General features: G+C 58.7%; 60 protein-coding genes, 1 tRNA gene and 1 riboswitch (2 of these 62 cut by a window edge). Of the genes, 23 read left to right on the plus strand and 38 right to left on the minus strand.

Annotation, left to right across the window (positions count from 1 at the left end):
• From AR456_RS12760 to AR456_RS12770, 3 genes are all read right to left on the minus strand, one after another.
• A protein-coding gene (locus AR456_RS12760) for an SLC13 family permease (RefSeq protein WP_021818998.1) crosses the window boundary here: on the minus strand, positions 1 to 641 show its 5' portion. It extends 1,351 nt beyond the left edge of the window; only the first 641 of its 1,992 coding nucleotides appear in the window; the start codon lies at positions 639 to 641; the stop codon falls past the left edge of the window.
• Positions 642 to 755: 114 nt separating this feature from the next.
• Positions 756 to 1,319 carry a carboxymuconolactone decarboxylase family protein gene (locus AR456_RS12765; protein ID WP_021818997.1) on the minus strand — a complete coding sequence of 188 codons (564 nt, stop codon included), beginning with the start codon at positions 1,317 to 1,319 and terminating at the stop codon, positions 756 to 758.
• A 21-nt stretch (positions 1,320 to 1,340) separates the two neighbouring features.
• Positions 1,341 to 2,663, minus strand: coding sequence for an aspartate aminotransferase family protein (locus AR456_RS12770; RefSeq protein WP_021818996.1), 1,323 nt, complete (start codon positions 2,661 to 2,663; stop codon positions 1,341 to 1,343).
• Positions 2,664 to 2,809: 146 nt separating this feature from the next.
• Between AR456_RS12770 and AR456_RS12775 the strand changes: the two genes are divergently transcribed.
• Together AR456_RS12775 and AR456_RS12780 are read left to right on the plus strand one after the other, a co-directional pair.
• Positions 2,810 to 3,712 carry a MurR/RpiR family transcriptional regulator gene (locus tag AR456_RS12775; protein WP_021818995.1) on the plus strand — a complete coding sequence of 301 codons (903 nt, stop codon included), beginning with the start codon at positions 2,810 to 2,812 and terminating at the stop codon, positions 3,710 to 3,712.
• A 121-nt stretch (positions 3,713 to 3,833) separates the two neighbouring features.
• Entirely contained in the window at positions 3,834 to 4,466 is a 633-nt protein-coding gene (locus AR456_RS12780; RefSeq protein WP_202903942.1) for a LysE family translocator, read from the plus strand.
• Between the two features lie 15 nt (positions 4,467 to 4,481).
• Here AR456_RS12780 and AR456_RS12785 read toward each other — a convergent pair whose 3' ends face one another.
• From AR456_RS12785 to AR456_RS12795, 3 genes are all read right to left on the minus strand, one after another.
• Complete coding sequence (locus AR456_RS12785; protein WP_021818993.1) at positions 4,482 to 4,883, minus strand: type II toxin-antitoxin system VapC family toxin; 402 nt, start codon at positions 4,881 to 4,883, stop codon at positions 4,482 to 4,484.
• Entirely contained in the window at positions 4,880 to 5,116 is a 237-nt protein-coding gene (locus AR456_RS12790) for a type II toxin-antitoxin system Phd/YefM family antitoxin (protein ID WP_021818992.1), read from the minus strand. Before AR456_RS12790 ends, AR456_RS12785 begins: the two co-directional genes overlap by 4 nt.
• Before the next feature lie 234 nt (positions 5,117 to 5,350).
• Positions 5,351 to 6,328, minus strand: a complete 978-nt coding sequence (locus AR456_RS12795) for an NADPH:quinone reductase (RefSeq protein ID WP_021818991.1) — start codon at positions 6,326 to 6,328, stop codon at positions 5,351 to 5,353.
• Positions 6,329 to 6,467: 139 nt separating this feature from the next.
• Here AR456_RS12795 and AR456_RS12800 point away from each other — a divergent pair, with 139 nt between their 5' ends.
• Together AR456_RS12800 and azu are read left to right on the plus strand one after the other, a co-directional pair.
• A complete protein-coding gene (locus AR456_RS12800; RefSeq protein WP_021818990.1) occupies positions 6,468 to 7,097 on the plus strand; it encodes a LysE family translocator in 630 nt (209 codons plus the stop codon).
• Positions 7,098 to 7,277: 180 nt separating this feature from the next.
• Entirely contained in the window at positions 7,278 to 7,775 is a 498-nt protein-coding gene (gene azu / locus AR456_RS12805) for an azurin (RefSeq protein WP_021818989.1), read from the plus strand.
• 217 nt (positions 7,776 to 7,992) lie between these two features.
• Here the strand turns inward: azu and AR456_RS12810 are convergent, their stop codons facing one another.
• Positions 7,993 to 8,610: a hypothetical protein gene (locus AR456_RS12810; RefSeq protein WP_021818988.1), complete on the minus strand. Its 618-nt coding sequence runs from the start codon at positions 8,608 to 8,610 to the stop codon at positions 7,993 to 7,995.
• A 314-nt stretch (positions 8,611 to 8,924) separates the two neighbouring features.
• Between AR456_RS12810 and AR456_RS12815 the strand changes: the two genes are divergently transcribed.
• Positions 8,925 to 9,683, plus strand: a complete 759-nt coding sequence (locus AR456_RS12815; protein WP_021818987.1) for a glycerophosphodiester phosphodiesterase family protein — start codon at positions 8,925 to 8,927, stop codon at positions 9,681 to 9,683.
• 6 nt (positions 9,684 to 9,689) lie between these two features.
• Here AR456_RS12815 and AR456_RS12820 read toward each other — a convergent pair whose 3' ends face one another.
• The 16 genes from AR456_RS12820 to AR456_RS12895 all read right to left on the minus strand — a co-directional run bounded on the left by AR456_RS12820 (position 9,690) and on the right by AR456_RS12895 (position 25,408).
• Positions 9,690 to 11,162, minus strand: a complete 1,473-nt coding sequence (locus AR456_RS12820) for a cobyric acid synthase (RefSeq protein WP_021818986.1) — start codon at positions 11,160 to 11,162, stop codon at positions 9,690 to 9,692.
• A 1-nt stretch (position 11,163) separates the two neighbouring features.
• A complete protein-coding gene (cobO, locus tag AR456_RS12825; protein WP_021818985.1) occupies positions 11,164 to 11,775 on the minus strand; it encodes a cob(I)yrinic acid a,c-diamide adenosyltransferase in 612 nt (203 codons plus the stop codon).
• Positions 11,750 to 12,619 carry an ABC transporter ATP-binding protein gene (locus AR456_RS12830; protein ID WP_021818984.1) on the minus strand — a complete coding sequence of 290 codons (870 nt, stop codon included), beginning with the start codon at positions 12,617 to 12,619 and terminating at the stop codon, positions 11,750 to 11,752. Before AR456_RS12830 ends, cobO begins: the two co-directional genes overlap by 26 nt.
• A 5-nt stretch (positions 12,620 to 12,624) precedes the next feature.
• The gene (locus AR456_RS12835) at positions 12,625 to 13,629 is read right to left on the minus strand and encodes a FecCD family ABC transporter permease (protein WP_021818983.1); all 1,005 of its coding nucleotides are present in this window, start codon (positions 13,627 to 13,629) and stop codon (positions 12,625 to 12,627) included.
• Positions 13,616 to 14,554: a cobalamin-binding protein gene (locus tag AR456_RS12840; RefSeq protein ID WP_236995505.1), complete on the minus strand. Its 939-nt coding sequence runs from the start codon at positions 14,552 to 14,554 to the stop codon at positions 13,616 to 13,618. Before AR456_RS12840 ends, AR456_RS12835 begins: the two co-directional genes overlap by 14 nt.
• Complete coding sequence (locus AR456_RS12845; protein WP_021818981.1) at positions 14,527 to 16,359, minus strand: TonB-dependent receptor domain-containing protein; 1,833 nt, start codon at positions 16,357 to 16,359, stop codon at positions 14,527 to 14,529. Before AR456_RS12845 ends, AR456_RS12840 begins: the two co-directional genes overlap by 28 nt.
• Positions 16,360 to 16,477: 118 nt before the next feature.
• Positions 16,478 to 16,687, minus strand: a riboswitch (cobalamin riboswitch).
• A gap of 99 nt (positions 16,688 to 16,786) precedes the next feature.
• Positions 16,787 to 17,227: a bifunctional adenosylcobinamide kinase/adenosylcobinamide-phosphate guanylyltransferase gene (locus AR456_RS12850; RefSeq protein ID WP_021818980.1), complete on the minus strand. Its 441-nt coding sequence runs from the start codon at positions 17,225 to 17,227 to the stop codon at positions 16,787 to 16,789.
• Positions 17,179 to 17,817, minus strand: a complete 639-nt coding sequence (locus AR456_RS12855; protein WP_021818979.1) for a histidine phosphatase family protein — start codon at positions 17,815 to 17,817, stop codon at positions 17,179 to 17,181. The genes AR456_RS12850 and AR456_RS12855 overlap by 49 nt, the downstream gene beginning before the upstream one ends.
• Positions 17,769 to 18,560 (minus strand): adenosylcobinamide-GDP ribazoletransferase, encoded by a 792-nt coding sequence (gene cobS / locus AR456_RS12860; RefSeq protein WP_021818978.1) that lies wholly within the window; start codon positions 18,558 to 18,560, stop codon positions 17,769 to 17,771. The genes AR456_RS12855 and cobS overlap by 49 nt, the downstream gene beginning before the upstream one ends.
• Positions 18,550 to 19,131, minus strand: coding sequence for a bifunctional adenosylcobinamide kinase/adenosylcobinamide-phosphate guanylyltransferase (locus AR456_RS12865; RefSeq protein WP_021818977.1), 582 nt, complete (start codon positions 19,129 to 19,131; stop codon positions 18,550 to 18,552). The genes cobS and AR456_RS12865 overlap by 11 nt, the downstream gene beginning before the upstream one ends.
• Entirely contained in the window at positions 19,128 to 20,285 is a 1,158-nt protein-coding gene (gene cobD / locus AR456_RS12870; protein ID WP_081694655.1) for a threonine-phosphate decarboxylase CobD, read from the minus strand. The genes AR456_RS12865 and cobD overlap by 4 nt, the downstream gene beginning before the upstream one ends.
• A 57-nt stretch (positions 20,286 to 20,342) precedes the next feature.
• Positions 20,343 to 21,323, minus strand: a complete 981-nt coding sequence (gene cbiB, locus AR456_RS12875) for an adenosylcobinamide-phosphate synthase CbiB (RefSeq protein ID WP_021818975.1) — start codon at positions 21,321 to 21,323, stop codon at positions 20,343 to 20,345.
• Positions 21,320 to 22,369: a nicotinate-nucleotide--dimethylbenzimidazole phosphoribosyltransferase gene (cobT, locus tag AR456_RS12880; protein ID WP_031207781.1), complete on the minus strand. Its 1,050-nt coding sequence runs from the start codon at positions 22,367 to 22,369 to the stop codon at positions 21,320 to 21,322. The genes cbiB and cobT overlap by 4 nt, the downstream gene beginning before the upstream one ends.
• A gap of 191 nt (positions 22,370 to 22,560) precedes the next feature.
• Positions 22,561 to 23,325, minus strand: a complete 765-nt coding sequence (locus tag AR456_RS12885; RefSeq protein WP_021818973.1) for an ABC transporter ATP-binding protein — start codon at positions 23,323 to 23,325, stop codon at positions 22,561 to 22,563.
• Complete coding sequence (locus AR456_RS12890) at positions 23,322 to 24,395, minus strand: FecCD family ABC transporter permease (protein ID WP_021818972.1); 1,074 nt, start codon at positions 24,393 to 24,395, stop codon at positions 23,322 to 23,324. Before AR456_RS12890 ends, AR456_RS12885 begins: the two co-directional genes overlap by 4 nt.
• Complete coding sequence (locus AR456_RS12895; RefSeq protein ID WP_021818971.1) at positions 24,392 to 25,408, minus strand: ABC transporter substrate-binding protein; 1,017 nt, start codon at positions 25,406 to 25,408, stop codon at positions 24,392 to 24,394. The genes AR456_RS12890 and AR456_RS12895 overlap by 4 nt, the downstream gene beginning before the upstream one ends.
• 197 nt (positions 25,409 to 25,605) lie before the next feature.
• Between AR456_RS12895 and AR456_RS12900 the strand changes: the two genes are divergently transcribed.
• The 3 genes from AR456_RS12900 to AR456_RS12910 all read left to right on the plus strand — a co-directional run bounded on the left by AR456_RS12900 (position 25,606) and on the right by AR456_RS12910 (position 28,566).
• Entirely contained in the window at positions 25,606 to 26,676 is a 1,071-nt protein-coding gene (locus AR456_RS12900; protein ID WP_021818970.1) for a PA0069 family radical SAM protein, read from the plus strand.
• A gap of 144 nt (positions 26,677 to 26,820) precedes the next feature.
• The gene (locus AR456_RS12905; protein WP_021818969.1) at positions 26,821 to 28,140 is read left to right on the plus strand and encodes a sulfite oxidase; all 1,320 of its coding nucleotides are present in this window, start codon (positions 26,821 to 26,823) and stop codon (positions 28,138 to 28,140) included.
• Positions 28,141 to 28,152: 12 nt separating this feature from the next.
• Entirely contained in the window at positions 28,153 to 28,566 is a 414-nt protein-coding gene (locus AR456_RS12910; RefSeq protein ID WP_021818968.1) for a hypothetical protein, read from the plus strand.
• Positions 28,567 to 28,727: 161 nt separating this feature from the next.
• On the opposite strand, the gene AR456_RS12915 is transcribed toward AR456_RS12910, so the two are convergent.
• From AR456_RS12915 to AR456_RS12945, 7 genes are all read right to left on the minus strand, one after another.
• Entirely contained in the window at positions 28,728 to 29,594 is an 867-nt protein-coding gene (locus tag AR456_RS12915; RefSeq protein WP_031207774.1) for a DUF2797 domain-containing protein, read from the minus strand.
• A complete protein-coding gene (locus AR456_RS12920) occupies positions 29,578 to 29,862 on the minus strand; it encodes a YeaC family protein (RefSeq protein WP_021818966.1) in 285 nt (94 codons plus the stop codon). The genes AR456_RS12915 and AR456_RS12920 overlap by 17 nt, the downstream gene beginning before the upstream one ends.
• Before the next feature lie 13 nt (positions 29,863 to 29,875).
• Complete coding sequence (locus tag AR456_RS12925) at positions 29,876 to 30,718, minus strand: rhomboid family intramembrane serine protease (protein WP_021818965.1); 843 nt, start codon at positions 30,716 to 30,718, stop codon at positions 29,876 to 29,878.
• A 416-nt stretch (positions 30,719 to 31,134) separates the two neighbouring features.
• Positions 31,135 to 32,181, minus strand: coding sequence for a metallophosphoesterase (locus AR456_RS12930; RefSeq protein WP_021818964.1), 1,047 nt, complete (start codon positions 32,179 to 32,181; stop codon positions 31,135 to 31,137).
• Positions 32,135 to 33,016, minus strand: a complete 882-nt coding sequence (locus AR456_RS12935; RefSeq protein WP_021818963.1) for an NAD(+) kinase — start codon at positions 33,014 to 33,016, stop codon at positions 32,135 to 32,137. Before AR456_RS12935 ends, AR456_RS12930 begins: the two co-directional genes overlap by 47 nt.
• A gap of 95 nt (positions 33,017 to 33,111) precedes the next feature.
• Positions 33,112 to 33,978: a carboxylate/amino acid/amine transporter gene (locus AR456_RS12940; RefSeq protein ID WP_021818962.1), complete on the minus strand. Its 867-nt coding sequence runs from the start codon at positions 33,976 to 33,978 to the stop codon at positions 33,112 to 33,114.
• Positions 33,979 to 34,097: 119 nt separating this feature from the next.
• Positions 34,098 to 34,697, minus strand: coding sequence for a YqaE/Pmp3 family membrane protein (locus tag AR456_RS12945; protein ID WP_021818961.1), 600 nt, complete (start codon positions 34,695 to 34,697; stop codon positions 34,098 to 34,100).
• A 322-nt stretch (positions 34,698 to 35,019) separates the two neighbouring features.
• Here AR456_RS12945 and AR456_RS12950 point away from each other — a divergent pair, with 322 nt between their 5' ends.
• The 4 genes from AR456_RS12950 to AR456_RS12965 all read left to right on the plus strand — a co-directional run bounded on the left by AR456_RS12950 (position 35,020) and on the right by AR456_RS12965 (position 37,543).
• Positions 35,020 to 35,442, plus strand: a complete 423-nt coding sequence (locus AR456_RS12950) for a CBS domain-containing protein (protein ID WP_021818959.1) — start codon at positions 35,020 to 35,022, stop codon at positions 35,440 to 35,442.
• Positions 35,443 to 35,956: 514 nt separating this feature from the next.
• Complete coding sequence (locus AR456_RS12955) at positions 35,957 to 36,490, plus strand: helix-turn-helix domain-containing protein (protein WP_021818958.1); 534 nt, start codon at positions 35,957 to 35,959, stop codon at positions 36,488 to 36,490.
• Complete coding sequence (locus tag AR456_RS12960; RefSeq protein ID WP_021818957.1) at positions 36,487 to 37,206, plus strand: AzlC family ABC transporter permease; 720 nt, start codon at positions 36,487 to 36,489, stop codon at positions 37,204 to 37,206. The genes AR456_RS12955 and AR456_RS12960 overlap by 4 nt, the downstream gene beginning before the upstream one ends.
• Entirely contained in the window at positions 37,199 to 37,543 is a 345-nt protein-coding gene (locus AR456_RS12965; protein ID WP_021818956.1) for an AzlD domain-containing protein, read from the plus strand. The genes AR456_RS12960 and AR456_RS12965 overlap by 8 nt, the downstream gene beginning before the upstream one ends.
• Before the next feature lie 196 nt (positions 37,544 to 37,739).
• Here AR456_RS12965 and aqpZ read toward each other — a convergent pair whose 3' ends face one another.
• Together aqpZ and AR456_RS12975 are read right to left on the minus strand one after the other, a co-directional pair.
• Complete coding sequence (gene aqpZ, locus AR456_RS12970) at positions 37,740 to 38,438, minus strand: aquaporin Z (protein ID WP_021818955.1); 699 nt, start codon at positions 38,436 to 38,438, stop codon at positions 37,740 to 37,742.
• A 606-nt stretch (positions 38,439 to 39,044) separates the two neighbouring features.
• A tRNA-Gly gene (locus AR456_RS12975) sits at positions 39,045 to 39,120 on the minus strand.
• Positions 39,121 to 39,330: 210 nt separating this feature from the next.
• Between AR456_RS12975 and AR456_RS12980 the strand changes: the two genes are divergently transcribed.
• The 5 genes from AR456_RS12980 to putP all read left to right on the plus strand — a co-directional run bounded on the left by AR456_RS12980 (position 39,331) and on the right by putP (position 46,581).
• Entirely contained in the window at positions 39,331 to 39,744 is a 414-nt protein-coding gene (locus AR456_RS12980) for a DUF1090 domain-containing protein (protein WP_021818954.1), read from the plus strand.
• 199 nt (positions 39,745 to 39,943) lie between these two features.
• A complete protein-coding gene (locus tag AR456_RS12985; protein ID WP_021818953.1) occupies positions 39,944 to 40,318 on the plus strand; it encodes a hypothetical protein in 375 nt (124 codons plus the stop codon).
• Positions 40,319 to 40,442: 124 nt separating this feature from the next.
• The gene (locus AR456_RS12990) at positions 40,443 to 41,240 is read left to right on the plus strand and encodes an AraC family transcriptional regulator (RefSeq protein ID WP_021818952.1); all 798 of its coding nucleotides are present in this window, start codon (positions 40,443 to 40,445) and stop codon (positions 41,238 to 41,240) included.
• A 176-nt stretch (positions 41,241 to 41,416) separates the two neighbouring features.
• Complete coding sequence (putA, locus tag AR456_RS12995; protein ID WP_021818951.1) at positions 41,417 to 44,608, plus strand: bifunctional proline dehydrogenase/L-glutamate gamma-semialdehyde dehydrogenase PutA; 3,192 nt, start codon at positions 41,417 to 41,419, stop codon at positions 44,606 to 44,608.
• A gap of 479 nt (positions 44,609 to 45,087) precedes the next feature.
• Complete coding sequence (putP, locus tag AR456_RS13000; protein ID WP_021818950.1) at positions 45,088 to 46,581, plus strand: sodium/proline symporter PutP; 1,494 nt, start codon at positions 45,088 to 45,090, stop codon at positions 46,579 to 46,581.
• A 184-nt stretch (positions 46,582 to 46,765) separates the two neighbouring features.
• On the opposite strand, the gene AR456_RS13005 is transcribed toward putP, so the two are convergent.
• The gene (locus AR456_RS13005) at positions 46,766 to 47,083 is read right to left on the minus strand and encodes a hypothetical protein (protein WP_155829261.1); all 318 of its coding nucleotides are present in this window, start codon (positions 47,081 to 47,083) and stop codon (positions 46,766 to 46,768) included.
• Between the two features lie 367 nt (positions 47,084 to 47,450).
• On the opposite strand from AR456_RS13005, the gene AR456_RS13010 reads away from it, so the two are divergent.
• Together AR456_RS13010 and AR456_RS13015 are read left to right on the plus strand one after the other, a co-directional pair.
• Complete coding sequence (locus AR456_RS13010) at positions 47,451 to 48,062, plus strand: OmpW/AlkL family protein (RefSeq protein WP_021818948.1); 612 nt, start codon at positions 47,451 to 47,453, stop codon at positions 48,060 to 48,062.
• 221 nt (positions 48,063 to 48,283) lie between these two features.
• Positions 48,284 to 48,925: an OmpW/AlkL family protein gene (locus AR456_RS13015; protein WP_021818947.1), complete on the plus strand. Its 642-nt coding sequence runs from the start codon at positions 48,284 to 48,286 to the stop codon at positions 48,923 to 48,925.
• Positions 48,926 to 49,009: 84 nt separating this feature from the next.
• Here the strand turns inward: AR456_RS13015 and AR456_RS13020 are convergent, their stop codons facing one another.
• From AR456_RS13020 to AR456_RS13040, 5 genes are all read right to left on the minus strand, one after another.
• The gene (locus tag AR456_RS13020) at positions 49,010 to 49,510 is read right to left on the minus strand and encodes a gamma-glutamylcyclotransferase family protein (RefSeq protein WP_021818946.1); all 501 of its coding nucleotides are present in this window, start codon (positions 49,508 to 49,510) and stop codon (positions 49,010 to 49,012) included.
• 18 nt (positions 49,511 to 49,528) lie between these two features.
• A complete protein-coding gene (locus AR456_RS13025) occupies positions 49,529 to 49,873 on the minus strand; it encodes a YqcC family protein (protein ID WP_021818945.1) in 345 nt (114 codons plus the stop codon).
• A gap of 174 nt (positions 49,874 to 50,047) precedes the next feature.
• Complete coding sequence (locus AR456_RS13030) at positions 50,048 to 50,803, minus strand: amino acid ABC transporter ATP-binding protein (RefSeq protein WP_021818944.1); 756 nt, start codon at positions 50,801 to 50,803, stop codon at positions 50,048 to 50,050.
• Positions 50,800 to 51,474 carry an amino acid ABC transporter permease gene (locus tag AR456_RS13035; protein WP_021818943.1) on the minus strand — a complete coding sequence of 225 codons (675 nt, stop codon included), beginning with the start codon at positions 51,472 to 51,474 and terminating at the stop codon, positions 50,800 to 50,802. The genes AR456_RS13030 and AR456_RS13035 overlap by 4 nt, the downstream gene beginning before the upstream one ends.
• A gap of 18 nt (positions 51,475 to 51,492) precedes the next feature.
• Positions 51,493 to 52,254 carry an amino acid ABC transporter substrate-binding protein gene (locus tag AR456_RS13040; protein WP_021818942.1) on the minus strand — a complete coding sequence of 254 codons (762 nt, stop codon included), beginning with the start codon at positions 52,252 to 52,254 and terminating at the stop codon, positions 51,493 to 51,495.
• A 443-nt stretch (positions 52,255 to 52,697) separates the two neighbouring features.
• Between AR456_RS13040 and AR456_RS13045 the strand changes: the two genes are divergently transcribed.
• The 4 genes from AR456_RS13045 to AR456_RS13060 form a co-directional block, all read left to right on the plus strand.
• On the plus strand, positions 52,698 to 53,747 hold the full coding sequence (locus AR456_RS13045; protein WP_021818941.1) for a DUF3549 family protein: 1,050 nt from the start codon (positions 52,698 to 52,700) through the stop codon (positions 53,745 to 53,747).
• A gap of 66 nt (positions 53,748 to 53,813) precedes the next feature.
• Entirely contained in the window at positions 53,814 to 54,251 is a 438-nt protein-coding gene (locus tag AR456_RS13050) for an ATP-dependent zinc protease family protein (RefSeq protein ID WP_021818940.1), read from the plus strand.
• A gap of 149 nt (positions 54,252 to 54,400) precedes the next feature.
• On the plus strand, positions 54,401 to 55,315 hold the full coding sequence (gene rimK / locus AR456_RS13055; protein ID WP_021818939.1) for a 30S ribosomal protein S6--L-glutamate ligase: 915 nt from the start codon (positions 54,401 to 54,403) through the stop codon (positions 55,313 to 55,315).
• 157 nt (positions 55,316 to 55,472) lie between these two features.
• Positions 55,473 to 55,751: the 5' portion of a hypothetical protein gene (locus AR456_RS13060; RefSeq protein ID WP_021818938.1), read on the plus strand. 204 nt of this gene lie beyond the right edge of the window; 279 of the gene's 483 nt are visible here — the first part of the coding sequence; the start codon lies at positions 55,473 to 55,475; the stop codon falls past the right edge of the window.

A 55,751-nucleotide genomic window follows, 5' to 3' on the forward strand; every position in this document is an offset into this window, starting at 1 on the left:
GTATCAAACATCGCATCGACACTGGCCTTGCCGGTGCGACGCGGCACCAGCCGCCAGCCCAGCAGCACGATAAAGGCGACCCCCGCCAGCGCTACGACCACGCCGACCGGCGAGAAGTCGAACATCGTGAAACGCTCGCCGGAGATGGCCGCACGATAACTGGAAATAATGATATTGGGCGGGGTGCCGATCAGCGTGGTCAGCCCGCCGAGCAGCGAACCGAAGGCCAGCGGCATCAACAACAGCGATGGTGGCGTGTCATGCTCTCTGGCAATACGCATCGCCACTGGCAGTAGCAGCGCCAACGCACCGACATTGTTCATGAAGCTGGAAAGCGCCGCGACCAGAGTGGTCAGCGCCAACAGTTGCAGGAATTGACGATCACCGACCTTGAGTACCTGGGCGGCGATGACATCCACCACCCCGGCACACTCGAATCCTCGCGACAGTACCAGCACTGCCGCCACGGTAATCACCGCCGGATGACTGAAGCCCATGAAGGCTTCATCGGCCGGTACCAGTCCCAATAAAACCGAGGCCAGCAAGGCGGCCAACGCTACCAGGTCGAAGCGAAAGCGTCCCCAGACGAAGGCGGCCAGTGTTACCCCAAGCAGAATGAACACCTGATAGCTTTCCGCCATGCCAGCCCCTCCGTGGATGAATTCCAGAATTTCAGCTTAGCCTGTGCGACGGTTGATAATCACCGAATAATTCCCCGTTGTGTCACGGCTGCTGACAGGCTGCGATGTAAAGCGCTATGGCTCGACAAACGGCAGTGGCGCATCAGTATCACGCCGTACCTCGAAGACGTTGAGGGTCATCGCCACCAGAGCGTAGTACCCCAGCACGCCGACCAGTTCGACCACTGCGGCTTCATCAAACAACTCCACCGCTTCCCGATAGAGCGAATCACCCACACGCCGGGTGTCATACAGCTCCCTGGCCAGTCGATAGACCAGCGCTTCGTCCTCAGACTCGAAGTCAGGCTCACGACCCAGGCGCAGGTCCTCGATCAGCGATTCGGCCAGTCCTGCTTCTCGAGCGATCGGAGCATGAATCTGCCACTCCGCCTGAGACTGCCACCAACTGGCCGTGGCCAGAATTGCCAATTCGGTGAGACGCAATGGTAGACGCGTGCTGTAGCGACAGAAGGCACCCAACTGCTGGGCATGGTCGGCCAGTTGCGGGCTATGCACCCAGGCCAGGAAAGGCCCATCGAGATTACCACGCGGGCCACTGAGAATGGCCTCGATCACGCGCTGCTGATCAGCGCTCATGCGTTCGGGGGTTAAAGGCGTCAGGCGGGACTGAATGGACATGAAGAATCCTGTAGGCAGCAGTTACGGGTGGGCCAGATCAATGGCACGTCCGAGGCGCTCGACGATCTCATCGAGGTGCGAGTCATCAAGAATGAAGGGCGGTGCCAGCAGGATATGGTCACCCTGACGTCCATCTATCGTGCCCCCGGCGGGATAGCACATCAAACCCTGCTCCATGGCCGCTTTCTTGACCTTACCATTAACACCCAGGGCGGCATTGAACGGTACCTTGCTGTCACGATCCTGTACCAGCTCAAGACCACGGAACAGGCCTCGTCCACGAATATCGCCAACATGGGGGTGATCACCGAATCGCGCTACCAGACGCTGCTGCAAGCCCTCCCCCAAGATGCGCACGCGCGCCAGCAGATCCCGTGATTCCACTACCTGTTGCACCGCCAATGCCGCCGCGCAGGCCGTGGCATGACCGATATAGGTATGGCCGTGCTGGAAGAAGCCAGACCCGGCGGCAATCGCATCACGGATACGCCCACTGGCAAGAGTCGCGCCAATCGGCTGATAGCCAGCGCCCAGTCCCTTGGCGACAGTAATCAAGTCGGCGCTGATGCCTTCCTGCTCCGCGGCAAACAAGCTACCGGTGCGGCCCATGCCGCACATCACCTCATCAAGGATCAACAGGATGCCATGACGATCGCAGATTTCACGGATGCGCTGGAAATAGCCCTTCACCGCCGGTACAGCGCCGAGGGTGGCACCAACGACCGGCTCCGCTACAAAGGCCATGACCTGGTCTGCACCCAGCTGTTCGATGCGTGTTTCCAGTTCTGATGCCAGCCTCTCGACATAATCAGCATCGCTCTCGCCTGGCCGCTGATCCCGATAGGCGTAGCAGGGACTGACATGAGACATTTCCAGCAACAACGGCTCAAAGGGTTTGCGTCGCCAGGCATTACCACCTGTCGCCAGCGCCCCCAGAGTATTACCGTGGTAACTCTGGCGACGAGCAATCACGTAGCGACGCTGAGGCTCACCGATTTCCAGAAAGTACTGGCGTGCCATCTTCAGTGCCGCCTCGATCGCCTCCGAGCCACCGGAGACGAAGTACACTGAGTCCAACCCCGCCGGTGCTCGCTCAATCAGGAAATCCGCCAACTGCTCCATCGGCTCGTTGGTGAAGAACGAAGAATGCGCGTATGCCATGGTCTGCACCTGCTCGACGATGGCATTGCGTACCTCGGCATCACTGTGACCCAGGCAGGACACCGCAGCGCCGCCACAGGCATCGAGATAACGCCGCCCTTCGCTGTCGATCAACCAGGGACCATCCCCTGCCACGGCGGTGGGATAGTGATGTTTGAGGTGACGATGGAAGACATGGCTCATGGGGCAACTCCGGCACAAGGGAATGCATGCATTCAATTATTGCATTCTATATTTGCAAAAATCACACTCAACAAATATTTTTGCAAATATAAATTTTGCTTCATTCACGACAGATCGCCATGCCCTCTGCCCCACAGGACTCTGATATGGTTGAACCAACCGAACACACGGCCAACACGCTCGAAGCATTGCATCGGCAGTTGACTGCTATCCAGAACGGCAAGGCGGATATCCGGCTCGGCAAACGCTCGCAACGTGTGCTGTCGGCGCTGCTGGAAAGCCCTAAGCAGAGTGCGGTGGGCTCGATCAGCGAACTGTCCGAACGCCTGGGGGTCAATGCCTCGACCTTGACCCGCCTCGCGCAGAGACTGGGGTATCAGGGGTTTGCCCAATTGCAGGCGGTATTTCGTCGCGAGCTTACCGACGGTGGGCAACACTTCTACAGCGACCTCGCGGCACGTCTGGTCACGGAACAGGGAGAGGGATTGACGCGCCTGGCCCGCCTGGGCCGTCAGGAGAGTGCCAATCTTGCCGAGCTGGTGGAAAGGCTCGACGATGGCAGCTATCAGGCCGCCGCCGAGCAGCTGGTGGTAGCAAAACGCGTGCGCGTGCATGGCCAGCGCCAGTTCGCCTCGCTGGCCCAGTTTCTGGCTTATGGACTGGGTATGTTGCGCGCCGATGTCGCTGAACTGAATGCCAGTCACCAGGGAGCTGCCGATGCCCTGGCACAGCTGGATGCCGGCGATGTACTACTGGTAGCCAGTTGCTTTCCCTACACCACCAGTGTTCTTGCCACCGCCGAAGTCGCTGCCCGTCATGGCATCAAGGTCATTGCCCTGACCGATGGCGCCAGCTCACCACTGGCACAGGCTGCGGACCTGGCCTTTCATGTGCCCAACGACAGCCTGTTCTTCTCCAACAGCATGTGCGCCTTCATGCTACTTGCCCAGGGCCTGATGACCGAAGTCGCAGACCGCCTGGGCGAGCGTGGCGTAACCGCCCTCAAGCAACGTGAGAGATTGATTCAGGAGTTGGGAGAATCGTTGTAGCAGTGATATGCAGGAAACTTCTGACACGACTAAAGTCAGTCCCATGCCCATCACTTTCGCCTATAGAATGACAAGAGCTCACCGCCAAAGGGCTGGTTTCAAAGAGCAAGCATTCAAGGGCATGCAAATGGATTTCCATTACTGGCTGATCTTCGTGGCAACGGTACTCGGTGTGTCACTGATTCCGGGACCAAGCACTTTCATTGCCTTCGCGCATGGAGCCACCAACGGTAGTGGCCTGACGACCTTTACCGCCCTTGGTAATGCCACGGCATCGACACTGCAGGCTATCGCCGCCTCGGCAGGTCTTGGCCTTATCATTACCAGTTCTGCATTGCTGTTCATGGCGATCAAGTATGCCGGAGCAGTGTACCTGGTCTATGTCGGCATCCAGATATGGCGCAGTGCCGCTCAAGGCCTTCCCCCAGGTTCGCACGATACCAGGCAGAGTCGACCGAAACAGTTGTTTATGGGTGGCTTCAGCGTTGCCATCAGCAATCCCAAGGCCATTGCCTTCTTCACCGCCTTGTTTCCCCAATTCCTGTCCGCCACCGGCAATAGCACTACGCAGCTCGCCATCATGGTCGTGCTGGTCGCCTGCTGCGCTTTTGCTGTGGCCTTCTTTTACGGCTGCCTTGGCACTTGGGTACGCGGACTGGAGCTGTCAAAAACGCTTATGAGCAGAGTCCACCAAGCGACGGGAGGAATGTTTGTCGCCAGTGGAATTGGCCTGGCCTTATCGAAGAACGATTAAGTGTGCAGCTTCGAATTACCAGACCGTCCTGACATATCGGTATTGCTGAATTTTCCCATCTGCCGTGACCAGCTCGGCATTGAAGTGTCGAGCGAGCGCGACAATCATTCGGTCCGCAGGGTCTTTATGAAACTCTCCCGGCAGGCGTGTTGACTCGATGGCAATGGCTACATCCGGTGCCACAAAGCTCACCCCGTCAATTTCTGCGACAGTATCAAGCCACTCATCGACACTCATCGAAAGTGCCAACCGCCCTCTCTGAACCAATAACGCTATCTCCCAAGCCGTTATTGTTGAAACCAGAACCTCGCCGTTCTCGGCTTCCAGCTCCTGAGTGATGGCGTTGAATGCCGTTTCAGAAAGCAGCGCATCCTCATTGCACCACCACAACAACACATGCGTATCAAGAACGATCAACTCAAGGCCTCCCAGTCATCCTCACCAACCGGCTCGAACGGGTCGGTCAGCTCGATGACACTTCCACGCAGGCGCTCGAGAGGAGAGCGTTGATCCGCCCTGTAACGACGCACTTCGATGGCAGGTCGCCCTTTATCTGTCACGATAACCGTTTCACCCGACGATTCGATCTGGCGAAATATCTCAAGCGCTCGGGCCTTGAACTGTGTCTTGGAGACTTCTTCTGAATGCATTGCTTTTCTACCCTAGTCACCCACCCTAGTCACCAAGGTAATACAAGCCAACAACCATAACAAACCTTCGCTTGCTGACTACGCTGCTTCAAGCTGAATCCTTGAGGTTTTAGATGGAACGCCATACCTGCAGGAGTACGCTCCCAGCCTCCTCTGAGACAAGGTTACAACAAAGTGGCGACTCGCAAGGGAGTCGCCGCTTTGTTATTAGCTTGAGCACTCTGTATTGGAACGTCAGGGCAATAGAATCGTTGAGCCGGTAGTCTTGCGTGAGGCCACAGCATCCTGCGCCGCGCCCGCTTCGGCAAACGGGTAACGTTGCGCAATATCGATCTTGACCTTACCGCTCTCGATCATCTCGAACAGCTCAGCGGCCATCGCCTGCAGTCGCTCGGGAGTATCCGCATAGCCATTGAGGCTGGGGCGCGTGGCGAAAAGCGAGCCCTTCTGATTGAGAATACCGAGATTGACGCCATCCACCGGCCCCGAGGCATTACCGAAGCTGACCATCAGTCCACGCGGCTTGAGGCAGTCCAGCGAGGTAAGCCAGGTATCCTTGCCCACCGAGTCATACACCACGTCGACCATCTGGCCATCAGTCAACTCGCGCACCTTTTCGACCACATCCTCGCGGCTGTAATCGATGGTCGCCCAGGCGCCGTTGCGCTTCGCCAGTTGAGCCTTCTCTTCGGAACTGACGGTACCGATCAGTTTGACACCCAACGCCTTCGCCCACTGGCAGGCAATGGAGCCTACTCCTCCCGCCGCGGCATGAAAGAGAATGGTCTCGCCGCCCTGCAACGGGTACGTCTGGCGCAACAGATACTGCACGGTCAGGCCCTTGAGCATTGAGCCCGCAGCGGTATCGAAACCGATGCCTTCAGGCAGGATCACAACCTTATCGGCCGGCAGCACATGCTGTTCGGCGTAGGCGCCCAACGGCCCCTGAGCATAGGCCACACGATCCCCCGGTTTGAGATGAGTCACCCCTGAGCCCACCGCATCGACCACTCCCGCACCTTCAGTGCCCAATCCAGAGGGCAACGAGGGAGCCGGATACAGACCGCTACGAAAATAAATATCGATGAAGTTCAACCCGATGGCATGATTAGTGATTCTGACTTCGCCCGCGCCGGGTTCAGCAACTGCGACCTCGGCCAGTTCCAGCACTTCGGAGCCGCCGGTGTGGGAAAACTGGACTCTCTTGACCATGACTTGCATCCTTATGAGGCTAATTATCTTCGTGATCAGTCAACCGCGCTGACCTCTCCGGGTCAAGGCTTGCTCACGCTCAGTGACTGGCCCAGCTGGAATACGAGACCACAATCAACCGACAGCAAAGGAGTGCAGCATGTTCGCCAATGTCATGTCACTGGAAGTCTGGCTGTCCTTTGTCGCCGCTTCGCTGGTGCTGGTCGCTTCTCCCGGCCCCGCCGTGGCTTTGATGGTCAGTACCGGTATATCCCGTGGACGACGTGCGGCTCTGTCACTCATCCCCGGTTACTTCATCGGTGACCTGACCGCCATGGTGTTGTCCTTCGCCGGTCTTGGCGCACTGCTGATGACCTCGGCCAAGCTGTTTGTGCTGCTCAAATGGCTCGGCGCCGTGTATCTGATCTATCTTGGCTGGCGTATGTGGCGCGAATCCCACCAGCTGAACAATGCAGAGCCAGCAACGGCCGGCACGAAGAACCTCAGCGCCCAGGCGTTCCTGGTCAGCGTACTCAACCCCAAGTCATTGCTGTTCTTCCTTGCCTTCATGCCACAGTTCCTTGATCCGGCAGCACCCGCCATTCCCCAGCTCATTATTCTGGGCATGACCTTCCTCTGTCTGGGGTTGATCAACGACATTGGCTACGCTCTGCTTGCATCCAGTGGCGGCAAACTGCTCAGCAGCCCGATTCAGCGGTTGATGCATCGCGCTGGCGGTGTATGCATGGTGGGGGCAGGCATGGCAACCGCTATGCTGCGTAGACCATGACCGAGAGCTGGTTCGTAATTCGAAGCAGCTTGACACAAGCAAATGTATTCACAATACTGCAAAAAGTGTATACAGTTTTCTCGAGTGGCGGAAATACCTACTGCCCTTGCCAACAGCAACGGTTACCAACAGCAATGGTTGCCAACAGCAACACCAGCCAAATGCCAAAGGAGTGACAATATGAAGACTCGTAAAGCTCTCGCCTTGCGCCTCGCCCTGGCCACCACAGCTCTGGCCGCTCTACCCTTCGTTGGCGCTTCCTCTGCGATGGCCGAGGAAGAAAACGTCGCGGAAGAGTGCGCGCTGACCATCAGCAGTAACGACCAGATGCAGTTCGACAAGAGTGAGTTGAGCGTTCCGGCCAGTTGCTCGACTGTCAGCCTGACTCTCGAACACAGCGGCACCATGGACAAGACCGTGATGGGCCACAACTGGGTGCTGAGCGCGACTGACGACTATGAAGATGTCGCCAAGGAAGGAATGCAGGCAGGGCCAGAGGCCGGTTATCTGCCCGCCGATGACGACCGTGTACTGGCGGCTACCGATGTAATTGGTGGCGGCGAAAGCACCACCATCGAGTTTTCCACCGAAGGCCTCGCCGGCAAGGACTTGACCTTCTTCTGCTCCTTCCCCGGCCATTACTCAATGATGAAGGGCACTTTCCAGGTCAGCGAGTGATGCTCGGGTCCTGAACCTGTATGGGAATCCGCCGGGGTCTGTCGTTCGGGCCATGAGGGCAGTCAACCGGCGGTTTCCCATTCTGACGGCGTGGATCAGCGTGCGTTCGCGTACACAGTGCCGGTGCACGGGTCAGTGATCCTACAGCAGCCGCTGATCGCGCAGCCCTATCTGATCTGGCCGGCCCCACCTCTATCCGCGGAAATCGTTCAACAGATCAAGGCAACGTGCTCGGGAACTGCTCCAGGCCTCTGATAAAGCGTTGCTTGTAGTCCTCGAACAGCTTGGGATCCTGCTTGAAGTTGGCTACCACCGAGGCGTGATCGACCGTCAGAATTCGCGGCAGATCCTCGAGACTGGTCGCGGAATGCTTAGGCCCCAGACCGATCTGTAGATCACCGGGCGCCTGCAACCAACGCTGAATTCCGGCGGCAGTGAATTGCGCCTTTTGGGCATCGCTCAGAGCCTCGACACGCAACGGCGCGCGCAGTGCCAGCTCAGCGACCAGACGCAGAGCCGGATTGAGATCACCTGAACGCGGCTTGTCCTCATCGCTGCTCTGTTCGCCTTCGGCATCCGGGTCTAGTGAGACCAACTGCGCCACACTCATGCTGGTACCGGCCTCATCACTGACCAGCAGAGCCAGGGCAATGGGGCGTGACTGATCGTCAACCAGTGCCAGCAGACGTGCCGCCTCCTGCTTGAACAGCACACCCAGCACCCCGGCAAATGTCGCCAATGGCGTAATGCCCGCCTGGTGCCCGTAGGCTTCGGCACACAGGCGTGCCAGACAGGCCTCACGCTGCTGGAGATTGTTGATCTTGACGACCTTCATGGATGACCTCTTCTGTAACTGTTTACCAACGGCTGAAACATCGCTCCGGGATTCAAGACCAGGCCATGGACAGCCGCCCTGGTGCGACGAATCGGGCGAGACTAGCATATTCCCGCCTCAGGCTCTCCCCCTGCCTCTGTCCTGATCCTTCCGTCCCCGGACATCTATCACCGTCCTGTCATCAATCACTGAGACAATCCTGACGATACCGGTACTGGCAGTGTCGACCCACTTGACCGATGATGGGCAGACGCCAGGCCTGAACAGGCCAGGCGGCACTCCGACATGGACGATCCGGCAACCGAGGACACCCGATGGCCCTACCCCGCGTAGATCTGCCGCGCTTGATGGCGCACCGTGGGCTCTCTGCCCATGCGCCGGAAAATACCCTCGCCGCAATCCGCGCCGCTCATGCGGCAGGATTCGAATGGGTGGAACTCGACGTGCAACTGCTCGGCGATGGTACGCCGGTGATCTGGCACGATCCGGGAATGCGGCGCTGCTCCGACGGACGAGGCAAGCTATCGAAACTTCGGCTTGAGCAGGCACGCGAGTTTGATGTTGGTGCCTGGTTTGCCGACGGCTTTCGTGGCGAACGCATGGCGACACTCGATGAGACACTGGCAGTGATGGCCGAACTGGGGATGGGCCTCAACCTTGAGCTGAAGGTGGCGCGTGGACGCGACCCCGAGGCCCTCGCGGAATCCGCGATCCCGCGCCTGCTTGAAGCGTTGCCTTACGAACGTCGATTGGTATCCTCGTTCAGCCCCGCCGCTCTGGAGCACTCACGCAGCCTCGCCGATGCTTCAAGTCTGGCGCTTGGAGTGCTCTGCGAATCGCTGCCGCGCGGCTGGCAAGCGCAAGTGGATGCCATCCAGGCCTACAGCATCCACTGCGACTGGAAGCGCCTCAAGGAAAAGCGCGCACGCCAGATCAGCGAAGCCGGTATCGCCCTGCTCTGCTACACCGCCAATGACCCGCTCGCCTTTAAATCACGCTGGGACTGGGGTGTCGCCGGTGTTATCTCCGACGACCCCGGACGCTTCATCGCGGCGGGTATCTCGCAACAGTGACCCTCATCAGCCACTCTTACCAACCAACTTCAGAATGGCCGGCATATCCAGTTGTTCTTCAATGGCATCGGCCAGCCGATCCAGTTGCTGCTCGCGGTGAGCGTCGAGATCAATCCGCCGCCGCTCGGCAGACGCCAGACCCAGCAGGGACAACAAGGCCTCGCAGGCATCCGGGCCATCGAACAGGCCATGCAGATAGGTGCCCACTATCCGACCATCTGCACTGATGGCCCCTTCGATACGTCCCTCGAGGCTCATCAATGACTGTTCCAGCGCCGCACCACGGCTGACACCGTTATGGATCTCATAGCCGTGGATACTGCAGCTGCCTGTGGCGGTCGATAGACGACCGCTGACGCGACGCAGTTGCTTGCCAGGCGCCATGGTCGTGGTCATCTGCAGCAGACCAAAACCGGCGACACCTCCCGGTTCACCCTCGATGCCATCGGGATCATTGACCCATTCACCCAGCATCTGGAAACCACCGCAGATTCCCAACACCCTCCCGCCATAGCGCAGATGCTGCTGGATACGCTGCTCCCAACCCTGTTGGCGCAGCCACTCGATATCGGCACGGGTGTTCTTGCTGCCCGGCAACAGGATGACATCAGCAGCAGGCATCGGCTGATCAGGGCCAACCAGCGATACCGCTACCCGCGGGTGCAGTCGCAGCGGGTCAAGGTCGGTGTGGTTACTGATACGCGGCAGGACCGGCACCACCACCTTGAGCATCCCCTCGTCATCCCCTTCGCTGCGCTGCTGGAGCGACAGGCTGTCTTCGGCATCCAGCATCAGCCCCTGCAGGTACGACAATACGCCGAGCACCGGCTTGCCCTCGCGTTGCTCGAGCCATTCAAGGCCGGGTTCCAGTAGACCGATATCGCCACGAAAGCGGTTGATTACCAGTCCCTGAATGCGTGCGCGTTCCGATGCCGAAATCAGCGCCAGGGTACCGCACAACTGAGCGAAGACCCCACCACGGTCGATATCCGCCACCAGTAATACCGGGCAGTCGATGGCCTCGGCAAAGCCCATGTTGGCAATATCGCCTTCACGCAGGTTGACCTCGGCAGGACTCCCCGCGCCCTCGGCAATGATCACGTCATAGCGGCTCGACAACCGCTGCCAGCACTCCATCACCGTATCCCGCGCACGACGCTTGTAGGCGTGATAGTCCAGCGCCTGCATGCTGCCGATCGCCTTTCCGGCCAGGATCACCTGGGCACCACGGTCGCTTTCCGGCTTGAGCAGCACCGGATTCATATCGGTATGGGGTGCCACGCCTGCCGCCTGTGCCTGGAGCGCGGTCGAACGGCCGATCTCTCCGCCTTCGGCGGTCACTGCGCTGTTGAGCGCCATGTTCTGCGGCTTGAACGGTGCCACGCTGATGCCGCGTCTCTGCAAGGCTCGGCACAAGCCGGCGACAACCGTGCTCTTGCCTGCATCCGAGGTCGTTCCCTGTACCATCAAGGTCGCCATGCTACAGCTCGACTCCCTTCTGGGCCTTGATGCCCTGATCCTTGAAGGCATGCTTGACCACTCGCATATCGGTCACGGTATCGGCCAGTTCGACAAGTGGCTGAGGGGCGTTGCGACCGGTGACCACCACATGCTGCATCGGCGGGCGCGCCTGCAGGTCATCGAGCACCTGATCGAGGTCGAGATAGCCATGGCGCAGGGCAATGTTCAACTCATCGAGCACCACCAGTTGCACCTCGGGGTCCTTGAGCACCTTGCGCACCTGCTGCCAGGCCTCCTCGGCGGCACAAATATCACGCTCACGGTCCTGGGTATCCCAGGTGTAGCCCTCGCCCATGACATGGAAGCTGACACCGGACTGGTTGCGGAAGAAAGCTGCTTCGCCGGTGGCAAAAGCGCCCTTGATGAACTGTACGATGGCGACTTTCATGCCATGTCCCAAGGCTCTGGCAACCATGCCGAATGCCGACGAACTCTTGCCCTTGCCGGGGCCGGTGAGTACCAACAGCACGCCCTGTTCGCGATCGGCACGGGCAATGCGTTCACGCATGACTCGCTGTCGGTGGGCCATGCGTTGGGCGTGGCGTTCAGGATCCACGTCTGGTCGTGTCATGAGATTCTCCTTGAGCCGCTGCTGATGGGAATGATGTGGATGGGAATGATGCGGGTGGGAATGGTGTAGAGGAAAAGGCTGCCGCACGCGGTAGAAATACCGGCACACCATCGATATCCGCGGTGATCAACGGCTGGTCATAGAGCCGTTCCAGGGCGCTGGTCACCAGCATCTCGTCCCGCGGCCCCCAGCACGCCTCACCATCGGGGTACAACAGCAACAGATGATCGCACCAGCGCGCGGCGAGATTGAGGTCATGCAGGCACATCACCACCGCACTGCCATGACGCGCCTGCTCATCGAGCAGTGCCATGACTTCGACCTGGTGATGCAGATCGAGATGATTGGTCGGCTCATCGGCCAGCCAGATATCCGGCGATTGCGTCAGCACCGTGGCGATACTGACTCGCTGACGCTCACCACCGGACAGCGTGGCCAGCGAGCGCTGGGCAAGGTGGTCGATACCCAGCCGTTTGAGGGCCAGATGAGCACGCTCGATATCTTCGGCGCTCTCGTTGTGCCAGGCACGCAGGTATGGATGGCGCCCGATCAGCGCGGTCTCCAGCACCGTCGCTGGAAAGTCGTCATGACGCTCCTGAAACACCAGACCGACATGTTGCGCCGCCTGACGCCGCCGCCAACTGGCCAGCGGCCGGTCACCGAGAACCACCTGCCCGTCGGCCGGTTGACGCAGCCCCGCCAACGTATGCAACAGTGTGGTCTTGCCGACTCCATTGGGCCCGAGAATCCCCCAGCGGCTGCCAGGCTCCACCGTCAGTGACAACGCCTGGCCCAGAGAGCGGTCGGGGATATCGATCTGCAACGCATCACAATGCAGGCGCATGGCAGTCAACTCCGGCTACGGTGCAGCAGATACAGAAAGGTCGGCACGCCGATCAATGCAGTAATCACGCCCACCGGCAGCTGCTGTGGCGCGATCACCGTACGCGCGAGAGTGTCGGCAAAGGTCAGCAGTGCGCCACCGGCCAGCAACGAGGCCGGCAGAATCAACCGCTGATCGGCCCCGAGGCGAAGCCGCAGCATATGCGGCACCATCAGTCCGACAAATCCCACGCTCCCGGCAGTCGTCACCGCAATCGCAGTGGCCAGGCTGGCAGCCAGATACAACAACCATTCCAGCGGGCGTACCGCCACACCCAGCGCCGCGGCCTGTAACCCGCCGCGCGCCAGCACGTTGAGTGTGCGCCCCAATGGCACCAGCACCAGCATGCTCAACAGGGCAACGCTGAGTACCGGCCAGGGGCTGCCAGCATAAGCCATGTCGCCCATCAGCCAGTAAAGCATGCCCGGCAGCTGCTCAACCGGACTGACGGCGAGCAGGAAGGTGATGATTGCCCCCCAACCAGATGCCAGGACGATACCCGTCAACAGCAGGCGAGCTGGCGTCCAACTGCCGCTACCGTGGGCGAGGGCGAAAACAATCAGCGTCGACACCAGCGCTCCGACGAAGGCCGACGCCGAGACCAGGGCTGTGCCCAGACCGGCCAGCATTGCCAGCAACGCCGCCACCGACGCCCCGCCGGACAGCCCCAGCACATAGGGATCGGCCAACGGATTACGCAACAATACCTGCATCAAGGCGCCTGCCAGAGCCAACAAGGCACCAGTGCCGAACGCGGCCAGCGCACGTGGTAAGCGCAGCTCCCACACCAGCGTATGGTGCAATGGGCTGCCCTTGCCGACCAGCGTGGCCAGCATCTCGCTGGGTGCCAGACTGACACTGCCCAACGCCAGCGACGCCAGAATGGCCGCGAGGCCCAGCAGCGCCAGCCATAGTAGCGGCCTGAAGCGCGCGCCCTGCAGAGCGGCACGGGAATGATCAGCGGCGAGCACGTACGGTCTCCAGGTGCTGACAGAGCGCGCGGGTGCCCTCGACCAGGCGAGGGGTGGCACGTTGTACCAGATCGGGGTTGATGAAGAACAGGTTATCGCGCTGCACGGCCTGCATCTGCGTATAGCGCCGCCAGGCCTCGAGCCAGGTGGAGTCAGCCTTGCCCATACCGCCGCTAATGATGGCTTCAGGGTCGGCTGCCAACACCGCCTCCTCGGCGATCCGCGGCACTAGCGGAGCCTGATCGGCAAAGACATTGACGCCACCACACAGCGCCAGTGAACGACTGATCCAATGCTCACCGTTGACGGTCATCAACGGACTTTCCCACACCTCGTAGAACACCTCCACCGGCTCGGCATCGTGATAATGCTCGGTCAGCTCACTGACGTTCTGACGCAAACTGGTGGCTGCCCGTTGAGCGACCTCGCTGGTTCCGGCGAGAGTTCCAAAATGCTCAAGCGTCGTGGCGATGGCCTCGAAATTGTCAGCATCAGCATGGAATACAGGAATGTTCAGCTCGCCCAACCGCTCGATCTGCTCTCGCGGATTGCCCCCCGCCCAGGCGACGACCAGATCAGGCTCCAGCGCCAGCAACGCCTCCAGATCGAGGCGGTCGTAACTACCGATACGTGGTAGCTCCTCGGCCTGAGGTGGGTAGTCACTGAAACTCACCGCCCCCACCACCTGATCACCCGCTCCCGCGGCAAACAGCAACTCGGTGACGCTGGGGGACAGCGCGACGATACGCTGGGCAGGATGCTCCAGACACACCTGCTGCTCGGCATCATCCATCACACAGGCTGACGCGGCTTGCACCGTCAGCGAATAGCTCAAGGCAGGCAGCACGGCGGCCCATAGCGTCAATAGCCCGATGCGCACCTGCTGCCTACCCACCATTATTCGCCGAACCCGACGGTCAGCCATGCGGTACGGCCAGGATTGATATAGTCCCAGCCTTCGAAAGAACTCGAGGTCGCGTACTCACGATCGAAGACATTCTCCACCGACAGGCGGGCCTTCCAGCCCGGCGCAAAGCGCCAGCCCGCGCGCAGATCCAGGCTGCCGTAACCCGCCAGGCGCTGGTCATTGGCCTCATCGTTGTAGCGGTGGTTCTGGGCAACGAAGGAGGTTCCCAGGTTCCAATCGCCCAACTGGCGGTCGGCATCCAGTCGCAGGGTCTGGGTCGCACGCCGAGCCAACTGGTTTCCAGTATCGCGATCCTCTGGGTCGGTATAGGTCGCCGCCGCGGCCAGGCTCCACTGGTCGATATCGATACCCGCCGACAGTTCGATACCGCGAATGCGTGCGCTGTTGACGTTATAGGGCGCAGAAATGCCATCGCGCCGGGTATTGGCGATCATGTCCTCGATATCCGTTTGGTACAGCGCGAGATCCCAGAAGGCGTTCCGGAACTGGCCACGCACGCCAAGCTCCCAGCTCTCGGAGTCTTCGGCATTGAGATCGGGATTGCCATAGTCCGGGTAATAGAGCTCATTGAAGGTCGGGGCACGGAAGGCGGTGCCATAGCTGCCACGCAGCGTGTGATGAGAATCCAACTGATAGCCCAGCGCCAACTGGCCGGTCACCTCTTCACCATATGACTCATTGTCATCGTAGCGCAGGCCAGCCTGTACGCTGAAGGGCTCGAAATCCAGCAGGGCCTGGGTAAAGACCGCGACGTTGTCACGGCTGTCATTGTCGAAGTTGGTGGAACTGTCGACTTTATCTTCGAGGTACTCCGCACCAGCCACCAGCTCATGGCGACCAATATTGAAGGTATTGTCCCAACGCGCGGTATGAGTAGTGGTGTCGAAACGAGAGTAGCCATAATCAGCGTAATCATCGAGTTGATCCTGAGCCTGACTCAGGGTCACTCGCGATGTCCAGTTGCCGGTCACCGGCAGCTCGGCAAAGGCACCGGCCACCTGTTGTACATAATCCGAGTCGCCACCCTCATACTCGGTATTACCGCTGGCCCGCAAGCCAATCACACCCAGTTGTCCGCCGCCAGCGAGGTCCTGCGCGACACGCACCAGCCCCGACGTATTGTCGTAGCCCTTGTCTTCCCCACCTTCACGCACCGGTGCGCCACCGGTGTTGAGATGACTGGCACTGAACTGGTAGTGGGTCCCTTTGCTCTCCCCGGCCAGGCTGGCAAAACCGCGTACACCATCGGGCGAACCACCGCCAATGCTGATGCTCGGCCTGGGCTCGCCGCCACCATCATCACGTGTGAACAACTGCACCACACCACCCACCGCATCGGCACCGTACAGTGCACCACGTGGGCCACGCACGACTTCAATACGCTCGAACATCTGCGGATCGAGGAACTGCCACCCCGGTCCACCATTGGTGGCGGAACGCAGGCGGATACCATCGATCATCAACAGCGCGGACTGGCTGCCGGTGCCGCGCAGATACAGGCTGGCATTCTTGCCGAAGGCTCCGTTGGTCGACATATCAACGCCTGGCTGACCGCGCAGCGCATCGGTCAGGCTGACCGGGTCACGACGGCGCAGCGTTTCCTTGTCGATAACACTGACCGAGGCCAGCGACTGGCTGGCAGTACGCGGTGTAAGGGTCGCGGAAACCACCACTGGATCGAGGGTGATGGTTGCGTCGTTGTTATCGGATGTCTGGGCGCTGGCCTCGGCAACCAGCAGCCAGGGCGCGGCAAAAAGCCCTGGCAAGATGCCGACACGGCCGGGGGTGAAGGAGCGAAGCATGTAGGTATCCCTTGGCGCCATGCGCACCCGCATGACGTGAACCCTGAGTCTTCCAGGGAGGGATGGCAACGGAGAGGCGTCGGATAAGAGAGCACCTTGCCGTCGGGAGCCCACCGCCCCTGGCATGGAATCTCAGGCCGGTCTCCGGGCTGACGAGTCAACACAGGGTGTTGGATACGACCACCTTCCCGTGACTGTCATGCAGTACACAGTGGCGTTCATGGGCCGTATTTAACTCGATCACCGTTGCGGGGGCAGCGTCGGAATATCACCGACTTCCCGTTTCACCCCAACACATCTGCGGGAAAGCCGAGACGGTGTGCGCTCAAGACTTTCCCTCGTGTGCTTGCGGGGCACCTGAGAGTGTCGCGTAAACTAGCAGTGGCCGTCGCGGGCGTCAAACGGCGTGCGACAGACGCCACGTTACTCACGGGTTAGAAAGAGATGACTTGAGACAACGGACCAGTCCATGGCGTACATACCACACTTGCTGCGCCACACATGCGGCGTCCTGGGCCAGCCAGCCGGCCAGATCCCTCAGCCGCCGCTGCTCGGACTCAAGCGGGACGATGCCTCGCCCGACCTCCGGTACGATCAGAATGATCTCAGTCCTGCTTTCATTCTCGCCAGATGACACCCGAGACCAAAGGTTCAGTCCAGCCTGCCAATATTTGCGTAGTGTCTCGTCATCATGTTCCCGTAATTGTTCAGCCAACCAGTCCAGCCAGCCGTCGATCACCAGCGGCAGTTCGTCAACCTCCGCGCCTCGATCCAGAGCCTGTCCGGCGGTTAGCCAATGTGCCAAGGGAAAACGTTGCCTTACGCAATCTCGCTTGCCGGCGCAGGCACCGCCAAGGAAGAGCTGCATTGCCATTCTCCCGACTGTTGGATAAATACCCAGCGCCGCCCCGCGGCCTGGCCGACTACGCCATCCCAGAACGCGACACCGTCATGGACACGACGTAGTTCACGGATCACACCACCATGGGTGACGACCAACACCTTACGGTGCTGCTCAGCCTGCGCCCGAGCGAAGATATCGCCTAACGCAAGGTGCAATCGTTGACGCAACTGCTCCGCCGATTCACCACCGGGAGGGGCCATTTCGCCAGCGCTGTCGATCCAATCGCGATAGATGGCATGCTCCTTCAGTTCTTCCCAACTACGACCCTCGAACTCACCGAAGTCATTCTCACGCAGACGCTCATCTCGACGTGCCTCGGGCCAGCCCCGCCCTTCGGAGATATGTGCCAGTGTCTGACGACAGCGCTTGAGATCACTGCTGACCACGGCATCGAAATGCTCCCCGGCCAACTCGTCACGCAGGCGATCCATATCGGGTAGTGCATCCGGCAGCAGCAGTTCGATATCGCGCTGTCCCTGGTAACGCTTGTCGAGGTTCCATTGCGTCAGACCATGGCGAACCACCACCAACTCGAGATACATACCATCAGCCATACTTCTCCTCCTTCGATTGCGGCGCCCAACATATCGCCATTGATGCCCTGGAACAGGCGCCTTACGACAGCCACAGCACCAGCGACAAACACCAGACAAGCTACCAGCAACAGCAGCCCCATACTGCCCGCCACCAGGCATATCACCAGCGGAACAATCGCCGCTCGGGCCAGGTCGCACCACCCCAGCCCCTGCTGCCAGGCATGGGCCAATCCATGCGGACGCGCCGCGGGCACACGAACCAACAGCGCCACGGCCATGAAGCGCGCCAGGCCAGGAACCACCACCAGCCACAGCGCGCTGGCCTCGGATGCCAACAGCGTACACACCAGCGCCAGCTTCCAGGCGAGATGAAACACCAACGCCAGAATCGCAAAGCTGCCGACCTGGGAATCCTTCATGATTTCCCAGCGACGCTCGAGAGAGGCATTACTGCCCAGGGCATCGGCCAGGTCCATCAATCCATCCAGATGCAGGCCACCGGAAATGGCGACCCACAGCGAGACCAGCAACAAGGCCAGCAATGGTTCGGGCAATGCACCCAACACTGCGGACACTGCCCACAGCAACATGCCAATCAGCAATCCCACCAGCGGGTAGGCACATACTGCCCAACGCCGCGTAGCGGGATTCCACCGGCACTGTACCGGTAACGGCAAGCGGGTCAGAAACTGCAGCGCCAGCCCCAGCCCCTCCAATGCATCACGCCATGTGGCGCGAGGCGGCAGCGACTCATCGACCATCCTGTGGACTCCTTTCCCACGCTTCAACACCGGGATCTTGAACCTTCCAATCGAGCGGGCATCCCGCCACAACTTCCATGACACGATCCGCCTGCTGAGCCATGTCGCGGTGGAGAAGCTGAAGAAACGAGAGATACTGCCAGACCAACGCATCCGACGGCGGCAGTTCTTCATTGAGATCATTGGATACCACCACCAGCGCGATATCGCGTTGACGAGCATCCGCCACCAGGCGCTGCAACATTGCGCGCCCATCAGACTCACTCCACGCGCTGGCGAACATCAGCTGGCTGGCCCATAGCGTCAAACAGTCCAGCAATACCGTATCGCCCGCAGCCACATGGCGCCAGGCCGTGAACAGGTCCACCGGGGCTTCAAGTGTCACCCAGTCGTCACCACGGCGCTCGCGATGATGATCAATGCGCTGCAACATCTCACCATCACTGCGTGCGGCGGTTGCCAGATAGCAGAGACGCGTCCGCCTTCCCCGCTGCCGCCAGAGCTTCTCAGCGAGCCGCTCCGCCACCTGACTCTTGCCACTGCGGGCTCCGCCACTGACGAAGGCAATCACCTGGTAGCTCCACCAGCATCGTCCGCGCAGTTCGGTAACGTATCCAGCCCGGCCTTCGACACGTTCTGCAACAGGTTTTGCAACACACCCAACAGCGCATCATTGATCGCCGGCGTGGACAGTGCGAGACGCAGCCAGGCACCGTCGAGGCCGGCAAAGGTATGGGTATGCCGGGCGATAAAGCCATTCTCGGCGAGATGACGCAGCAGTGCTTCGCCGTCAGCTGGCGTGGCCTCACCCGCCATCCGACACAACACAAAATTGGCATGACACTCCGCTACCACCAACCCCAGTTTGCGCATACGCATCGGCACACGTCGTTGCTCGGTCGCCACCCACCGGCTGGTCGCTTCGGCGAAGGCGTGATCCTCCAGCAGATGCGGAACGATCGAAGCTGCCAGACCATTGACACTCCAGGCACTCTGGCCGGCGGCAAAGCGCTGGATGCGCTCGGCACTGGCCAGCAGATAGCCGATACGCAGCCCCGGCAGGGTGTAGAACTTGGTCAGTGAGCGCAGCAGCACCAACGGATAATCCCGCTCAAACAGATCATCGAGCGGCGTCTGCTCCACGGCGAACTCGATGAAGGCTTCATCGACCACCACCAGAGTGTCGCTGCTGCGCGCGGCTTCGAGCAACGCTTCGATCTCTTCGCGTGACACGCAGGTCGCGGTAGGATTATTGGGCCGACAAAGAAACATCAGGTCGACATCCACAAGTCGGTCGATGAGTGCTGCCAGCGGCAACTGGAAGTCCTCACCCGCCAGAGCAATACGCTCGACCGACAGGCCACTGGCGGCACAGGACCGCGCATATTCACCGAAGGTCGGCTCAACGATCAGCGCCCGTCCTCCACGGTAAGCGCGTGTCACCAGATCGATGGCCTCCGCGCCGCCATTGGTCAGCCACACCTGCTCTTCCGCCAACCCATGCTGCTCGGCAAGCGCCTGGCGAGCCGCTCGGCATTGGCCATCGGGGTAGCGATACAATTCGGTGAGATTGCGGCTTAACCAGTCCGGTACCCAATCGGGAGGACCGAGTGGATTGAGGCTGGCACTGAGGTCCTTCCAGCCTGGCGACGGCCGAACTCCCAACTGCTCGAATATCGCGCCTGCCTGGCCACCGTGTGCAGGCCACGGCCCTGGTTGCGTCATATCTGCGGCCCCGCTCATCGACATCTTCACAGCATCATCCTCATCCGTACAGGTCGATCAGTACAGGTTGATCAGCACCAGCTTCAGCAGCACCATTCCTGCCAGCATCAAGCAGACACCCAGGGTACCGGCGTACAGACAGTGCACCACGCCCTTGATATGTTCCGCACTCAATTGCTGACGCGGTTCGCCCAGCAACGCTCGCTCAGAGATCTGATCGCCATAGTGGTTACGTCCCCCCAACTGCACACCCAACAGGTTGGCGGCCATGGCTTCCGGCCAGCCACTGTTGGGACTGGGATGGCGAGGAGCCTGAGCGCAGGTGGCTCGCCATGCGCCGCTACTGTGCAAACCAGGCAGCCCCCAGGATAGCAGCCACATCGCGAACGCGGTGAGGCGTGCGGGCAGCCAGTTGAGGACATCATCCAGCCGGGCCGATGCCCAACCGAAGTCCGCGTAACGCTGATTGCGATAACCCACCATCGAGTCCAGCGTGTTGACCGCCTTGTAGGCCAGTGCCAGCGGAGCCCCACCCAGCATCGCCCATACCAGCGGCGCGGTGATGCCATCGACGGTATTCTCGGCCACGCTCTCGACACAGGCTCGGGTCACACCACGCTCATCCAACTGAGTGGTGTCACGGCCGACAATATGACTCACCGCGCGACGTGCCGCGACGAGATCGCCGGCGGCAAGAGGCCGATATATTGCGTGAGCCGCGCTGACCAGCCCGCGAGTCGCCAGGCACGATGCCAGCAACAGGATCTCGGCAAACACACACAGCCAGACACTGATTGCACTGAGCACCGCAAGCAACAAGGTAGCGATCATCCAACTGGCGATAACCACCGTCAGCGTCAGACACACGCCTCGCCAACGTCGCTGTCGGGGCGAACCGCGATTCCACTGCCGTTCGAGGACAGCGATGGCCCTGCCCATCAATACCACCGGATGCGGTAGCCAACGGGGATCGCCGATCACCAGGTCCAGGCACAGCCCCAGCATCGCCATCAAGGCCAGTTCGGGAGACAGGATCATAACGGCCTGGTTTCCGGCTCTGCCGTGACTCCTGCATCGTCAAAGGTGGCCATTTCAGCGAGTACCGCGCAAGCCGAACGCAACAGCGGATACGCCAATGCCGCGCCACTGCCCTCGCCCAACCGCAGGCCCAGGGATAACAACGGCTCTACGCCAAGCGCCTGCAATGCATGGCCATGCCCGGACTCATCGGAACGATGGCCGGCAATCAGGTAGTCGCTGGCGTCGGGGCAGAGTCGCGTGGCTGCCAGAGCGGCGACCGTGGCGATAAAGCCATCCACCACCACCGGTAATCGCGCTGCAGCGGCGGCCAGACAAGCGCCCGCCATGGCGGCAATTTCAAGGCCACCAAGCTGAGCCAACACGGCAAGCGGATCGGCTTCGGTACGCGCCCTCGACAATGCCTTTTCGATGACCCGGCACTTGTGCGCCAGCCGCTGATCATCGATGCCCGTGCCTCGCCCGACGACCTGTTGTAGCGACAGCCCTGTCCAGGCGGCGAGCAGCGCACTGCTGCTACTGGTATTGGCAATGCCCATCTCGCCGAGGATCAGGCTACGACAGCCCTGATGACGCGCTCGCTCCACCGCGCGCACTCCGACCATCAGCGCCTCGCGGGCTTCATCGAGTGACATCGCGTCTTCTACAGCGATATTGCCGGTGCCATTGCGCACCCGATCGATAATCACGCCTTCAATGCCTTCGCAACTGGTGACGACGCCTACGTCCACCACTTCCAGATAGGCGTCGATCTGCTTCGCCAGCACATTGATCGCTGCGCCACCGGCAGCAAAGTTGGCGACCATCTGCGCCGAGACCTCCTGGGGGAAGGCCGACACGCCCTCGGCGGCGATACCGTGATCCGCCGCAAACACCAACACCGCTGGAGCATCCACGCGCGGCAAAGGTTGCGCGGTAATCCCCGCCAACTCAGCCGCCAGCCACTCAAGACGCCCGAGGCTGCCTCGCGGTTTAGTCAGTTGGTCGAGACGTGCCAGGGCCGCGGCTCGGCTAGCGGCGCAGGCCGGCTGGATAGATTCCAGCATGATATCGAGATTGCTCACTCAGCTATTCCAGTTCGCCAGGCAGGGGAAAGTCGATGGCGGTTGGTCACCACCGCTGTGCAACGCAGCTTAACAGATCGACGGCTGGCGTATCCGCCCCGAAGGCCGCTCCAACCGCGCTGAACCACGCTTAACTACACCACGCCAGTCGCTACTGGCCCCCGCCATAAGAGCTACACCACATTGCGAAAACGCATGATATGGCTGCCATCGAGCGGATCCTCGATCAGGTCCGCATGAACGCCAAAGGTGTGGCGCAGTCGAGTGGAGGTCAGCACCTGGCCGGGAGGCCCGACGTCAATCAACCGCCCCTTGTCCATTACGCCGATACGGTCGCAATTCATGGCCTGGTTGAGATCGTGCAGAGCAATCACCACGGTGACCGGCAGCTGTCGGACCAATTGCAGAATTGATAACTGGTGGCGGATATCGAGGTGGTTGGTCGGTTCGTCGAGCAACAGGATCTTCGGCTGCTGAGCCAGGGCGCGAGCAATATGAATGCGTTGGCGTTCGCCACCGGATAGCGTATGCCAGAGCCGATCGGCAAGATGCCGCATATCGACATCCCCCAGCGCACGTTCGACGACCGCATCGTCGTCGCTGGACCAGGGACGTAGCGGCAAGAGAAATGGTGTACGTCCCAGCGACACGACCTGGCGTGCCGTGACGCGATCCGTGGTATCGGCCTGCTGCTCGACCAGAGCTACGTGGCGAGCAATGTCCCGCCGGCGCATTCCCGACATTGCTCGATCATCCACCATCACCGCGCCACGACGAGGCTTGCGCAAGCCGGCAAGCAGACGCAGCAATGTAGTCTTGCCAGAACCATTTGGGCCGACAAGGCCAAACATCTCGCGGGGCTCCACCTCGAGGCTGACATTATCCAGCAGCCGGCGTCCCTGAACGGTCCATTCGAGCTGTTCAGCACTCAGTTTCATCGTCTTCTCATGCCTCTGATCATGATCAGTGCGAAGGCCGGGGCACCAATCAGCGAGGTGATGACACCGATCGGCAATACCTGCCCTGACACCAGCGTGCGCGAGAGGATATCCGAGCCGATCAGAAAAACCGCACCGGCCAGTGCCGAAGCCGGTACCAGACGAGTGTGACGACTACCGACGATAAAGCGCATGGCATGTGGGATCACCAGTCCGACGAAGCCGATGGCACCGACCATCGAGACCATGACTGCAGTCACCAATGCCATGCTGACAATCAACACGCTGCGCACCGGGCGCACAGCAATCCCCATCGAGGCGGCACTATCGGCACCAAAGGTGAAGACATCCAGAGCCCGCCTGTGCCACAGGCATATCAACAGCCCCGCTAGCGCCGTGGGCACCGCCAGCACCACGTCGTCCCAGCGTACGCCGGAGAGATTGCCCAGCAACCAGAACATGATGCTGCGGGCCTGCTCGGCACTGGCAGATTTGGCGATCATGAAGGCAGTCAAGGCGCTGAACAGTTGTGAGCCGGCAATACCGGCGAGAATGATGACTCCGTTCGCCTGGCTGCTACGCCCGCTCCAGGCACCACCGCTGGCCACATGGGCCAACAGCACCACCAGAGCAAACGCCAGCCCGGCCCCGGCAAAGGCGCCTGCCGAGAGAGTGAAAGCGCCGGCACCGATACCGACGACAGTCACGGCCACCGCGCCGGTCGAGGCACCCGCCGATATTCCCATCAGATACGGATCGGCCAGCGGATTGCGTAATAGTGCCTGCAGAACGACACCGGCCAGCGCCAGCCCGGCACCGCAGCCAGCGGCAACGATGGCACGACTCAGACGGTAGTTCCAGATGATGCCAGCATCTATCCGATCGACCACATAGTTCGCACCCAACAACTGATTGGCCAACACCTTGAGGACAGTCGCCATCGAGATCGATGTCTCTCCGATAGCGGTGCCGGCAATCAATGCGCCAAACAGGATCAGCGGCGTCAACCACACCCAACGCCAACGGAACTCCCTCGGCAGCGCCAGGGAAACAAGTGCAGTATTCATCATGGTGACAAGGACATGGTCGACAGGGCATCGGCCAATGTCTCGAGGCCGAAAATCGTCCGCATGGTCGCACTCATGGCGTGGGCATCCATTTCCACAATATGTCCATTCCTTACCGCCGACATTTCACGGGCCACAGGATCGCTGTGCAGAAAATCAAGCTTACTCTCGACATCATCGGCAGGATAACGGCGGCGATCCATACGCGCGACCACAATGATGTCCGGATCAGCTCTGGCGATGGTCTCCCAGCCGACGGTAGGCCACTCCTCATCGGATTCAATCACATTGCGAATGCCGAGCTTGTCCATCATGTAACCCGGCGCCCCCAGACGGCCAGCGACATAAGGATCAGTCGCCGCATCAGGAGACGAGAACCAGAACACCGCCGACAGATCGTCCGGGAGCTCAAGCCCTTCAGCGCGGGTGATGGCACGGCTCTCACGAGACTTGAGCTCTGCGACCAGCGCATCGCCCTGCTGCCGGGCATCCATGATCATCGCCAGCTCGGTGATGCCCTTGTAGATCGAGTCCGTGGAAAAGGCGGCGACGCGGGTACCGTCACCACCGGTGGCATTATTCTTGGTATCGCAATCGGCGGGCATGATGTAGCTGGCGATGCCCAAGTCATGAAATTGGCTCCGGGTGGCAACGCTGCCAGTGGGGCCGACATGCCACTCATACTGGACAGCGACAAGATCGGGTTTACGATTCACCACTGCTTCGAAGCTGGGATCATTGTCGGCAATACGCTCGATACCGGCATTGATCTCACGGAACTGCGGCAATACCGGGTTGAACCACACCGAGGTGCCGACAACCTTGTCACCCTCCCCCAACGCATAGAGGATTTCGGTGGCGGATTGTCCGATCGTCACCACCCGCTCCGGTGCCGATACGAAGCTGATCTCTCTGCCACAGTTGGCGAGAGACAACGGATAATCGTCAGAGTCTGCCATGGCAAGGGTAGCGGGCAGAATAGACAACATTGCCAGAGCGTGACACGCGAGCTTCATGTATCGATATCCAGGTGGCGGAAATGGAGTACCCTATTCGAGGCAGTTACTAATATACATTAAACACATTAGTTATGATATAACATAACAAAAATATCGAACTGATTACAACAGCACCCTTTGTGCCCATATCGATATTGCAGCCCCGAGCATAAACTATATATTTATACATATACCCAATGGCAGAGAGCACGATCATGGGCTCAGATACCTCCCGGCCAGCCTACAAGGGGCGCGGCGCTACCCTCGACCCAGCCAATCGCTTCGCACCAACCCACAGTGAAGCGGTGGATGACGGCTGGTGGCAGGAACCCGCAGAGACACGCATCGCCACGGTTATCGCCGAGGAACAGGCACGTAGTGCGCTGTCCTGGAACCGTTCGCCGGATCTACCCTTTGACCGTTCCCTCAACCCCTATCGCGGCTGCGAACACGGCTGTATCTATTGTTACGCCAGACCGAGTCATGCCTATTGGGACATGTCACCGGGGCTGGACTTCGAGACCAGGTTGATTGCCCGCACCGGGCTGGTGGAACGCCTGCGCGAAGAGCTCTGCAAACCAGGCTATGAGTGCCGTCCCATCAACCTGTCCGGCAATACCGATTGCTATCAACCCATCGAGGCGGATCTGGGTACGACTCGTGAACTGCTTGAGCTGTTGCTGGAGTGCCGACATCCGCTGACGATCGTCACCAAGGGCAGTCTCGTTCTACGCGACCTTGATCTGCTGACTGAAATGGCACGCCACCGATTGGTACAGGTCTTCGTCAGTCTGACCAGTCTGGATCGCGACCTGAAACGCCACCTCGAACCGCGAGCGGCAAGTCCCGAAGCACGCCTCAAGGTCATTGCCAGCCTCAATCGAGCTGGTGTCCCGGCGGGAACCCTGATTTCGCCTGTGATTCCGGGGCTCACCGATCATGAAATGGAGCGCTTGCTGGCCGCTGCCCACGATGCCGGAGCAGTCAGCGCCAGTTGGATGCTGCTGCGCCTGCCGCTGGAAGTCGCGCCACTGTTCGAAGACTGGCTGGCCACGCATTATCCAGAGCGTGCAGGCCGAGTCATGAGTCTTATCCGGCAATGCCGAGGCGGCGCCGAATATGACAGTCGCTTCGGACACCGTATGCGTGGTGAGGGAGTATGTGCCGAGCTACTCTCGCAGCGCTTCCAGAAGGCATGTCGGCGCCTTGGTCTACCTGGCCGCACGCCATACACCCTCGATACCAACGCTTTCCGTCCGCCGCATGTTCAGGGCAGTCTATTCTGAGTGCTGTCGCTGTGCTCACGGTACACGTTCACATCAGATCGCCAGATTCAGCACAGTCGCTTTTCTCCGTGCTCGTCCAGGCTATGCTTTATATGGAATAACTATATAACGATATAACGATATAGCAGTGTATGGAGAGCCATAATGGACAAGAAACAGGAACAGGGGATTCATGCGCTTTACGCCCGAGACCCTGTTGAAGCGGACCGTTTACTGTGGGGACGCAAGGCCCAACCCGTAACAAGACGCGGCTTTCTGAAGCGCTCCGGACTAGCAGCCATGGCAGCAGCGTTGGGATCAGGTATCCCCTTTGCCCACTTGATGCCTCAGGGGCTGATTCCTGTAGCACTGGCCCAGAGCGATGAGCCGTTCAGTATTGAGGGCAAGGAGGGGCTGACGGTCCTCAATGATCGTCCAATCAACGCCGAAACGCCTGCTCACTTGCTGGACGATGACATCACGCCTGCTCGCTACATGTTCGTGCGCAACAACGGCACGCCGCCGCCACGCGAGGATATCGATCCCGACACGTGGACGCTGGAGATCGCCGGAGAATCCTGCCAGAACCCCACCACCTTCACCATTGCCGAGCTCAAGGAACGCTTCGAGACACACACCTATCAGTTGCAGATCGAATGCGGCGGCAATGGACGTAGCGAGTTCATCCCCGCTGCTGGTGGCAACCAGTGGACCATAGGAGCTGTCGCCTGCCCCACCTTCACCGGTGTCAGGTTGCGTGATGTGCTGGAGGCCTGTGGCATTGCCGATGATGCGGTCTATATAGGCTATTACGGTGCGGACAAGAGTGTCAGCGTCGGCTCGGACAAGGCCCCGATCTCGCGTGGCGTGCCGATGAGCAAGGCGCTGGAGGATGAGTCGTTGATCGCCTGGGCGATGAATGACGAGGACATTCCCTACCAGAACGGCTATCCGCTGCGACTGGTCATGGGCGGCTGGCCCGGCTCGGTATCCGGCAAATGGCTCAGCAGAATCGTGATACGCAATCAGAAGCATGATGGCGCCAAGATGGCTCCGCCGTCCTACAGCGTGCCGAAACACCCGGTTGCCCCCGGTACCGAGCTCAGCGAGGAAGAGTTCGAGACCATCGAGACGATGCCGGTGAAGTCATTGATCACCTTCCCGCGCTCCGGCATCGAGCATGCTCTCGATCAGTCGCTGGAAGTCCGTGGCCATGCCTGGGCTGGCGACCTGTCGGTCTCTACCGTTCACGTATCGATCGACTTCGGAGCCACCTGGCAGGAAGCATCTCTCAAGGATGCCCCCAATCGCCTCGCATGGCAGCGCTTCACTTCGGAAATCACTTTTCCCGAGCCCGGCTACTACGAGATATGGGCGCGCGCAGTGGACAATGAAGGACGCTCGCAACCCATGGTTCTACCGGGCTGGAACCCCAAGGGCTACCTCAACAATGCCTGTCATCGCATCGCGGTCCAGGTGGCCTGAGGAGCTGAGATCATGGCGCCATTACGCTATCACATCATCGGCCTGGTCATTGTGCTGACGGCAGGCTTTTCCATGGCGAGCCAGGCGGCGGAAGATACTGACCTGCCGCTGGACCCCGACAGCGGTCTGGTAATGGCCGAAGGCTGGGAAATCGTCAAGGGTCACTGCACGGTGTGCCACTCCGCACGGCTGGTAACCCAGAACCGCGGTAGCCGCTCACACTGGGCCGATACCATCAAGTGGATGCAGGAAACTCAGGGCCTATGGCCATTCAGCCCCGAGATGGAAGACACCATCCTCACCTACCTGGCAACGCATTATGGCCCGTCAACGGAGGCACGCCGCCAGCCGCTGCCACCCCGACTGATGCCTCCCTCCCCTACCAATTCTGGAGAGACAGAAACGGCTGACAGTCCTTCTTCATGAGGGCAACGCGGTTCAAGACGCGTCGAGCCAGCAGTTACTGGCTCGACGCGTCACGCAGGTCCAGATGAATCTCGCAACGCTCGATCAACTCGGCCTTGAGTTCCGTTTCTCGCCAGGGCTCTTCCAACGCTAGACATTGCCATGGCTGGAGGGCACGAGTATCAGACGGTGAGGCGAATCTCGTAGCCGGTATACTTGCGCAGATTGATCACGCCGGTGTCGAAGATCAGATACTGGCCCTTGATCCCCATCAAACGTCCACCGACTCGGGGAGTCTTGTCGAGGTTATGCGATGTGACCTTGGTGGGATATTCGAGTACCGGATACTCGAACTGCTGGGCGACTTCGTCCAACTCGCGAATGGCTTGTTCACCAAAGCGCTGACGCAACTCGTCCAGGCCATCGCTCATTTCGCCCAATAGACGATCACGCTCGGCCGCCAGGTCCAGTTCGGCCACCTCGCCTTTGAGCATCGCTCGCCAGTTGGTGCGATCAGACACCAACTGCTTGAACAGCACTTCGACCAGTCCCGATTGTAGACGAGTGTCCACGGCGAGGATCGGTAGCGCCTGAATGGCCCCCTGATCCAGCCAGCGCGTCGGCATCTGCGTGGCTCGGGTGATCCCGACCTTGAGTCCCGACGAATTGGCCAGATAGATGATATGCGGCTGAAAACAGAAGCGCAGCCCCCAATCAGGCTCGCGACAGGTGCCCACGTGGAAATGGCAAAGCTCCGGCTTCATGATGCAGGTGTCACACTGCGCCAGCCCCTTGAAACAAGGGTAGCAGTAGCCCTGGCCGAAGCTCTTGCGTGTTGCCCGGCCACAGTGGGTGCAGGCAATGGCTCCAGTCCACTCGAGCTGCAGCGACCTACCCAGATATTTATTCAGGGCAAGGCGCTGCTCTCCGGCACGCAAGGTATATTGTGCAGGAGACCCAAGCGCCGGGGAGCCGGGCTCGGTCGCCATCTTCTGCAGACAACCGCTGGCAACAATTTCCTTTACATCCAGCTCAGTCACGAGCGGCATCCCGTGCCAGCCCGGCTAGAGCAGGGTCCACATCGGTGCCGCTTGAAGCACTACCACAGGTACGCTGTTCCAGATAGCCAACACGCTGGTCGTCCGGCACCTGGTTGTCGATCTCGTAACGGATCACGGCTTCCAGACACAGCTCTGTCTGTTCAGCCGTCAGCATGCGGCCATCCGGCCACTTGCGCAGTGACACCGCCTGTTTGAGGCTCTCGTAGATCGCCGGAGTCATCTGGGAAATCATGCGTTCGAAGGTCATATCGCTCATTACTGGCGTCCTGTTACTGTGCCGATTTCCGGGAATGATACCAGCCCAGCACCAGGCCCACGAGCAGACCGCCGAGGTGCGCCTCATTGGCGACGTTGCCAAAGCCTACGAAGCCAGCAAAGTTGGTCATGGTGAATACCATCCAGATCAGCATGAACACCACCAGTGCCTGGGGTACGAAGAACCCACTCTGCGGGGCACGCCGAGACATCAGCCACACATAGGCAAGCAATGCGTAGACCACGCCAGACATCCCGCCAAACAACACTGTCCCAGCGACATACTGCGCAACATTGGCGCCGACCCCAGCCACCAGCACAATCAGCAACATCCGCCTTGAGCCATGCAGCGCTTCAACCTGACGGCCGAAATACCATACCCACATCAGATTGAAGATCAGATGCATCCAGCCAAAGTGCAGGAAGGCTGGAGACAACAATCGCCACACCTGCCCTGATGCAAGGCTATCGAGCAGACTGCCGGTGACCAGGCTGCCACCGTTGATTCCCAGAGGCACAATGGCCAGCCACACCAGCACCAGGTCCCCCCAGATGGCCATGGCCGCAAACACCGCCAGACACAGCACCAGGGTTGCCAGAGTGACCGGCACCTGACGCGCAATACTCCGCCATTGGACAAGCTGGTTGGAGGAGGCACCAGCTACTGGCGTCAAGGGTTCGCCCTTCTGCCAGCGCATGATCAAGTCCATGGCCGACTGATGGTGGTCGGGGTCCACCAGCCACAACACCTGCCCTTCGTCCTCATCCGTGAAGCGATGCCCGATATGATGTGCCCATAGCGCCTGGCGCAGGTCGCGAATATCGGTTCCATGGGGGATCATCAAGACCCGAAACATAGTGACTCCTGCACTCAAAAGCGGCGATACACTCGGTGTTCAACCCCGAGTTCCCTGCGATCTGAAACTGCCTTTCCCGCAACTTTCCATCACGAAGCTATCTGGAGAAGCTCTCTGGCCCGGAAGGTTGTTGCTCGAAACGTTCATACAGAAAACTATCTCGCTCCAGTTTTCCGCTCCTGATCATTCTCGATGCAACAGTAATGCCCTGGCAATTGCCTCCGAGCAAGGCTGGCCGGCGGTATTTCGTGGCGAAGATTAATGGTTTAGCTGATGGCTGACGACCATGCACACAAAAAGTCCGGCGGAGGGGGCCGCCGGACGAAAGCAAGGGATCATTCAAGGGAACACCTGTTCTGACGCCGGTAACCAAAAAGGGTTCACTTGCCTGCCTGAAAAAGTTGTAACAATTTGTGTCAATCAAAATCGATCTCTCTCGGCATAGGTCGCGCGGTGGCATCACGAGGCACCGGTACCCAGACAAAATGGTCGGCTTCAAGGCGCTGCTCGAAGTTATAGCGATAAGCAACCAGCCGCCCATGCTTCACTGCGCTGTAGTCGAGGCAAGCGATATTCGGTGCCGGTAACGCTGGAACCCCCTCACACCAGTAGTGGCCAATGAACAGCGGTGGCTCGTCCGGTGCGTAGTAACTCAAGGAGGCCCGTTCATCATCCGATAGAGGTTGCCGTTCCAGATCACTGGGTAGATTGTCTGGCTGGAACACCACATCTCCCCAGGTCACAGGGTCACGGACCCAGAAGTGAGTGCGGAAGCTGCGTCTAGTGAACCCATCGCCAGAGTGGATCACGACGCCTTCAGGCAAGTCGATCGACCCTCCTCGAGTCAGCCTCTCCAGGATACGGAACTCAAGAGTGCCCGGTAGTGAGGCCCGACACAGAAAAGCATCATCGATTCTTCCATCGGCATACTGGCTTCGCAGTTGTGCGATAAGTGCGTGATCCCAACAGGCGTGCACCACGCGAAAACCGTCAAATTCGAGGAACAGGGGAATATCGCGGAACCACGCCAGGGTCTCATCCCATTCCTGAGGATGGTCGTGATACTGCTCGAGTGTTTCCTTGATGATGCGGTTATGACGCGGAGTATGTGGGCGCAACCATTCTCGCCCCAGTTCCGGGGGGGCCTTGAGTGTATAAGTAAGGGCATTGATCTCATGGTTGCCGAGAACGACGTAGGCCTGCCCTGCTTCAACCATACGCCGTGCAATGCGCACAGCCAGACGAATACGCGGCCCGCGGTCAATGAGATCGCCGACAAAGATCACCTTGCGGCGCGGATGACGATAGACACCATTGCGCTGGTGATAGCCAAGACGTTCCAGCAGTACCGCCAACGTCGCACCACAACCGTGTATATCACCGATCAGGTCATAGCCTTCTACGGAAGCCTGCACGTCAATCTCCCAACCGATTGCTCCAGCCCAGCTTGCTGCGCAGAACATCATAGAAATCATGGCCCAACGGGTGCACCAGATTGATGCTCTGTGGCTTGCGACGAATCAGCAGTACATCGTCAGGCTTGGCCACGGCACGGGTCTGTCCATCACAGCTGATATGTGGGTAGGTCTGGTTGGTTTCTCCAATATGGATACGAATCTCGCAGGATGCATCGATGACGATCGGGCGACTGGATAACGTATGCGGGAACATCGGCACCAACGTCAGAGCATCCAGCCGTGGGTGCATGATCGGCCCCCCACCGGACATGGCGTAGGCCGTCGACCCCGTCGGTGTGGCGATGATCAAGCCATCACTGCGCTGGCTGTAGACAAACTGGCCGTCGATGAACAGTTCAAACTCGATCATGCGCACCGCCTTGCCGGGATGCAGCACCACTTCGTTGAGTGCATCGCCGCTACCGACCAACATCTCATCACGATAGAGTTCGGCATCCAGCAGAAAGCGCTGCTCGACCTCGTACTGGCCGGACAGCACTTCACCAACCCGTTCTTCCAGCTCATCGGGAGAAATGTCAGTCAGGAAGCCGAGGCGACCGCGGTTGACCCCCAATACCAGGGTACCGCTATGACAGAGGGTACGCGCGGCACCCAGCAGGCTGCCATCACCACCGACTACGATCACCAGATCGCACAGCTCCCCGAGCATGCGGCGACTTGCCTCGGCATGACCTCTATCCAGCAGCGCAGAGGCAGTGCGATCCTCGACGATAACGTGATAACCGGCGTCATCGAGGTAGCGAATCAAACGTCGCAGCGTATCCACTACCTTGACGCTTCCCAGACGCCCGATCAGACCAATGTTCTTGAACGATTGCATTCACACATCCCTGGTTGGCGATCGCTCATTATGGCGAGGGCCACCAGACGGGGCAAACTCCCCGTTTGTCATAGGTGGCAGTGACCCGCCTGCGATCAGCTCACAAGTGCCGAACGACGCTGCCACCAGCCGTTGAGCCACAACGAGCCGCCGATGATGGCGCCGCCTATTGCCAGGCGCGGCAGATCGGCTTCACGATTCCAGATCAACAGATTGACCAGCAACCCCGCAGGAATCAGGACATTATTCATGATGGCGAGGGCTCCGGCATCAACACGCACCGCCCCGAGATTCCACAGGAAGTATCCCAGCCCTGACGCTACCAGCCCCAGCCACAGCAGCACTCCCCACTGCAGACCGGTACTTGGCAAGGCAGAACTATTACCCAGCAATGCAAAAGCTGGCACCGCCACCACTACCGCCCCGAGATAAAACCAGGCGAAAACGCTGTGACGTGGAAGCTCAGGAGGCAGGCTGGACGAGAAACGGCGATATCCCACCTGCCCCATGGCAAAACACAGATTGGCGCCCTGAACCACCAGAAAGCCTTGCCAGAAATCCTCGTTGAGGCCCTGGTAACGAATGACGGCTGCACCAAGCACCGCAAGTCCGGCGGTCAATAGGTGGAAAGGCGTGAAGCGTGCAAACAGCAGGTCATCGAGAATGGCGATATACAGCGGTGTGAAGATGGTAAACAGCAGAACTTCCGGCACAGACAACAACAGAAAGGACTGGTAGAAAAAGGTGTACATGATGCCAAGCTGTACGGCCCCGAGTGCCATCAAGGTCAACTTGTGGCGCCAATTGAGATAACGAGGACGCAGCAGGGGAAGAAAGACCAGCGCAGCCAGGCAGACTCGCATCAGCACCGCAAAGTAGCTATCGACCTGTCCCGCCAGATAGACGCCAATCAGCGAGAATGAGAAGGCCCACAGGGCGGTCACCAGAACCAGATAGCTCACTGTCAACTCCATGCAGTTATACAAGTTGACGCGAAAGGTAACCGCTAATGCCCGCCTCGTCCAGTGACGCGGTTCAACTCGACATTGTCATCAACCACCACACTCACCGACCACCACACTCACCGATCGCAACGCCTCAACCACCAGGCAGCAAAGAACACACCCGGCACCCAACCGAGTAGTGTCAGCAACAGAGACAGTAACGTCCGACCTGCACCGCCACCGGACACCGCTACGGCCAGCGGCGGCATCAACACCGTCAGCACCATCAGGGCAAGCCGCGATCCCGGCGAAGCCATCAAGGCTCCAGCGACACTGGCACCGGTACTGCTGGAAGACATTTCAGCGCGACCGGCAGATGTCTCGACACTGCTGGATGCTTTCTCGGTACCGCTGGATGACCTTGACGAGTCAGGCGTCCGAGAGGCTTGCTGCTCATCAGACTCGGGGGTGAAGTGGCCCACAGCGGCATCGCCGGATGGCTCTGCAGCCTGCCGGTGGGCGTCGTGGTCCACTTTCTGTTCGATCTGGTCGGCACCCTCGGCCAGCAGCTCGTGATACTGTTCCCAGTCCTCCCAGTCATGAGGCGTTCCCGCGCGGGGGCGATGGTCATGGGAGCCTCGCGCTCGATCCCATGCCTTCTCCTCGAGCGTTGTCGGTTTCTCCTTGTCCCGCTGCCCATCCAGTCCCTTGCGAGCCAGATATTCGCGCGCGTCCATCGTTCACTCCTCCACACTCAGCCACCGCCAGGACCACCGATGCCCTGGCTCGGCATTGAATACGAACATGGTAACACTGGTGCTGCGTTGCGTAAGTTGATCTTGATTCAGAATAAGGACGACCTTCCACAGAAGCGCTATGGTCAAGCCAGCACGCGCGAATTCAGATGTTTAAGCTACGCTGACTAGAAGCAGCTCCATTGCCACCGAGCAGTTGTCTCTTGAAAAGCAATGTCTGCCACGACCAAGGCCGGTCAGCGTCGGGTTTCCGCATGACCACCGCTCAGCCAGCTGTCGACCGCCGACTACAAGGAGAGAGGCCATGCCCAAACAGGCTCCCCCAACCATCGTGCGCGATATCATGTCTCATGACTGCTATCGTGTTACCGGCTCAGCGTCGGTCTCAACCCTTGCCGAAGGCTTGTCATTGCACCGCCTACCCGGCGCTCCCGTGGTCGATAGCAGTGACCATCTGATCGGCTTCATTTCAGAGCAGGATGTACTTGGCAAGGTGATCGAGAGCCTGTACCTGGACCACGAAGCGCCACTGGTCAGTGATCTGATGCGTCACGAGGTTCTATCGGTATCCCCTACCAAGAGCATCATTGATCTGGCACAGGAAATGCTGGGCGCCAAGCCGAAGATCTATCCGGTCACCGAACAGGGCCGTCTGGTGGGTATCGTGACCCGCCGCGATGTGCTCAACTCCATTCTGACCATGCGCCGCCATCAGCGCAGCGCCTGAATCTGACTCTGAGCCTACTGTATTCATACACGCCACCACCCCCCCCGGCTATAACCGGGGGGCGGTGGCGTGTTCCCATGGCCGCTGGTCCATCGCTTGTTTCTGTCAGAGTCCCGACCAAAAAAAACGCTCCTGGGAAAATCCGAGGAGCGTAATGATCGATTTTAGCAAACCAGAACAACACTGCTTGCGACTGCCATCGCGTGTGCTGTCTGTACCTATATGACAACCGTGCACGGAAAAGTTCTCCGAGAGGGACAAAATTTTTTGTGGCGTGCTTCCTCCTGTATCTACAGCCGCTGGCTCAGCATTACTGGCAACTGTAAGGCTACTGGCTGCCTGCACCGATCAGTTGCTCGCTGAGGCCAGGAAAAACACTCTCTACAAAAGAAGCATTGACCCATGAGCCCGACCCGGCAAGCAGTGCTTGCAGCAAACGCCAGTAAAATGAGGCTTGACTTATATCCGTTCCTTTTATAGAACGTTCCATAAAAGGAACGGATGATAGTGTCGCATGGACAAGATCTCACTCAGCACTCTCGGCCAGCACCTGCAACAACTTCGCACTACGCGCGGCTGGTCATTATCACAACTGGCCAGCATGGCTGGCATCGCCAAATCCAACCTATCGCGTCTGGAGCAGGGCAATGGCAATCCCACTCTGGACACGTTATGGCGTCTGGCCGTTCACCTGGAAGTGCCATTCGGCACCCTGGTCGCCCCGATCTCCGCACCACTCGATGAGGACGGCGTACAGGTACAGTTGCTCGACCAGGGCCGAGACAAACCTCCCGTGGATGTGTACTGGATGCGCTGTGCGCCATGGACTGAACGCCAGGCCGAGGCCCACACCCCCGGCGCACGCGAAAACATCACCGTCATCAGCGGCCAGCTAGCGGTAGGTCCGATCAACGCTATACAGACCGTCAGCGCTGGAGAGACCATCTCCTTCGACGCGGACCAGATGCACAGCTATCGCACCGAAGAGAGCTGGGCAACGCTGATGATGACCATTGTCTATCTACGCGGGGAAGCACCGCACACATGAATACTTCAACGACCTCCACACACAATGGCGGATGGCTACTGGGGCTGCGCGATGCCGCGCCGTTGCTGGGCGGGTATATTCCGGTCGCCATATCCTTTGGCCTGATCGCCATTCAATCCGGCCTCAGTCCGCTACAGGCGATCCTTGTCTCGCTGCTGGTCTATGCAGGTGCCTCACAGTTCATGTTTGTCGGGCTTCTCGCCACCGGTGCACCGATGTGGCTGGTGGTGTCCATGAGTCTACTGATCAATCTGCGTCACCTGGTATATGCCCCCAACCTTGCTCCCTGGCTAACCCGCAGCCGCTGGTGGCCATGGCTGATGCACGGACTGACAGATCAGATATTTGCCCTCGCTCATAACCGTTTACCCCAACTCGAGGTCGGCCAACGGCTGGGTTGGTACAGCGGCGCCGCGCTACTGGCATGGGGAAGCTGGGTCGTGGGAACAGCAGTAGGTGCGATCACCGGCGACTGGTTGATGAGCCGCTGGCCACTGGTGGGACAGATAACGCCCTTCGCCCTGCCAGCACTGTTCCTCGTACTACTGGCACCACGCATCACCGACCTGCGCTGGTCGCTTTCGTTGGCTACCGCGATGCTGGTCGCGATGTTGCTGGCACTCTCTGGCCTGAGCAACGTGGGTATCCCATTGGCGGCAATCTGTGGCGCCCTCTGCTTCTATCTCATCAAAGCTCGGGGTTCTCATCATGTCTGAAGCATTCTGGCCCGCTATGGCACTCACTGCGATCGGCACGCTGCTGATTCGACTACTGCCCCTGCTATGGATGCAACGGCGGATGGCACTGCGTCAGGATGATTCTGTTGAAGCACTCCCTGCCTGGCTTGGGGTGCTGGCACCGATGATGATTGCTGCCATGCTTGGCGTGTCACTGATCCCGACAACGTCGACTCCGGTTACCTGGTTGGCAACCTTTTTCGGCGCCACCACCACGCTACTGGCCTGGCGTAGACTGCGCTCATTGGGTTGGCCCGTCGTTTCCGGTGTCTTGATGTATGGAGCAGTCATTCTGCTCGCCGGTCTGTTTTCCTGAGCCGGCACCTCAACCTGCCACTGATATGAATAAAGGTCGCCCGTGGGCGACCTTTATCGTCTTGATGCCTCTGCTGACCCACCGGATTACGTTTCTGCAATCCACCACCATACTGCAGATCATGAGCAAGGATAACATTACATCAAGTGACACTATGGGTATTCAGCTTGCCAAGCTCGGCCACGGCATTGACGCTCTACTCAATCACCGGCTTCTCGGAACCCATCACTCGATAGATCAACGCACCGATTATTGCCCCTAGAATCGGCGCCACCCAGAACAACCACAGCTGGGACAGTGCCCAGTCGCCGACATACAATGCTACAGCAGTACTACGCGCTGGATTGACCGAGGTATTGGTTACTGGAATGCTGACCAGATGAATCAGCGTCAGACACAAGCCAATGGCAATAGGCGCCATCGCCGCCGGAGCCCTTGAGTCCGTCGCCCCGAGGATTACCACGAGGAACATCGCGGTCATGACGACTTCCGCCAACAACGCGGCCATGAGGTTATATCCACCTGGTGAGTGAGCTCCATAGCCATTGGCAGCAAAACCGGCCAGCAGATCGAATCCCGGCTTCCCTGTGGCAATCATCAGCAGGATACCGCCAGCCAACAACCCACCGACAAGTTGCGCGCCAATGTAGTACGGCAACTGGCTCAGGGGAAAACGCCCCGCCTCCCACAGACCGATGGATACAGCTGGATTGAGGTGACAGCCCGAGATATGGCCAATGGCATAGGCCATGGTCATCACGCTGAGACCAAAAGCCAGTGACACCCCCAGTAGACCGATACCGACATCCGGGAAGCCCGCCGCCAACACCGCACTGCCACAACCTCCCAGCACCAACCAGAAGGTTCCCACCAACTCCGCACAATAGCGTTTCATTACCCGATATCTCCTTTCGATACCCAGAGATCACCGGGGCCGGTCACGGGCATGAACCCCAAACCTCACCGATCGATCCAACGACGGAATCATTCCGTCGTATCAACCCACAGCAGGTGCTGGACTGGAAAGCATTTCTCATACCAGGTCATTGCAATGATGCAGGCAAGGGGCCTGAAATATTGGTATACGTCCGAACCAGAGGGGCGTATCGAACAACTCATTGCCCTGTGACAAGGCGCAGAAAAATGCGCGATCAATCTAGAGCAGAGCCCTGGCCTTTACCAGCCATTCAAAGCGTAGGAAACTGCGCCAACAAGAGGTGGAATTTTCCCCACAGACAAATAGTGAGAGAAAAATACGCCTGGCTAGATGAGAAAACCAAGGCCCGAAAATTCCCGATGTTTCGAGAGCGCTAACCAACCGCAAGGCGTCGCTTGATGATAGTGCGTTTCATTCCATTACCTTCTTGCATAGGGGCTCCAGCCACAACGAAATAGCTCATCGCTCTGCGAGCAGCGAGGTTCGATCGAAACCGAATGGGAAGTTCAGGAGGTGGAATTGAAGCGGTGACTGACAAGATCCTGAAGTATGCGCAGAAGTCTGTGGAGCGGGCGAAGGGGTTCGAACCCTCGACATCCAGCTTGGGAAGCTGACGCTCTACCAACTGAGCTACGCCCGCATGAATTGCGCATGGTAATCACAGATAGTAATCACAGCGAATTATCTGTCGCAAGCATGCTCGTGAAAGACCCTCGCTCCAACCTGTGGGCCTGCTATACAACACGCACTCCGGTACCCTCGGTCAGAAACGTCAATGGGAACGTTTCATCCAGCAGGATGGTCACAAGGCGACAACGCCTGAAAAACTCGTTTCGAAGGAGCGAACCTGATGAAGAAAACCACCATGGCATTGCTGATATCCGGCGTGACCCTGAGTTTCGCCGCCACTGCCAACGCAGAGGAGCTCTCGGCCAATTGCCAGGCGAAGGCTGACGAAGTACAGCAGCAGCTGGAACATGCTCAAGCTGAAGGCAACGACGATCGAGTCACAGGCCTGAAGACGGCATTACAGAACATCCAGCAATACTGTAATGACGAAGACATGATTACCGATGCAGAGGATGCGGTGCGGGATAGCCTCGAAGACGTTCAGGAACAGCAGGCAGATCTGGACGAGGCCATCGCCGACGGAGATATGGAAGATATCCAGCAGGAACGAGAAGAGCTGGAGGCTGCCACCAGCGAGCTGGAGCAGCACTCTGCCGAGCTCAAGGCCCTGCAGTCCAGCAACGAGGCCCAGTAAACCAACGAATTGAGTTGCTACTGACTGCCGCTCTCCCCCGATAGGGTGATCCTCTGCCGATGCTTGCCAGAGCACTTCATCTGCGGAGGATCGCTCCTATCGCCACCAGGCGTATGCCGTGGTAGCTGGCGACAACGAGTGCCATTTATGAGACGCTGGGGGCACTCCAACAGCTCTTCGGATAACACCTACGCTTGCCATGAATCTCCCCCTGTTCCTCCTTGTCCTTGCCGTCTGCCTGCTGATCTTCGGCAGCGTGTTGGCGATACTGATGCTGTCCGGGACGCCACGCTATCGCACTGAGCCGGAGCATCTGCTGTCGCTTTTCGAACGCGTACTGGATGACAACCTGTCCGAAGACGAATGGAATGCGATTTCCCACTATCCGATTCGTCATAACGATTACCTTGATGGTGTTCGCCGTCGCGCAAACCGTTTAATGGACGAACATGGGCGTTTCGCACGAGTCGCGCGGGGCAAGTCTATCCTTGATAGCGAAGGAGCCAAGGAGCTACGTGCCCTCCACGCCCACCTGCTGGCCCATACGCGATTGCACCAACAACACCAGGGGTGAAGGCGGAGCGCGCATATGTGCAGAAAGATATGTCGCATGAAGATGAGGTGTTGAAAGCAGCAATGAGAACCCCAGCGAAATGCGATAGAATGCGGATTCCTGCACGCCCTTCAGGAGGCTGAGGATGAGCAGCGTTATCCGCCAGATTCCCCTCGACACCGCCACCCAGCACCATGCCCACGACTTCCATCAGATCGTGATCGCCCTGCGGGGCAGCGCCGATTTCGACATCGAAGGCCTCGGCGGCAGCATCGAGAGTTTCGGCGGCTGTATCGTGCCTGCCAACCATATGCACTACTACACCGGTACCGGCAACAATCGCCAATTGATTCTCGATCTACCCACAGACGCTCTTACCCTCACCGGACACCATCACGAGCTGGCACGCCTGTTCGACGCTCCGCGTTTCTTCACCCTTGACGGTCACCTGCGGTTGTACCTGGAATTTCTGACCACGGAACTGAGTCAGTTGGACGCACAGGATGCGCGCCGCGATATTGATGAGGAGCGTCTCGCCACGACCTTGCTCGGCGCCCTGCACTCCCGACTGACCTCAGGCGAGATTCCGTCCAACAGTCATCGGCGTATTGATCTACACGCTCTGGACCGCTACATCGATGATCACCTTTCCAGCCAGCTCAAGGTCGCCGACCTGGCAGCCATCGCTTGCCTGAGCGAAACACGGTTTACCGAACGGTTCCGTCTCCAGACCGGTCTATCTCCCTGGCAATACGTGATGCGCCGGCGTCTGGAAGCGTCGCGACAATTACTGCAATGCAGCCACCTCCCCTTGTCGGAAGTCGCTGCCCTCACTGGTTTCACTCACCAGAGCGCGCTATCACGTGCCTGGCGCCGTGCCTACGGCCACCCTCCCAGTCAACTGCGCCGCCTCGGCAGCACCGCTGTCACTACGCAGCCCTGATTAAATACAGCTACGTTGAGTTAAAACGGCGGCGGATTTTGCAAATCCTCCGTTGATTTTGACAAGCATCATCACTTCGACACGCCTAGTCTTGCAGCATGCCCAGATTCCGCGGTCTGAATTTCCGCGACGGGATCCATTCCGCCGACCGGGCGGCTCAACACATGGGGACTGACATGCTCAACGCCAACAATATGCTCGATGCTGCCACCTGGCAGCGCGACCTCGATAGCCTGTTCGCCGATATCAGTGATCACTATGCGATTGAGGAAAGTCCTTTTGTCGAGGAGCTGATCAAACTGCTCGATGGCAAGGACGAGCATATCAAGCACGTGGCCGAAAGCACGGCGTCACTGGTTCGCGAAGTACGTGAGATGGACACCGCGGTCGACACCATTGATGAGCTGCTTCAGCAGTACAGTCTCGACACCCATGAAGGCCTGATGCTGATGTGTCTGGCCGAGGCCATGCTGCGTATTCCCGACAAGGAAACCGCTGACGCCCTGATCGAGGACCGCCTTGGCCCCGCTGACTGGCAAGCCCATCTCGGCAAGAGTGAGTCGTGGATGGTCAACGCCTCGACCTGGGGTCTACTGATGACCGGTCGAGTGGTAACCCTCGATAAACCACGTGACGGCAAGCCATCAAGCTTCATCAACAAGCTCGTCAACCGCATGGGTGAGCCGGTCATTCGACGCGCCATGGTCGAGTCGATGAAAGTCATGGGCAAGCAGTTCGTACTCGGTCGGGATATCAATGAAGCCTTGAAGCGCTCTCAGCCGTTGTTCGACAAGGGCTATACCTATTCCTATGACATGCTCGGCGAAGCCGCTCGCACCCGCAAGGATGCCAAGGGCTACTTCGATGATTACGCGCGAGCCATCCTGCAGGTCGGCAAGACCAGCCGCAGCCTGAGCAGCAAGACGCCAGCCCCATCGGTGTCGATCAAGCTTTCCGCTCTACATCCACGCTATGAGTTCGGTCGTCGCGAACAGGTTCTCGAAGAACTGGTAGGCAGCGTTCTCGAGTTGGTCAAGCTGGCTCGTGACAATAGCGTCGCCATCACCATCGACGCCGAGGAAGTTGACCGCCTTGAGCTGTCTCTGGAGGTCTTCCGTGCCGTCTACGAGAATGACATCACTCGTGGTTGGGGCCATTTCGGACTGGTAGTACAGGCTTATTCCAAACGCGCACTACCGGTGCTGCAATATCTGAACCGTCTCGCGGACCTGCAGGGCGACGAGATTCCCATACGCCTGGTCAAGGGCGCCTATTGGGATACCGAAATCAAGGAATCTCAGCAGCTCGGCGTCGATGGCTACCCGGTGTTCACCCGCAAGGCCTCGACTGACGTTTCCTACCTGGTCTGCGCCCGTTTCCTGCTGTCCGACAACACCAGGGGCCGTATTTTCCCGCAGTTTGCCACGCACAACGCCCACACCATCTCAGCGATTCTCGAGCACGCCAACAGCGCTGACCGTGCCTTCGAGTTCCAGCGTTTGCACGGCATGGGCGAAGCTCTCTACGACGCCGCACTCAAGCGCGCTCCGCAAGGCACCTACTGCCGTATCTATGCCCCGGTGGGTGCGCACAAGGACCTGCTTCCCTACCTGGTACGCCGCCTGCTGGAAAACGGTGCCAACTCGTCCTTCGTTCACCAGTTGGTCGACCCCAAGGTACCGGTGGAATCACTCTGCGTGCATCCGATCGAGACGCTGCGTCAATACTCCAGCATCGCCAATACCCAGATTCCGCTGCCCAGCGATATCTATGGCGAGGCGCGCCAGAACTCACGCGGCGTCAATCTCAATATCCGTAGCCAGTATCAACCGCTGATGGATGCCATGGCGAAACACATGGACAAGCAGTACGAAGCGCGTCCTCTGCTGGGCTTCGATGTCGCCACCGATCCGGCGCTGGTACATGACGTGACCAGCCCCTACGACCGCCGCCAGAAGGTCGGCACGGTGCTGTGGACAAGTGCCGACCAGGCGCAGAAGGCCGTCGATGCGGCCTGGCAAGCCTACCCAGGCTGGGAATCCACTCCTGTGAGCGAACGCGCTGCCATCCTGCGCCGCTTCGCCGATCTGATGGAAGACAACCTCGCCGAGCTGATGGCTCTGTGCTCGCGCGAAGGCGGCAAGCTGCTGACGGATGGCGTCGATGAAATCCGCGAAGCCGTCGACTTCTGCCGCTACTACGCCGCACGCGCCGAGGAACTGTTCACTGCTCCGACCGAACTGCCGGGGCCGACAGGCGAGTCCAACAAACTGTTCATGGGCGGTAAAGGCGTATTTGCCGCCATCAGCCCGTGGAACTTCCCGGTCGCCATCTTCTGCGGCCAGGTGGTGGCTACCGCCGTATCCGGTAACACTGTTCTCGCCAAACCTGCTGAACAGACATCGATTATCGCTCATCGCGTCATAGAGCTACTACGCGAGGCAGGTATGCCACGCGATGTCGTGCAGCTGCTGCCTGGCGATGGCCCGACCGTGGGTAGCGTGCTGACCAGTGACTCACGCATCACCGGCGTGGTCTTCACCGGTGGTACGGATACAGCCCAGATCATCAACCGTGCTCTGGCAGCCCGTGAGAATGCCGCGCTGCCTACGTTGGTCGCCGAGACCGGCGGCATGAATGCGATGATCGTCGACTCCACAGCCCTGCCGGAACAGGTGGTGGCCGATGTGGTTCACTCTGCCTTTCAGAGTGCTGGTCAGCGCTGTTCCGCACTACGCGTCCTGTACCTGCAGGATGACGTAGCCGACCGTGTTCTGGAAATTCTCGACGGCGCCATGGCCGAGCTGCATGTCGGCGATCCTCGTGATCTAGGCACCGATGTCGGCCCGGTGATCGATGAGGATGCACGCAAGAACCTGCAAGCACACATTGATCGCCTCAAGGGAGAGAGCCGCCTGATCGGCGAAACGCCGCTTACTGCCGAACATACCCAACACGGCACCTTCATTGCTCCGAGCGCCTTCCTGATCGACAGCATTGATGCCCTCGAGCGTGAACAGTTCGGTCCTGTACTGCATGTAGTGCGCTGGAAGAGCCAGGACCTCGACAAGGTCATCGCCTCCATCAATGCCCGCGGCTATGGCCTCACCTTCGGCGTTCACAGTCGCAACGAGTCCTTCGCTGATGAGATCGCGCGCAAGATGCGCGTGGGCAACGTCTATATCAACCGCAATATCATTGGTGCTGTCGTTGGCGTACAGCCCTTCGGTGGCCAGGGTATGTCCGGTACTGGGCCAAAAGCCGGTGGCCCTCATTATCTGCTTCGCTTCGCCACCGAAAAGACCGTCACCAACAACACGGCAGCATTGGGCGGCAATGCTTCTCTGCTGGCGATGGATGACGACTGACCAGATGAACCCTCCTGCCGGCCCCAAAGTGGGTCGGCAGCGGTCATCTCCCGGAGTGATCTATCGTTATTCAGAATATACTCAGCAATATATGACCGAGAACCGTAACTGATAAAGAGCCGTAACTGATAGAAAGCAACAGCCGAGAGAACCAGACACAAAGGTCTTTATCACACGAAGAAATGGCCATCATCTTATTTGAGAATGGCCATAACAAGGGCCTTTAAAGGCATGCTTCTGCTTCTTCCAGTGGGTAAAAGCAGAAGAAAACTGGTGTCAATGGCATCAGCGACAAGAAGAGGACAACCCACTAGTCGGTACGCAGGGATCAAGCCATCATTACCGGGCAAATTCCAAAACTATAGTAGGGTTTACAAGGCTTGGAGAATTGCACCAAATGTGGCTATACGTCATATGACATTTGCAAGAAACCATGCAAAACCTGACAACAACTCAATCAACAAGCAAGGGGTATCTACATGGCAATTGGAGTCTGGATTAGCCTGCTCGCCTATTTCGCACTGATGATCGGAATTGGCATCTACTCAGCCAAGCGTGCCACCTCGAACTCCGAAGAGTATATGCTCGGCGGACGCCAGCTTCCGCCCGCTGTCGCGGCTCTCTCCGCTGGAGCATCGGATATGTCGGGCTGGCTGCTTCTCGGCCTTCCCGGAGCGCTCTACCTAACGGGTCTGGTGAATGCCTGGATCGGAATTGGCCTTTTCATCGGGGCCTTTGTCAACTGGATTGTCGTTGCGCCACGTCTACGAGAGCAGACGGAGCGCTATGACAATTCGCTGACTGTGCCGCAATTCCTGGCCAACCGTTTTCCGACCCGCGCCATGGCACTGCGTACGGTCTCAGCCATCATCATCGTACTGTTTTTCGCCGTCTATACGGCTTCTGGACTGGTTGCTGGCGGCAAACTTTTCCAAAGCGCCTTTGGTGAAATGATCAACATTGCGAGTTTCAGCGATTACTCCGTAGGGGTATGGCTGACATTGGCTATCGTACTTGCCTATACCGTCATGGGCGGCTTTCTCGCGGTATCACTTACTGACTTCGTACAAGGCTGCATCATGATGCTGGCACTGGTGATCATGCCAGCCGTGGTTTTGTTCGGAGAAGGCGGCGGCGGCTTCTCCCAGGCATCGGAGACATTGGCTTCACTTGACCCCAGTTTCCTGTCTCTCTTCCAGGGACTCACGGTAGTGGGCTTTATTTCGACCGTGGCATGGGGTCTAGGCTACTTTGGTCAGCCACACATCATTGTGCGCTTCATGGCGATTCGTACGGTCAAGGAAGTCCCCACTGCGCGTAATATCGGCATGGGCTGGATGGCAATTTCACTGGCGGGTGCTGTTGCTCTTGGTGTCTTCGGGCGCGCTTACATCGAGCGCAATGGCCTGGTATTGGACGACGCAGAAACGCTGTTCATCGTGCTGTCCAACCTGTTGTTCCATCCACTGGTAACCGGCTTCCTGTATGCCGCACTGCTGGCCGCCGTGATGTCGACGATCTCGAGCCAACTACTGGTAGCGTCCTCTTCTCTGACCGAGGACTTCTATCGCCTGTTCCTCAACAAGAAGGCCGATGACAAGACACTGGTCTTGGTCGGACGCATCTGCGTACTCGCTGTCGGTATCATCGCCGCCCTCATCGCTGGCGATCCCAACAGTCAGGTACTGGGCCTGGTGTCGAATGCCTGGGCAGGGTTCGGTGCTGCTTTCGGTCCTCTGATCATTCTGTCGCTGACATGGAACAGGATGTCAGGTACGGGCGCTCTCGCAGGTCTGGTGGTCGGCGCTGCGACCGTTATTATCTGGATCGCGCTCGGCTGGAATCAGGCATTCCTCGGCATGGAAGGTGTCGGCATTTATGAAATCGTGCCGGGCTTCCTCCTGTCCTGGATCGCCATCGTACTGGTGAGCAAGGCCACTGCCACCGACACCGAGTTCCGCCCGATCTCGTAACCGTCGTTCTCTGGCACACAAGACGCCTGCCCCAGTGGCAGGCGTCTTGCGTTTAATGACCGGCCAGACACTGGCCTCCGGTACTTGCCGCAGCAGGCGACAAACAAGCCCCGTGGCAGAAAGGCCGGTGCCAGCCCTGAATAAACCGACGGATTGAATGAACAGCAGGACTGGATCAGCAGCGTTAGATAAACAGTACCCGGATCAGCAGCAGAAAGATGAACACCCCCAGAGCCGCTGGATACCAGGGCAACCCACCCACCAACCGCAACCATGCTGGTACATCTCCATAGAGCAGTGGCTGCGCCAGACCGCCACCCAGTGCCCAGATCCCCAGCAGGATCATCGGTAGCCTCCATGGCCACGCGAGGCCACTGATCAGGCGAGGCTCAATCAACAGCCATACTGCCAGAACAGCACAGGTCGCCAGCATGATTGCCGCCAGCCCCACCGGCAGGGTGCTCAGCCCGAACAAGGGCATATCCTGTCGACTTCTTCTCATCCCCAGCCTCCCCGACATGTCGCCGTGGCGAGTATCTCGCACAGAGATCCTGCCTACAGCAACCGCCCTGCCTTTCCCTACAGTGAAGACGATTTGCAGTGATGCCGCGAGTTCATCGCTCCGGCTTTGCACATACGCAGCTCCCCGAGACACAAAACGCACGAAGCCTGTACAGGATGTAACACTGAATTCATCCACAGAACCATCTATTCGACAAAAGTTCCATAGAAATAGCCAAGAAAATGCCTACCGCTCAATAGGAATTTTCTACAAGACATTTGGAAACAGTGTTTTTATACTCCTTATCGTTCAAGGATCACTTCCAGCATAGGGAGTGATTCATCAGACTGATGAGGAGACAGTCGATATGAAAACTTCACGTCTTGTAGGTACTGCTGCACTGCTGGCCGTCACTGCCTTTGGCGCTCAATCTGCCCTGGCCTATCAGGCCGGCGACTTCTACGTCCGTGGTGGCTTCGAGAAAAGCGACCCCGAGTCCGGCAACGGCGCTCTGTACGGTGACGACATCAACGTGTCAGAAGACACTGGTTTCGCCTACGGCATGGGCTACCTGTTCCACAACAAGCTGGGCGTGGAGCTGAACGGCAGCCAGACCATGGATCAGGACCTGACTGCGGGTAACACCGGCCTGGGCGGCAGCTTCGACAGCACTCCGATCAACCTGATGCTCAACTACTACCCGCTGGGTGGCATCAGCGACGCTCGCGTGCATCCGTATGCCGGAATCGGTGTCAACTACACCCACTTCGACAACGAGTCCTTCAACGCGGATCTGGACGAGTCCTGGGGCTTCGCCGGCCAGGTGGGCGTTGATCTGAGCGTGACTGACAACCTGCTGGTTGGTACCTGGGCTCGTTACGCTGATGTCGATACCGATGTCGACATCGATGGCACCTACAAGACCAGGCTCGACATCGACCCGGTCACTGTCGGTGCTGGCGTTACCTACCGCTTCTAAGCCATTGCTCGCCGCCAGCCGGCGGTGTAGCACAGCAAGCGCAAACCGCGTCCGATTCATTCGGACGCGGTTTTTTCATGCCTGAAGAAACCACCAACGCACAAACAGGTATTGAGCTGGATCAATATGGACATCCTTTACCTTTCATACACTTGTCAGCAATCCGGGCTCGACATGATTGAGCGAATCCGGCCCATTAGTGTGTGCAGAAGGAGAATGTCATGCGCCGCCCTCTCGTTTCATCATTACTGGTTGCTGCCATTGCGGGATCGGCTCTGGTCAGCTCCCAAGCCATTGCCTATGGCAAAGGTGACTTTTTCACCCGCGCGGGAGTCGCAAAAGTAGCACCAACTTCCGACAACGGAGACCTGGTGCATGGCACCCTATCAACGGATGTCAGTTCAGATAATGGGGTGGCCTTCACCTTCGGCTACCGTTTCCATGACAAGTTCGGCGTTGAGCTACTGGCGGCTTCACCCTTCGATCATGATATCAGCCTGACTGCTGGCGACGGCAGCCATATTGGTGCCAGCACTGACAGCCTGCCGCCGACTCTGACTCTGCAGTACTATCCACTGGGTGGTCTGGATTCACGTGTGCAGCCGTTCCTTGGTCTGGGGGTCAACTACACCCACTTCTCAAACGAAGACATCGAGATCAAGGGAGCAGACCTGGAGCTTGACGATTCCTGGGGCGCCGCGGCCCAGGTGGGCGTCGATCTAATCATCAACGACCACTGGGCAGCTACCACTTCCATCACCTATGCCGACATCGACAGCGATGTCGAGCTCGACGGAAACGACATCGGCAAGGTCGATATTGACCCGGTGGTGGTAATGGGCGGTATCAGTTTCTACTTCTGATCTCCCCACACCTGGAATCAGCCCCCTGAAAACAGTAACGCCCACTTGCAAGTGGGCGTTATGCGTTCGGTGATGCGATTCTTCTCAGCGAGGAGACTGCCGCGATAGGCCGAGCCTCAACAGAGCCGTGTCGTCCAATCCGTCCACAACCTCTACAGCCGCCAATTGACGGTGGTAGTCAGAACTGAGGAAGGCCTCTCCTGCCAGCAGGTGGTCGAGGTATTCTCGCGCCGGCTTGAGAGCATCCGCTACGCGCCCTGCCGTAGCGATGTACACCCAGGCAGAGACCACATCGGTATCAACATTTATCGGCAACCAGTGGCGATTGTACTCGACGGGATAGCCTTCAAAAGGGTCCATGGCGAGAATCTGATCCTCTGCATTCAGCTCGAAGAGCGCCCCTTCCACACGCTGCCCCACACAGGGCACCACATTGGCATGGGCGACTCCCGCAACCTGAGACGCCTTGTTGAAGCTCAAGCAATAACCTTCCAGTACTCCCGGAACGGCCCTGCGCACCGCACCAATGCGGGCATGCACTCGAGCCTCATTCATATTGCTGCCGTAGGCAAAGTACCAGCTCATGCAACTCCCCGGGTATGATCAGTTATGCGTCACCAAGCGGTCGATGTCCTCGACAACCTTCTTCATCAACGCTCGATCCTGAGCACCCGCGCCGTCCTGAATCAACCAGGCATCCACTGCTGGAGCAACATCGCAGCTCGCCGGTAACGGTGCCCGATTGTCCACCAGAATCTGCAAGCGTGCGATAAAGATGTATCGCAGCCACTGTGGCATGCTCATGGTGTCGATACAGAACGGCTGCTGACTATTGAAAGCTCGTGCCTCTGGCTCTTCCATACGCCATAGATTGGTGGCGCGCATGGTCGCCTCGAGCTCTCGCAACGCAGCCGCGAGCTCATCATATACCTCGGCTTGATCCGACATCTCGGCTCCGGTTCTATTGCAGGAATGTCACACTATTGTCGCGCGCAGAGCCGGCGCCGACCACCCTTTCCAGCGTGCCCCATTCCAGCGCTTCCCATTCAGCACTACGCGTTCCAGCCCTACGCGTTCCAGCCCTACCCTGCCATCCCCGCTGCCAAACTCTGCGCAGTCCGTTCAACCATCGTTCAGATTGCTTTCAGGCAGTACCTTGCGCAGGAAATTGCGGGTTCGAGGATCACGCGGCTCCTGAAACAATTGGGAAGGCGGCCCCTGCTCAACGATGCTGCCACCGTCCATGAAGATGACTCTGTCGGCAACGTCATGTGCAAACCTCATTTCATGGGTGACCACCAACATGGTCTGCCGCTCCTCGGCGAGGGCTTTCATCACGCTCAACACCTCGCCAACCCACTCTGGATCGAGAGAAGAGGTCGGCTCGTCGAACAGAATCACTTCTGCCTGAGCCGCCATGGCCCGGCCAATGCCAACGCGCTGCTGCTGACCGCCGGACAACGAGGCCGGCCAGGCATCAGCCTTGTCGGAAAGTCCAACGCGTTCAAGGATTCGGTGCGCCAGTTCCCGAGCCTTCTCCTCCGGCCAACGATCCACCACAATCAGCCGTTCGGTGATGTTCTCCAGCGCTGTCTTGTTGGCGAACAGCGCATAGTTCTGGAAGACAAAAGCAGTATGTCGACGCACCGCCAGAATCTGCTGCCGAGTCGCCGTATTCATATCGACATCAATATCACCGATCTGCAACTGACCAGCGTCGGGTTGCTCGAGAAAATTCAGGCACCGCAGCAGGGTCGATTTTCCGGTACCAGACGGGCCGATCACCACAATGATCTCACCCTTCTGGATCTCCAGATCGATGCCATCCAGCACCCGCGTATTGCCGAATTGCTTGACCAGATTACGCACCTTGATCATCGACGATAAGCCTCGTTCAGTCGGTGTTCGAGTCGGCGCTGCAGCCAGGCCAGCAATTCAACAATCGCCCAGTAGATCACCGCTACGGTGATGAAGGCCTCGAAGTACAGGAAACTGCCGGATGCCTCTTTCTGAGTAGCCCCCATCAACTCGGTCACGCCGAGCGTAAAGGCCAGCGAGGTCGCCTTGATCATATCGATGAAGTAGTTCATCAGCGTAGGAGCCGCGATACGCGCCGCCTGCGGCAAGACGATACGCCGCATCAACTGTCCATTGGTCATACCGATCGACAGGGCCGCTTCAGTCTGGCTGCGGTCGATGCCGATAATCGCGGCACGAATGGACTCAGCCATATAGGCAGAGAAGTGCAGTGTCAGCCCCATGATGGTAGCGGTGACGCCATTGATCGCCGTCAGAAAGGACAGCACTTGCGGCAAGCCATAATAGAACAGGAATAGCTGCACCAGCAGTGGCGTACCGCGAAAGAACGAGATGAACAGCATGGTAATGCCATTCAACACCGGCAGTCTCAGCACCCGGATCACCGCCAGAGCACACGCAAGCACCAGTGCCAGCACCATGCCAGCCACTGCCATGGAAAGCGTCAGCGGCAGGTAGCTCAATAATACCGGCACCAGGCCGACCATATAGTCGACGTTGAGGATATCCATCAGTCAACCAGTCAGGGTTCAGTTTGCGGTATCGGTCGTGGTGATATCCGCGCCGAACCACTGCTGTGAAATCTCGCTGAGCGTGCCGTTATCGCGCAGCGTCCGTAATGCGGCATTGACCTCATCACGCAGTGCTTCACTGTTCTGACGGAATGGCAGCGCATTATGAATTTCGGAGAATGGCTGACCAGCCAGTTGCAACGGTAGCGGTTTATCCTTGATCACCTGCGAGGCGCTGACACGGTCCATGACGAAAGCGTCGACACGGCCTAGAGCGGTATCCTGCTCGATGTTGCTGTCATAAGTACGAATGTCGATCTCGTCGGCATAGGGCAGCTCACGCAGCAGTTGTTCATAGTTGGAACCCAGATTGACGGCAACGGTCTTGCCGACCAGATCCTCGACACCCTGAATCTCTTCATTACCGCGTTTCACTACTACCTGAGCACCGTCATAGACATAAGGGTCAGTGAACAGATACTTCTGTTCGCGCTCATCGGTGATGGTGATCTGATTGGCAATGGTATCGACTCGACCTGACTCGAGCATGCCGAACAGTCCAGAGAAACTGGCAGTGATGAACTCGACATCGACCCCCATCTCTTCACCCACGGCTTCCATGACGTCGACCTCAAACCCCTGAAGCTTGTCCTGCTCGACGAAAGTAAACGGGAAATAGCCTCCCGACATGCCGACCTTGAGTGTGTCCTCAGCCTGGGCATTGGCGGCAAAAGTGACCATGCCTGCGGAGATCAGTGCTACTGCCAATTGACGGCGCATGAGCAACTCCCTGATTTTCTGGAATTCCTGTTTGATGAATCCAGGTTCGGTGTATCGTCCTCGAGTCGTGCTACCGAGACTCGGGCACTTTAAGTAACTTATGGAATAAGTGGACTGTATTATATTCCATATTGATTGAACACGCCGAGTAAATTCCGTTGGTTGTTTCAATGCAACGAAACTATCAGACCTCTCGTGCTCACAGGCCATCTCAGCAGCCACACCAACCAGGCACCAGAACTATCCCCAGGCTGTCAGAAAACATTCACAGATCTCCTGAACGTCCCTGTGGATAAACCTTGGACATGTCGCTGAAGCCAAGAGCCAATGCCCACTGGAGAGTATTGCTCAAGATTTGACCAGTTCAGCATATTTTTTCCTCATCAACGGCTGACACTCCCTCATCTGCCATGTAGAGTGCGTCCGTCATCAAGGGAGGTGCCATGCAACCCATTCACAGCCTTCACGACTTCTTCAATCTGTGCCATGCCGAGCTGCGTCTTTACCATATAGGGCGTCGCGTAGAGCCCTGTGAGCGCGAGGTACTGGCCGAGTTCGAAAAGGGTATCAGCCCATGGCCCGCTCCCTGGCAGGGCAAGGCTCGTCTAGCCATGGTCTTTCGCCTCGGAGAAATGCAGGACCCCTTGATCTGGTTTCTGGCACTTCCACTGGATGAGCAAGGTCACCTCGATCCTGCTCAGCGCGATGCCTTTCTCGAACGGTTGTTACTGACTCTGGGGCAGAGCAGCGAGGCAATAGAGAGCCAGTCATCCGCAGATATCAACAACCTGATGAAGGACAACCCACTGGCCTTCACACCCGCACTGCCTTTTCAGGCGATGCTGCATGCACGTGCCTGTGCAGATGCAGGCATGCCCGCCAGTGAACACCTTGAGCCAGTGGAGGACTACCTCAGCGGCCAGGCCAGTATCGATTGGAAGGCACTGGGGCTTCAGGGTATCGCTGATTATGCGGTGCGCCTGAGCAGTGATCACATGACCGAGTTGGCCAGAATAGTCCCGACTCTGCACAACGAGGTCCTGTTGCCACTATGCTACTGTCTAGAGAATGTCAGCATTGATTCAGTTGTGGTTGAAGCGCTGCGTCAACGAGGTGAAACAGCGGCACAAGATGGCGACCTGGAAAGTCTATGTGCCTGTGTTCGCGCCATTTCTGGAGGACCGCGCGAGGAGGTTGGCGTCTGGCTGGATGAACTATTGGCCGACGCCAATGCCTGCGGACCCGATGTCCTGGCCGCTATGGCGGCTCGTGGCTGGGAGCACCTCGAACATGAGCAACGCCTGCCCTGCTACCTGGAGCGAGTCGCCAGCAGTGAACAGGCGGATTTCCTCGCCCTGGTGAGAGACCTGGCACTGATACCTCGCCTACGCCTGCCTGTGCTGATGATACTGCGTCAGGCGAGCAATGATTCACCGATTGGCAAACGCCTGACAGCAGTGACTGTTGGCAAGACCAGGCGTGAAGAAGGTTGAGTCCGGCCACCGAACTCAATTCAACAATATGAATATGAGTGCGGATGGCACGACAAGGAGAATGTCATGAAGGAGCTGCCCTACCAGGCCAGAGCCGTCGTCGGACGCCGTGAAATGGTGATTCTTCCGGAACTTCATCTCCACCTCTGCGCCAAGGTTGATACCGGGGCCCGCACCTCGGCATTACATGCCGAGGACATCGAATCCTTTGAAGAGGATGAGATCCTGTGGGTCAGCTTTGTCACTCGCAGCGGGGGACCCGACAGCCCAGCACACAGCTACCGAATGCACCTCCATGATCGCCGCCGAGTTACCAGCTCCAACGGCCAGTCCGAATGGCGCTATATCGTTCGCACTCGCCTGCAGTTGGGTGATCTGGAATTTCCTGTGGAACTGTCGTTGACTGACCGAAGTAACATGCGCCACCCCATACTCCTGGGACGCCGTGCCCTCAGACGACTGCTGGTTGCTCCCGGTGTCGCCTTCCTGCACGGTGAGCCGTGAAGCATTGCGGCAAGTCATATCACAACTAGACACAACTGATCGGCCCCCTACAGGCATGACGGCGACAAGCTGTTCAGGTCGATTGATTTCCACAAATACAGGCGTCGCCGCGCCAATGGCCTTCCACTCTGCTGTCAGGAGACACGCCCATGCACATCGCACTGCTGTCCCGCAATCGCAACCTCTATTCCACTCGCCGCCTGGTGGAAGCCGCAGAACAACGGGGCCATACCGCTCGGGTTGTGGACACTCTGCGTTGCTACATGAGCATTGCCTCTCATCACCCGTCGATTCACTACAAAGGTGAGGAGCTGGAGCCTTTCGATGCCGTAATCCCTCGTATCGGCTCTTCGGTCACCTTCTACGGGTGCGCAGTGCTGCGTCAGTTCGAGATGATGAACATCCCGGTGCTCAACGATAGCGTCGGCATCACTCGTTCGCGTGACAAGCTGCGCTCACTGCAGCTGCTGTCACGCAAGGGCATTGGCCTGCCGGTGACCGGCTTCGCTCATTCACCAGACGATATTCCTGACCTGATAACCATGGTTCGTGGCGCTCCTCTTGTCATCAAGCTTCTCGAGGGCACGCAAGGTATCGGCGTAGTGCTGGCGGAAACCAACCAGGCCGCGGAGTCAGTCATTCAGGCCTTTATGGGCATGAAGGCCAACATCATGGTCCAGGAGTTCATCAAGGAAGCCAAGGGAGCCGATATCCGCTGTTTCGTGATTGGCGACAAGGTCGTGGCCTCGATGAAACGCCAGGCAGCCGAAGGTGAATTCCGTTCCAACCTGCATCGCGGTGGTAGCGCCAGCGTGATACGCATTACCCCCGAGGAACGCTCTACCGCGATTCGTGCCGCCAAGGCCATGGGCCTGCGCGTGGCCGGTGTCGATCTGTTGCGCTCCAACCACGGCCCGGTGGTCATGGAAGTCAACTCCTCTCCTGGTCTACAGGGAATCGAGAGTGCAACCGGCAAGGATATCGCCGGCATGGTCATCGAACACCTCGAAAAAGCGGCCGTTAGCGGTCCTCGCCGGCGCCCGCCGGCCAAGCCCAAGGGCTGAATACCCCCTCTGCTCGCTGCTACCTTTCGCCTCGGAGGTCCTCCGAGGCGACGACATATATGGCGAAGGGCCCTGAATCACAAATATTTGCCACTTTGGGGGTGGCAAATCTCGTGCAAGGGCCCCACAATTTGCGTCACCGTAGGAGGTGACGCGCATGTTTCTCGATAATCGCCAGGTGGCGATGGACAGCCTGCTGGAAGCGTTGGCCGATAGCATCGACTATTTCCAGGACAATCTTGAGCGCCTGCGCCCGTCGCTGCGCGATTCCCTTGAGCCTCACTTCGAGGCACGCAAGAAGTCGATGCGTAGACTACAGACTCTGGCACGTCGCTATCTTGACCTTCTGCCTCGTGATGCAGATGTCGAGCGCGACGACTACATGTGGCTGTGGAGCCGATTGAAGAGCTTCGTTGGCAACGACTCCCAGGTACTG

The sequence above is a fragment of the Halomonas huangheensis genome (genome assembly GCF_001431725.1).
Taxonomy (GTDB): Bacteria; Pseudomonadota; Gammaproteobacteria; order Pseudomonadales; family Halomonadaceae; genus Halomonas; species Halomonas huangheensis.

Bases quoted from the DNA above. Each gene is read 5' to 3' on its own strand.
- AR456_RS12790 (WP_021818992.1), bottom strand. From the start codon at position 5,116: ATGCATTCAGAAGAAGTCTCCAAGACACAGTTCAAGGCCCGAGCGCTT.
- AR456_RS12795 (WP_021818991.1), bottom strand. From the start codon at position 6,328: ATGGTCAAGAGAGTCCAGTTTTCCCACACCGGCGGCTCCGAAGTGCTG.
- AR456_RS13040 (WP_021818942.1), bottom strand. From the start codon at position 52,254: ATGCGCCGTCAATTGGCAGTAGCACTGATCTCCGCAGGCATGGTCACT.
- cbiB (WP_021818975.1), bottom strand. From the start codon at position 21,323: ATGATCCTGTCTCCCGAACTGGCCTTGATGGCGATGCTGGGGCTGTGC.
- AR456_RS12935 (WP_021818963.1), bottom strand. From the start codon at position 33,016: ATGCAATCGTTCAAGAACATTGGTCTGATCGGGCGTCTGGGAAGCGTC.
- AR456_RS12925 (WP_021818965.1), bottom strand. From the start codon at position 30,718: ATGTTTCGGGTCTTGATGATCCCCCATGGAACCGATATTCGCGACCTG.
- AR456_RS12910 (WP_021818968.1), top strand. From the start codon at position 28,153: ATGGCGCCATTACGCTATCACATCATCGGCCTGGTCATTGTGCTGACG.
- AR456_RS13015 (WP_021818947.1), top strand. From the start codon at position 48,284: ATGCGCCGCCCTCTCGTTTCATCATTACTGGTTGCTGCCATTGCGGGA.
- AR456_RS13035 (WP_021818943.1), bottom strand. From the start codon at position 51,474: ATGGATATCCTCAACGTCGACTATATGGTCGGCCTGGTGCCGGTATTA.
- AR456_RS12890 (WP_021818972.1), bottom strand. From the start codon at position 24,395: ATGATGAATACTGCACTTGTTTCCCTGGCGCTGCCGAGGGAGTTCCGT.
- AR456_RS12885 (WP_021818973.1), bottom strand. From the start codon at position 23,325: ATGAAACTGAGTGCTGAACAGCTCGAATGGACCGTTCAGGGACGCCGG.
- AR456_RS12830 (WP_021818984.1), bottom strand. From the start codon at position 12,619: ATGCGCCTGCATTGTGATGCGTTGCAGATCGATATCCCCGACCGCTCT.
- azu (WP_021818989.1), top strand. From the start codon at position 7,278: ATGAAGACTCGTAAAGCTCTCGCCTTGCGCCTCGCCCTGGCCACCACA.
- cobO (WP_021818985.1), bottom strand. From the start codon at position 11,775: ATGACACGACCAGACGTGGATCCTGAACGCCACGCCCAACGCATGGCC.
- AR456_RS12905 (WP_021818969.1), top strand. From the start codon at position 26,821: ATGGACAAGAAACAGGAACAGGGGATTCATGCGCTTTACGCCCGAGAC.
- cobS (WP_021818978.1), bottom strand. From the start codon at position 18,560: ATGGTCGATGAGTCGCTGCCGCCTCGCGCCACATGGCGTGATGCATTG.
- AR456_RS12965 (WP_021818956.1), top strand. From the start codon at position 37,199: ATGTCTGAAGCATTCTGGCCCGCTATGGCACTCACTGCGATCGGCACG.
- AR456_RS12980 (WP_021818954.1), top strand. From the start codon at position 39,331: ATGAAGAAAACCACCATGGCATTGCTGATATCCGGCGTGACCCTGAGT.
- cobT (WP_031207781.1), bottom strand. From the start codon at position 22,369: ATGCTGGAATCTATCCAGCCGGCCTGCGCCGCTAGCCGAGCCGCGGCC.
- AR456_RS12775 (WP_021818995.1), top strand. From the start codon at position 2,810: ATGGTTGAACCAACCGAACACACGGCCAACACGCTCGAAGCATTGCAT.
- AR456_RS13050 (WP_021818940.1), top strand. From the start codon at position 53,814: ATGAAGGAGCTGCCCTACCAGGCCAGAGCCGTCGTCGGACGCCGTGAA.
- AR456_RS12960 (WP_021818957.1), top strand. From the start codon at position 36,487: ATGAATACTTCAACGACCTCCACACACAATGGCGGATGGCTACTGGGG.
- AR456_RS12810 (WP_021818988.1), bottom strand. From the start codon at position 8,610: ATGAAGGTCGTCAAGATCAACAATCTCCAGCAGCGTGAGGCCTGTCTG.
- AR456_RS12770 (WP_021818996.1), bottom strand. From the start codon at position 2,663: ATGAGCCATGTCTTCCATCGTCACCTCAAACATCACTATCCCACCGCC.
- AR456_RS12820 (WP_021818986.1), bottom strand. From the start codon at position 11,162: ATGGCGACCTTGATGGTACAGGGAACGACCTCGGATGCAGGCAAGAGC.
- AR456_RS12930 (WP_021818964.1), bottom strand. From the start codon at position 32,181: ATGTTCTGCGCAGCAAGCTGGGCTGGAGCAATCGGTTGGGAGATTGAC.
- AR456_RS12950 (WP_021818959.1), top strand. From the start codon at position 35,020: ATGCCCAAACAGGCTCCCCCAACCATCGTGCGCGATATCATGTCTCAT.
- AR456_RS12815 (WP_021818987.1), top strand. From the start codon at position 8,925: ATGGCCCTACCCCGCGTAGATCTGCCGCGCTTGATGGCGCACCGTGGG.
- putA (WP_021818951.1), top strand. From the start codon at position 41,417: ATGCTCAACGCCAACAATATGCTCGATGCTGCCACCTGGCAGCGCGAC.
- AR456_RS12955 (WP_021818958.1), top strand. From the start codon at position 35,957: ATGGACAAGATCTCACTCAGCACTCTCGGCCAGCACCTGCAACAACTT.
- AR456_RS13020 (WP_021818946.1), bottom strand. From the start codon at position 49,510: ATGAGCTGGTACTTTGCCTACGGCAGCAATATGAATGAGGCTCGAGTG.
- AR456_RS12985 (WP_021818953.1), top strand. From the start codon at position 39,944: ATGAATCTCCCCCTGTTCCTCCTTGTCCTTGCCGTCTGCCTGCTGATC.
- aqpZ (WP_021818955.1), bottom strand. From the start codon at position 38,438: ATGAAACGCTATTGTGCGGAGTTGGTGGGAACCTTCTGGTTGGTGCTG.
- AR456_RS12915 (WP_031207774.1), bottom strand. From the start codon at position 29,594: ATGCCGCTCGTGACTGAGCTGGATGTAAAGGAAATTGTTGCCAGCGGT.
- AR456_RS13005 (WP_155829261.1), bottom strand. From the start codon at position 47,083: ATGAGAAGAAGTCGACAGGATATGCCCTTGTTCGGGCTGAGCACCCTG.
- AR456_RS12920 (WP_021818966.1), bottom strand. From the start codon at position 29,862: ATGAGCGATATGACCTTCGAACGCATGATTTCCCAGATGACTCCGGCG.
- AR456_RS12900 (WP_021818970.1), top strand. From the start codon at position 25,606: ATGGGCTCAGATACCTCCCGGCCAGCCTACAAGGGGCGCGGCGCTACC.
- AR456_RS13025 (WP_021818945.1), bottom strand. From the start codon at position 49,873: ATGTCGGATCAAGCCGAGGTATATGATGAGCTCGCGGCTGCGTTGCGA.
- AR456_RS12990 (WP_021818952.1), top strand. From the start codon at position 40,443: ATGAGCAGCGTTATCCGCCAGATTCCCCTCGACACCGCCACCCAGCAC.
- putP (WP_021818950.1), top strand. From the start codon at position 45,088: ATGGCAATTGGAGTCTGGATTAGCCTGCTCGCCTATTTCGCACTGATG.
- AR456_RS12895 (WP_021818971.1), bottom strand. From the start codon at position 25,408: ATGAAGCTCGCGTGTCACGCTCTGGCAATGTTGTCTATTCTGCCCGCT.
- cobD (WP_081694655.1), bottom strand. From the start codon at position 20,285: ATGACGCAACCAGGGCCGTGGCCTGCACACGGTGGCCAGGCAGGCGCG.
- AR456_RS13045 (WP_021818941.1), top strand. From the start codon at position 52,698: ATGCAACCCATTCACAGCCTTCACGACTTCTTCAATCTGTGCCATGCC.
- rimK (WP_021818939.1), top strand. From the start codon at position 54,401: ATGCACATCGCACTGCTGTCCCGCAATCGCAACCTCTATTCCACTCGC.
- AR456_RS12855 (WP_021818979.1), bottom strand. From the start codon at position 17,817: ATGGCTGATGGTATGTATCTCGAGTTGGTGGTGGTTCGCCATGGTCTG.
- AR456_RS13030 (WP_021818944.1), bottom strand. From the start codon at position 50,803: ATGATCAAGGTGCGTAATCTGGTCAAGCAATTCGGCAATACGCGGGTG.
- AR456_RS12945 (WP_021818961.1), bottom strand. From the start codon at position 34,697: ATGGACGCGCGCGAATATCTGGCTCGCAAGGGACTGGATGGGCAGCGG.
- AR456_RS12765 (WP_021818997.1), bottom strand. From the start codon at position 1,319: ATGTCCATTCAGTCCCGCCTGACGCCTTTAACCCCCGAACGCATGAGC.
- AR456_RS12780 (WP_202903942.1), top strand. From the start codon at position 3,834: ATGCAAATGGATTTCCATTACTGGCTGATCTTCGTGGCAACGGTACTC.
- AR456_RS12845 (WP_021818981.1), bottom strand. From the start codon at position 16,359: ATGCTTCGCTCCTTCACCCCCGGCCGTGTCGGCATCTTGCCAGGGCTT.
- AR456_RS13010 (WP_021818948.1), top strand. From the start codon at position 47,451: ATGAAAACTTCACGTCTTGTAGGTACTGCTGCACTGCTGGCCGTCACT.
- AR456_RS12840 (WP_236995505.1), bottom strand. From the start codon at position 14,554: ATGGCTGACCGTCGGGTTCGGCGAATAATGGTGGGTAGGCAGCAGGTG.
- AR456_RS12850 (WP_021818980.1), bottom strand. From the start codon at position 17,227: ATGCAGCTCTTCCTTGGCGGTGCCTGCGCCGGCAAGCGAGATTGCGTA.
- AR456_RS12800 (WP_021818990.1), top strand. From the start codon at position 6,468: ATGTTCGCCAATGTCATGTCACTGGAAGTCTGGCTGTCCTTTGTCGCC.